Annotated in this window: 50 protein-coding genes and 1 pseudogene; 31 read left to right on the plus strand and 20 right to left on the minus strand. The window is 71.5% G+C overall.

Annotated features, from left to right (window positions below; genetic code table 11):
• The first annotated feature begins 29 nt into the window (after positions 1 to 29).
• The gene (locus AB0C62_RS02125; RefSeq protein ID WP_362969169.1) at positions 30 to 506 is read left to right on the plus strand and encodes an Lrp/AsnC family transcriptional regulator; all 477 of its coding nucleotides are present in this window, start codon (positions 30 to 32) and stop codon (positions 504 to 506) included.
• A 50-nt stretch (positions 507 to 556) separates the two neighbouring features.
• The gene (locus AB0C62_RS02130; protein ID WP_362969170.1) at positions 557 to 1,252 is read left to right on the plus strand and encodes an HAD-IA family hydrolase; all 696 of its coding nucleotides are present in this window, start codon (positions 557 to 559) and stop codon (positions 1,250 to 1,252) included.
• A 159-nt stretch (positions 1,253 to 1,411) separates the two neighbouring features.
• Here the strand turns inward: AB0C62_RS02130 and AB0C62_RS02135 are convergent, their stop codons facing one another.
• Together AB0C62_RS02135 and AB0C62_RS02140 are read right to left on the minus strand one after the other, a co-directional pair.
• Positions 1,412 to 2,041 carry a dihydrofolate reductase family protein gene (locus AB0C62_RS02135; RefSeq protein WP_362969171.1) on the minus strand — a complete coding sequence of 210 codons (630 nt, stop codon included), beginning with the start codon at positions 2,039 to 2,041 and terminating at the stop codon, positions 1,412 to 1,414.
• A 160-nt stretch (positions 2,042 to 2,201) separates the two neighbouring features.
• Complete coding sequence (locus AB0C62_RS02140; RefSeq protein WP_362969172.1) at positions 2,202 to 3,266, minus strand: NAD(+)/NADH kinase; 1,065 nt, start codon at positions 3,264 to 3,266, stop codon at positions 2,202 to 2,204.
• 323 nt (positions 3,267 to 3,589) lie between these two features.
• On the opposite strand from AB0C62_RS02140, the gene AB0C62_RS02145 reads away from it, so the two are divergent.
• From AB0C62_RS02145 to AB0C62_RS02160, 4 genes are all read left to right on the plus strand, one after another.
• Positions 3,590 to 4,270, plus strand: coding sequence for a class I SAM-dependent methyltransferase (locus AB0C62_RS02145; protein ID WP_362969173.1), 681 nt, complete (start codon positions 3,590 to 3,592; stop codon positions 4,268 to 4,270).
• A gap of 181 nt (positions 4,271 to 4,451) precedes the next feature.
• Positions 4,452 to 6,191, plus strand: coding sequence for a SpoIIE family protein phosphatase (locus AB0C62_RS02150; RefSeq protein WP_362969459.1), 1,740 nt, complete (start codon positions 4,452 to 4,454; stop codon positions 6,189 to 6,191).
• A gap of 229 nt (positions 6,192 to 6,420) precedes the next feature.
• Positions 6,421 to 6,903, plus strand: a complete 483-nt coding sequence (locus AB0C62_RS02155) for a carboxymuconolactone decarboxylase family protein (RefSeq protein WP_362969174.1) — start codon at positions 6,421 to 6,423, stop codon at positions 6,901 to 6,903.
• A 183-nt stretch (positions 6,904 to 7,086) separates the two neighbouring features.
• A complete protein-coding gene (locus tag AB0C62_RS02160; protein ID WP_362969175.1) occupies positions 7,087 to 8,310 on the plus strand; it encodes an MFS transporter in 1,224 nt (407 codons plus the stop codon).
• Between the two features lie 107 nt (positions 8,311 to 8,417).
• Here the strand turns inward: AB0C62_RS02160 and AB0C62_RS02165 are convergent, their stop codons facing one another.
• A complete protein-coding gene (locus AB0C62_RS02165; RefSeq protein WP_362969176.1) occupies positions 8,418 to 8,840 on the minus strand; it encodes a secondary thiamine-phosphate synthase enzyme YjbQ in 423 nt (140 codons plus the stop codon).
• Positions 8,841 to 8,962: 122 nt separating this feature from the next.
• On the opposite strand from AB0C62_RS02165, the gene AB0C62_RS02170 reads away from it, so the two are divergent.
• The 6 genes from AB0C62_RS02170 to AB0C62_RS02195 all read left to right on the plus strand — a co-directional run bounded on the left by AB0C62_RS02170 (position 8,963) and on the right by AB0C62_RS02195 (position 14,252).
• A complete protein-coding gene (locus AB0C62_RS02170; protein ID WP_350495123.1) occupies positions 8,963 to 9,046 on the plus strand; it encodes a putative leader peptide in 84 nt (27 codons plus the stop codon).
• Positions 9,047 to 9,192: 146 nt separating this feature from the next.
• The gene (locus tag AB0C62_RS02175; protein ID WP_362969177.1) at positions 9,193 to 10,110 is read left to right on the plus strand and encodes an ABC transporter permease; all 918 of its coding nucleotides are present in this window, start codon (positions 9,193 to 9,195) and stop codon (positions 10,108 to 10,110) included.
• The gene (locus tag AB0C62_RS02180) at positions 10,083 to 10,829 is read left to right on the plus strand and encodes an ABC transporter ATP-binding protein (RefSeq protein WP_362969178.1); all 747 of its coding nucleotides are present in this window, start codon (positions 10,083 to 10,085) and stop codon (positions 10,827 to 10,829) included. Before AB0C62_RS02175 ends, AB0C62_RS02180 begins: the two co-directional genes overlap by 28 nt.
• A 73-nt stretch (positions 10,830 to 10,902) precedes the next feature.
• The gene (locus AB0C62_RS02185; RefSeq protein ID WP_362969179.1) at positions 10,903 to 11,934 is read left to right on the plus strand and encodes an ABC transporter substrate-binding protein; all 1,032 of its coding nucleotides are present in this window, start codon (positions 10,903 to 10,905) and stop codon (positions 11,932 to 11,934) included.
• Entirely contained in the window at positions 11,934 to 13,088 is a 1,155-nt protein-coding gene (locus AB0C62_RS02190; RefSeq protein WP_362969180.1) for an LLM class flavin-dependent oxidoreductase, read from the plus strand. The genes AB0C62_RS02185 and AB0C62_RS02190 overlap by 1 nt, the downstream gene beginning before the upstream one ends.
• 75 nt (positions 13,089 to 13,163) lie before the next feature.
• On the plus strand, positions 13,164 to 14,252 hold the full coding sequence (locus tag AB0C62_RS02195) for an NAD(P)-binding domain-containing protein (RefSeq protein ID WP_362969181.1): 1,089 nt from the start codon (positions 13,164 to 13,166) through the stop codon (positions 14,250 to 14,252).
• A gap of 66 nt (positions 14,253 to 14,318) precedes the next feature.
• On the opposite strand, the gene mltG is transcribed toward AB0C62_RS02195, so the two are convergent.
• The gene (gene mltG / locus AB0C62_RS02200; protein ID WP_362969182.1) at positions 14,319 to 15,188 is read right to left on the minus strand and encodes an endolytic transglycosylase MltG; all 870 of its coding nucleotides are present in this window, start codon (positions 15,186 to 15,188) and stop codon (positions 14,319 to 14,321) included.
• A 44-nt stretch (positions 15,189 to 15,232) separates the two neighbouring features.
• Positions 15,233 to 17,032, minus strand: coding sequence for an ABC transporter ATP-binding protein (locus AB0C62_RS02205; RefSeq protein WP_362969183.1), 1,800 nt, complete (start codon positions 17,030 to 17,032; stop codon positions 15,233 to 15,235).
• A gap of 156 nt (positions 17,033 to 17,188) precedes the next feature.
• On the opposite strand from AB0C62_RS02205, the gene AB0C62_RS02210 reads away from it, so the two are divergent.
• Together AB0C62_RS02210 and AB0C62_RS02215 are read left to right on the plus strand one after the other, a co-directional pair.
• Positions 17,189 to 17,644: a MarR family transcriptional regulator gene (locus tag AB0C62_RS02210; RefSeq protein WP_362969184.1), complete on the plus strand. Its 456-nt coding sequence runs from the start codon at positions 17,189 to 17,191 to the stop codon at positions 17,642 to 17,644.
• Positions 17,645 to 17,741: 97 nt separating this feature from the next.
• Positions 17,742 to 20,780: an FAD-binding and (Fe-S)-binding domain-containing protein gene (locus tag AB0C62_RS02215; protein ID WP_362969185.1), complete on the plus strand. Its 3,039-nt coding sequence runs from the start codon at positions 17,742 to 17,744 to the stop codon at positions 20,778 to 20,780.
• Here the strand turns inward: AB0C62_RS02215 and AB0C62_RS02220 are convergent.
• Positions 20,777 to 21,526 (minus strand): L,D-transpeptidase family protein, encoded by a 750-nt coding sequence (locus tag AB0C62_RS02220; protein ID WP_355866576.1) that lies wholly within the window; start codon positions 21,524 to 21,526, stop codon positions 20,777 to 20,779. The two genes, AB0C62_RS02215 and AB0C62_RS02220, sit on opposite strands and share 4 nt — an antisense overlap.
• 245 nt (positions 21,527 to 21,771) lie before the next feature.
• On the opposite strand from AB0C62_RS02220, the gene AB0C62_RS02225 reads away from it, so the two are divergent.
• From AB0C62_RS02225 to AB0C62_RS02240, 4 genes are all read left to right on the plus strand, one after another.
• A complete protein-coding gene (locus tag AB0C62_RS02225; RefSeq protein WP_362969186.1) occupies positions 21,772 to 23,640 on the plus strand; it encodes an ABC transporter ATP-binding protein in 1,869 nt (622 codons plus the stop codon).
• Entirely contained in the window at positions 23,637 to 25,484 is a 1,848-nt protein-coding gene (locus tag AB0C62_RS02230; protein WP_362969187.1) for an ABC transporter ATP-binding protein, read from the plus strand. The genes AB0C62_RS02225 and AB0C62_RS02230 overlap by 4 nt, the downstream gene beginning before the upstream one ends.
• A gap of 525 nt (positions 25,485 to 26,009) precedes the next feature.
• Positions 26,010 to 26,480, plus strand: a complete 471-nt coding sequence (locus AB0C62_RS02235) for a DUF5709 domain-containing protein (protein WP_362969188.1) — start codon at positions 26,010 to 26,012, stop codon at positions 26,478 to 26,480.
• A gap of 39 nt (positions 26,481 to 26,519) precedes the next feature.
• The gene (locus AB0C62_RS02240; RefSeq protein WP_362969189.1) at positions 26,520 to 26,795 is read left to right on the plus strand and encodes a type B 50S ribosomal protein L31; all 276 of its coding nucleotides are present in this window, start codon (positions 26,520 to 26,522) and stop codon (positions 26,793 to 26,795) included.
• Positions 26,796 to 26,824: 29 nt separating this feature from the next.
• On the opposite strand, the gene AB0C62_RS02245 is transcribed toward AB0C62_RS02240, so the two are convergent.
• Positions 26,825 to 27,619, minus strand: a complete 795-nt coding sequence (locus AB0C62_RS02245; RefSeq protein ID WP_362969190.1) for a metal-dependent hydrolase — start codon at positions 27,617 to 27,619, stop codon at positions 26,825 to 26,827.
• A gap of 145 nt (positions 27,620 to 27,764) precedes the next feature.
• On the opposite strand from AB0C62_RS02245, the gene AB0C62_RS02250 reads away from it, so the two are divergent.
• Both AB0C62_RS02250 and AB0C62_RS02255 read left to right on the plus strand, forming a co-directional pair.
• The gene (locus AB0C62_RS02250; protein ID WP_362969191.1) at positions 27,765 to 30,278 is read left to right on the plus strand and encodes a DUF3516 domain-containing protein; all 2,514 of its coding nucleotides are present in this window, start codon (positions 27,765 to 27,767) and stop codon (positions 30,276 to 30,278) included.
• A gap of 19 nt (positions 30,279 to 30,297) precedes the next feature.
• Positions 30,298 to 31,164 carry an acyl-CoA thioesterase II gene (locus tag AB0C62_RS02255; RefSeq protein WP_164374524.1) on the plus strand — a complete coding sequence of 289 codons (867 nt, stop codon included), beginning with the start codon at positions 30,298 to 30,300 and terminating at the stop codon, positions 31,162 to 31,164.
• On the opposite strand, the gene AB0C62_RS02260 is transcribed toward AB0C62_RS02255, so the two are convergent.
• Positions 31,151 to 32,092, minus strand: a complete 942-nt coding sequence (locus AB0C62_RS02260; RefSeq protein ID WP_362969192.1) for a DUF6397 family protein — start codon at positions 32,090 to 32,092, stop codon at positions 31,151 to 31,153. The genes AB0C62_RS02255 and AB0C62_RS02260 overlap by 14 nt on opposite strands.
• Before the next feature lie 126 nt (positions 32,093 to 32,218).
• Entirely contained in the window at positions 32,219 to 32,632 is a 414-nt protein-coding gene (locus tag AB0C62_RS02265; RefSeq protein ID WP_362969193.1) for a roadblock/LC7 domain-containing protein, read from the minus strand.
• A gap of 95 nt (positions 32,633 to 32,727) precedes the next feature.
• Between AB0C62_RS02265 and AB0C62_RS02270 the strand changes: the two genes are divergently transcribed.
• A complete protein-coding gene (locus AB0C62_RS02270) occupies positions 32,728 to 33,156 on the plus strand; it encodes a PPOX class F420-dependent oxidoreductase (protein WP_362969194.1) in 429 nt (142 codons plus the stop codon).
• A gap of 30 nt (positions 33,157 to 33,186) precedes the next feature.
• Here AB0C62_RS02270 and AB0C62_RS02275 read toward each other — a convergent pair whose 3' ends face one another.
• The 5 genes from AB0C62_RS02275 to AB0C62_RS02295 form a co-directional block, all read right to left on the minus strand.
• Positions 33,187 to 33,792, minus strand: coding sequence for an ATP/GTP-binding protein (locus tag AB0C62_RS02275; protein ID WP_081222999.1), 606 nt, complete (start codon positions 33,790 to 33,792; stop codon positions 33,187 to 33,189).
• Positions 33,793 to 33,847: 55 nt separating this feature from the next.
• Complete coding sequence (locus tag AB0C62_RS02280; protein ID WP_362969195.1) at positions 33,848 to 34,261, minus strand: DUF742 domain-containing protein; 414 nt, start codon at positions 34,259 to 34,261, stop codon at positions 33,848 to 33,850.
• A 19-nt stretch (positions 34,262 to 34,280) separates the two neighbouring features.
• Entirely contained in the window at positions 34,281 to 34,718 is a 438-nt protein-coding gene (locus tag AB0C62_RS02285) for a roadblock/LC7 domain-containing protein (protein ID WP_362969196.1), read from the minus strand.
• Positions 34,715 to 37,228 carry a nitrate- and nitrite sensing domain-containing protein gene (locus tag AB0C62_RS02290; protein WP_362969197.1) on the minus strand — a complete coding sequence of 838 codons (2,514 nt, stop codon included), beginning with the start codon at positions 37,226 to 37,228 and terminating at the stop codon, positions 34,715 to 34,717. The genes AB0C62_RS02285 and AB0C62_RS02290 overlap by 4 nt, the downstream gene beginning before the upstream one ends.
• A 62-nt stretch (positions 37,229 to 37,290) precedes the next feature.
• A complete protein-coding gene (locus tag AB0C62_RS02295) occupies positions 37,291 to 38,064 on the minus strand; it encodes an MHYT domain-containing protein (protein WP_362969198.1) in 774 nt (257 codons plus the stop codon).
• 143 nt (positions 38,065 to 38,207) lie between these two features.
• Here AB0C62_RS02295 and AB0C62_RS02300 point away from each other — a divergent pair, with 143 nt between their 5' ends.
• Entirely contained in the window at positions 38,208 to 38,816 is a 609-nt protein-coding gene (locus AB0C62_RS02300; protein WP_362969199.1) for a class I SAM-dependent methyltransferase, read from the plus strand.
• Between the two features lie 27 nt (positions 38,817 to 38,843).
• Here AB0C62_RS02300 and AB0C62_RS02305 read toward each other — a convergent pair whose 3' ends face one another.
• Positions 38,844 to 39,602 (minus strand): alpha/beta hydrolase, encoded by a 759-nt coding sequence (locus AB0C62_RS02305; protein WP_362969200.1) that lies wholly within the window; start codon positions 39,600 to 39,602, stop codon positions 38,844 to 38,846.
• Positions 39,603 to 39,705: 103 nt separating this feature from the next.
• Here AB0C62_RS02305 and AB0C62_RS02310 point away from each other — a divergent pair, with 103 nt between their 5' ends.
• Positions 39,706 to 40,239 (plus strand): PadR family transcriptional regulator, encoded by a 534-nt coding sequence (locus tag AB0C62_RS02310; RefSeq protein WP_362969460.1) that lies wholly within the window; start codon positions 39,706 to 39,708, stop codon positions 40,237 to 40,239.
• On the opposite strand, the pseudogene AB0C62_RS02315 reads toward AB0C62_RS02310, so the two are convergent.
• Positions 40,216 to 40,510, minus strand: a pseudogene (locus AB0C62_RS02315) (DUF2236 domain-containing protein); the annotation flags it as partial. The gene AB0C62_RS02310 and the pseudogene AB0C62_RS02315 overlap by 24 nt on opposite strands.
• 159 nt (positions 40,511 to 40,669) lie before the next feature.
• On the opposite strand from AB0C62_RS02315, the gene AB0C62_RS02320 reads away from it, so the two are divergent.
• Positions 40,670 to 40,957 (plus strand): hypothetical protein, encoded by a 288-nt coding sequence (locus tag AB0C62_RS02320; protein ID WP_362969461.1) that lies wholly within the window; start codon positions 40,670 to 40,672, stop codon positions 40,955 to 40,957.
• A 135-nt stretch (positions 40,958 to 41,092) separates the two neighbouring features.
• On the plus strand, positions 41,093 to 41,983 hold the full coding sequence (locus AB0C62_RS02325; protein WP_362969201.1) for a hypothetical protein: 891 nt from the start codon (positions 41,093 to 41,095) through the stop codon (positions 41,981 to 41,983).
• A 104-nt stretch (positions 41,984 to 42,087) separates the two neighbouring features.
• On the opposite strand, the gene AB0C62_RS02330 is transcribed toward AB0C62_RS02325, so the two are convergent.
• Together AB0C62_RS02330 and AB0C62_RS02335 are read right to left on the minus strand one after the other, a co-directional pair.
• Positions 42,088 to 42,270 (minus strand): hypothetical protein, encoded by a 183-nt coding sequence (locus AB0C62_RS02330; protein WP_081223009.1) that lies wholly within the window; start codon positions 42,268 to 42,270, stop codon positions 42,088 to 42,090.
• A 105-nt stretch (positions 42,271 to 42,375) separates the two neighbouring features.
• Positions 42,376 to 43,431, minus strand: a complete 1,056-nt coding sequence (locus tag AB0C62_RS02335; RefSeq protein WP_362969202.1) for an acyl-CoA desaturase — start codon at positions 43,429 to 43,431, stop codon at positions 42,376 to 42,378.
• A gap of 298 nt (positions 43,432 to 43,729) precedes the next feature.
• Here AB0C62_RS02335 and AB0C62_RS02340 point away from each other — a divergent pair, with 298 nt between their 5' ends.
• From AB0C62_RS02340 to AB0C62_RS02350, 3 genes are all read left to right on the plus strand, one after another.
• Complete coding sequence (locus tag AB0C62_RS02340; protein ID WP_362969203.1) at positions 43,730 to 46,684, plus strand: DEAD/DEAH box helicase; 2,955 nt, start codon at positions 43,730 to 43,732, stop codon at positions 46,682 to 46,684.
• The gene (locus tag AB0C62_RS02345) at positions 46,681 to 47,943 is read left to right on the plus strand and encodes an SWF or SNF family helicase (protein ID WP_362969204.1); all 1,263 of its coding nucleotides are present in this window, start codon (positions 46,681 to 46,683) and stop codon (positions 47,941 to 47,943) included. Before AB0C62_RS02340 ends, AB0C62_RS02345 begins: the two co-directional genes overlap by 4 nt.
• Positions 47,944 to 48,031: 88 nt before the next feature.
• Positions 48,032 to 49,375 carry an esterase-like activity of phytase family protein gene (locus tag AB0C62_RS02350; RefSeq protein WP_362969205.1) on the plus strand — a complete coding sequence of 448 codons (1,344 nt, stop codon included), beginning with the start codon at positions 48,032 to 48,034 and terminating at the stop codon, positions 49,373 to 49,375.
• A 93-nt stretch (positions 49,376 to 49,468) separates the two neighbouring features.
• Here the strand turns inward: AB0C62_RS02350 and AB0C62_RS02355 are convergent, their stop codons facing one another.
• Both AB0C62_RS02355 and xylA read right to left on the minus strand, forming a co-directional pair.
• Complete coding sequence (locus AB0C62_RS02355; RefSeq protein WP_362969206.1) at positions 49,469 to 50,092, minus strand: hypothetical protein; 624 nt, start codon at positions 50,090 to 50,092, stop codon at positions 49,469 to 49,471.
• A 496-nt stretch (positions 50,093 to 50,588) separates the two neighbouring features.
• Complete coding sequence (gene xylA, locus AB0C62_RS02360) at positions 50,589 to 51,755, minus strand: xylose isomerase (protein WP_362969207.1); 1,167 nt, start codon at positions 51,753 to 51,755, stop codon at positions 50,589 to 50,591.
• A 197-nt stretch (positions 51,756 to 51,952) separates the two neighbouring features.
• Here xylA and xylB point away from each other — a divergent pair, with 197 nt between their 5' ends.
• The 3 genes from xylB (at position 51,953) to AB0C62_RS02375 (ending at position 55,980) form a co-directional block, all read left to right on the plus strand.
• Positions 51,953 to 53,404, plus strand: coding sequence for a xylulokinase (gene xylB / locus AB0C62_RS02365; RefSeq protein WP_362969208.1), 1,452 nt, complete (start codon positions 51,953 to 51,955; stop codon positions 53,402 to 53,404).
• A gap of 203 nt (positions 53,405 to 53,607) precedes the next feature.
• Positions 53,608 to 54,816, plus strand: coding sequence for an ROK family transcriptional regulator (locus AB0C62_RS02370; RefSeq protein ID WP_362969209.1), 1,209 nt, complete (start codon positions 53,608 to 53,610; stop codon positions 54,814 to 54,816).
• 564 nt (positions 54,817 to 55,380) lie between these two features.
• A complete protein-coding gene (locus AB0C62_RS02375) occupies positions 55,381 to 55,980 on the plus strand; it encodes an N-acetylmuramoyl-L-alanine amidase (protein WP_362969210.1) in 600 nt (199 codons plus the stop codon).
• The last annotated feature ends 31 nt before the right edge of the window (positions 55,981 to 56,011 follow it).

The raw sequence follows: 56,011 nt of genomic DNA on the forward strand, positions 1-56,011 counted from the left end.
ATTGTCGGCCACAGGGAGGCCAACGGACCATGGCCGTGGACGAACTGGACACGCGCATCCTGCGCCTGCTGCTGGAACAGCCGCGCACCAGCGTGCGCGAGTACGCCCGCATCCTCGGCGTCGCCCGCGGAACCCTCCAGGCCCGCCTGGACCGGCTGGAGCGGGACGGGGTGATCACCGGGACCGCGCCGGCGCTCTCGCCCGCGGCGCTCGGTCACCCGGTGCTCGCGTTCGTGCACATCGAGGTCACGCAGGGGCATCTCGACGACGTGGGCGATGCCCTCGCCGCCGTGCCGGAGATCATCGAGGCGTTCTCGATCACCGGTGGCGGCGATCTGATCACGCGTGTCGCCGCCCGCGACAACGCCCACCTGGAGGACGTGATCCAGGCGTTGATCAGCCTGCCCGGCGTGGTCCGCACCCGTACCGAGGTGGCGCTGCGCGAGCGCGTCCCGCACCGGCTGCTGCCGTTGGTGGAGTCGATCGGGCGAGCGTCCAAGGGCTGAGGCGACAGGGCGGCCGGGACGTCCTGCGGGCGGTTGGCATTCTGGACCGTATGAGCACTCTCGGCAGGATCTCGGTCATCTTCGATCTCGACGGAACGCTCGTGGACAGCGAACCGAACTACTTCGAAGCCGGGCGCCAGACCCTCGCCGGGCAGGGCGTCACGGACTTCACCTGGGCCGACCACGAGCGGTACGTCGGTATCAGCACCCAGGAGACCCTGGCGCTCTGGAAGGACCGCTACGGACTCACGGCACCGCTCGACGGCCTGCTCGCCGAGAAGAACCGCCGCTATCTGGAGCTGGCGCGCGCCTCCACGCACGTCTACCCGGAGATGCGCAGGTTCGTGGAACTGCTCGGCGCCGAGGGCGTCCCGATGGCCGTGGCCTCGGGTTCCTCACCCGAGGCGATCGAGGCCATCCTCACCGGGACGGGACTGGCCTCCCGCATGACGACCGTCGTCTCGGCCGACGAGGTCGCACACGGCAAGCCCGCTCCCGACGTCTTCCTGGAGGCGGCACGCCGGCTCGGCGCCGATCCGTCCGGCTGCGTGGTCCTGGAGGACGCGGCACCCGGGGCCACCGCGGCACACGCGGCCGGTATGCGCTGCGTCGCCGTTCCCTACGTCGCCGCGCAGGCCGACGACCCCGCCTTCGCCGAGGCCGGCCTCCTCTTCCGCGGCGGTCAGAGCGAGTTCACGGCACGCGCGGTGTACGACTGGCTCGCGGGCGAGGCCGGGCGGTCCTGAACGGGTGGGCCGGCCGTCCGGGCCCCGGGAGGGGTTCTCCGCCGCCCGCACCCGTCGGCGTCCGCGCAGGGTCGGTGCCCGCGCGGTCGGTTCCGGCAGTGTCGGCGCCCGCACACCCGCGCCGCCGAGCCCCCACCGGAAGTCTCGTCCGTGGACAGGTCAGCGACGGACGAGCACGGCGTGCGTGGCGGTGGGCGAACTGACGAGTTCGGCGACCCGGTAGCCGTCGACGCCGTCGCCGAGGTCGTCGAGCAGGCGCTCGCCGCCGCCCAGCAGCCGTGGGACGACGGCGAGATGCATCTCGTCGATGAGACCGGCACGCAGGTACTGCTGGACGGTGGACGGACCGCCACCGATCCGGACGTCCTTGCCCGCCGCCGCCTCGACCGCGCGGGCGAGCACCGTCTCGACGGGCTCGTCGGTGAAGTGGAAGGTCGTCCCGCCCTCCATCGTGACGGAGGGCCGCAGGTGATGCGTGTGCACGAAGACGTCGTGGTGGTACGGCGGGTTGGGACCCCACCAGCCCGTCCAGGACTCGTCCTCCCAGGGCCCGCGCCGGGGCCCGAACATGTTGCGGCCCATGATGGTCGCCCCGATGTTCTCCTCTCCGCGTGCCACGTACTCGACGTCGACACCGCCCTTGCCGTCCGCCAGATCGCGCATCGCGGCGAACATCCATTCGTGCATCCCGTCGAAGCCCTCGCCGAGGGGGTGCTCCAGCCGCTGGTGGGGACCGGCGGCGTAACCGTCCAGCGAGACGGTGATGTCGTGTACGCGCAGCTTCGCCATGTCGTGCTCCCAAGGTTGGCCGTTCCCCGCTCTCACCCGGGCGTCGAACGGGACGCGTCCGGATCGACGGTCGGATGCGGAAAGTTCTCGATCGACCGTGCCCGGCCCGCCGTGCGCGCGGCGATCACCGGGTCCGGCCCGGCGGTGCGCGGCTTCCCTGTCAGCGCGCCGCCGAGGGAGGCGGCAGGCGGAGCCCGGCGAGGTCCGGCGGGATGGGGGTGTCGGGGCGGAAGAACGGAGCGGCTTCCGCGTCGGCCGCGGTGGCCGGCGCGTCGGTCAGCCGGAACCGCTCCCGCAGCCGGCCGTAGAAGTCGGTCGGCCGCAGCCGGATGAGGCGGACCCGCTGCGGAGCCCGGAAGACCCCGATCCAGTCGCCCGGGTCGACCACGCCCCGCAGCTGGCCGTCGATGCTGACGGCGGCCTGGCCCGAGTGGGGCAGTACGCGCAGGGCGACGGGCTCGTCCGGCGCGGCCACCACGCTGCGGTTGAAGGTCATGTGGGGAGCGATCGGCGTGAAGACCACCGCGTCCATGTGCGGGGAGAGCACCGGACCGCCGGCGGCGAAGCTGTACGCCGTCGAACCCGTGGGCGTGGCGACGGCGAAGGCGTCCGCGGAGTAGGAGGCCAGCCGCCTTCCCGCCACGTAGACACCGACGCTGACCTGACGGTCCCGGGCCAGCTTCTCCAGGACGACGTCGTTCAGGGCCATGACGTCCAGGGCGACGCCCCAGCCGTCCCCCTCGGTCGTCTCGGGCCGGATCCGGGGCGGCGGCAGCGCGGGACCACGCCCGTAGTGGAGCAGGGACTCCATGCCCTCGGGGATCTCCAGGGCCCTGGACGCGCGCATGGTCAGGGTCATGCGCTCCTCGACCACCGCGTGACCGTCGTGGACGGAGTCCAGCGCCTCGGTGACGTCGGCCGCGGGCACCTCGGTGAGGAATCCGACCTTGCCGAGGTCGACGCCCAGCACACTGGCGTCGCTCTTGAGGGCGATCCGTGCACCGCGGAGGAAGGTGCCGTCACCACCCAGCGTGACGACGAGGTCCGGGTTTCCGGCCGCCTCGGCCTCCGCACGGCCGCCTCGGCGCTGGTGGTCCTTGGCCCACACGTCGATCTCGGTGCACCGGATGCCGCGCGCCTCGCACCAGTCGTGCACGGCGCGCGCGGCGTCGTCGGCCGCCGCCCGTCCCTGGTGGACGACCAGTCCGACGCGGTGTACGGCCACAACAACCTCCGGGTCCGGGAGTGAACACGATCTTTCCACGAATTACGCATTCCGGTACGGGGAGGCGGCGCGCGGGGGATTCGGGAACCCGGCACGGAATGCGGCGCCCGAAGGCGGGCGCGCACCGGGGCTGACCGTGCGCGCCGATCTCAACTTCGTTGACCGGCGGTCAACTTCAGCCACTCTGGCATCCGACCGAACATTGAACGACTATCGTTCCGAATTGACGTCTCCTGAGCGACAGATTCGGCTCGGAGATCTCGTCACGGCCACTTTCGGTCGGATAGCGCAATCACTCGATCGACCCCTTGGAAGGTACTTTCGTGATCAACAGCAATCACGGGACTGATTACGAGAGCATGCGGCTCGATCGCACCGGTCAGGCGAATGCGTTCGACGCCATCGGCGACCGCTACGACGAGGCCTTCCCGCACAAGGAGGGCCAGGTCGCAGCCGGCACCTGGCTGGTCGAGTCGCTCGACGCGGGGTCGCGGGTGCTGGACCTGGGATGCGGCACGGGGCTGCCGACCGCGCGCCAGCTGTCGGACGCCGGCCTCGACGTCACGGGCATCGACCTGTCCCCCGGCATGGTGAAACTCGCGGGCGAGTCCGTCCCCGAGGGCACGTTCCATCAGGCCGACATCGCGGACCTGCGGCCGGGCGGCCCCCGCGACCTCGGCCGCTTCGACGGTGTCGCCGCCTTCTTCTCGCTGCTGATGCTGCCCCGCGCCGAGATCCCCCTCGCGCTGCGGACCATCCGCCATCTGCTCGTCCCCGGGGGGCTGTTCGTCCTCTCGATGGTCGAGGCCGACGTGGACAACTTCGCGATCCCTTTCCTGGGGAACACGATCCGGGTGTCCGGCTATCTGCGGGAGGACCTGCACAAGGTCGTCGAGGCGGCGGGTTTCGAGATCGTCGACGAGACCTCGTACACCTACGCCCCCTCGGTGGCCGACGTCCCGCCGGAGGAGCAGGTCTTCCTCTGCTGCCGGCGGACTGACTGAGGAGGCCGGTCCGAGCCGCGGACCGCGCCACCCACCGGACGGGACAGAACGCGTGACCGAGCACCACATCGCCCATGAGGGCACTCCCCTGCCGCACGGCCTTTCCTCCTCCGCCGCGGTGACCGTCGCTCCTGCCGTGGCGGCGGCCGACGCGCCTGTCGCCGTGACCGGTCCGCCCGGCCTGACGACCGGCCCGCTCGCCACGGTGACCGAGGACGGCCTGCCGCAGACCGACCGCCTGCGGTATCTCGACGTCGCGACACGGCGGATCGCCCGCGGAATGGACCTGGACGAGACGCTCCGGGAGTTGCGACGGGCCGCCGTCCCCGCGTTCGCCGACGCCATCCACATCCATCTCGACGACCCGCTGCCGGTAGGGGCGGAACGGCCGGCGGCACCCGTCGTGCTGCGTCTGCACGACGGCGAGGCCCCGGACGCGCCGGTCACCGGGAGCGTGCCGGTGCCTCCGGCCGCCGATGGATCCCCGGGACCCGTGCTCCCCGAGATCGCCGAGCGTGTGGAGCCGGCCGGCGGCGGGCGTCTCGCGGAACTCTTGCTGGACGGGCGTCCCGCCTTCGGCGACGCACCGGGGAACGCGTCCGCCGTCGCCGAGCTGCTCGCGTCCGACGGGGACGCGTCGAGCGCGCTGCCGCCGGGCCACCGCCTGATCATCGCCCCGCTGCACGGCAGCCATCACGTCATGGGCACCGTCGTGCTGCTCCGGTGCGCGGACCGCCCGGCGTTCACCGGCGACGACCTGCTCGTCGCCTCGCAGCTGGCCACCCACACCGCGCTCGGGGTGCAGAAGGCGGTCATGTACGGCCACGAGGCCGCCGTGGCGGACACGCTGCAGCACACCATGCTCCCGTCGTCGCTGCCCGAACCCACCGGCGTACGCCTGGCCAGCCGCTATCTGCCCGCCTCAAAGACCGCCCAGGTCGGCGGCGACTGGTACGACGCGATCCCGCTGCCCGGCAACCGGGTCGCACTCGTCGTCGGCGACGTCATGGGGCACTCCATGACGTCCGCCGCGATCATGGGACAGCTGCGCACCATCGTGCAGACCCTCGCCGGTCTCGACCTGCCGCCCCACGAGGTGCTGCACCATCTCGACGAACAGGCCCAGCGTCTCGGCAGCGACCACATGGCGACCTGCCTCTACGCCATCTACGACCCGATATCGCACCGCCTGCTGATGGCGAACGCCGGTCACCCGCCCGCCGTGCTGCTGCACGAGGACGGCCGCGCCCAGGTGCTGGACGTCCCGCCCGGCGCCCCGATCGGGGTCGGCGGTGTCGTCTTCGAGTCGGTGGAGATGGCCGCGCCCACCGGGGCGACCCTGGTGCTGTACACGGACGGGCTGGTCGAGTCGCGGACCACCGACGTGGGGAGCGGCGTGGAGGAGCTGCGGCTCCGCCTGCAGTCCACCGTCGCGGGGCCCGCCTCACTGGAGACACTCTGCGACCACGTCCTCGGCACGCTCGGTCCGGGCACCCGGGACGACGACATCGCCCTGCTCACCGCCCGGTTCGAGGGCTTCCCGCCGGACAGCGTCGCGTACTGGTACCTGGCCCCTCATCCGATGACCGCGGGCCAGGCACGCCGGCTGATCCGCAGGGCCCTGCGCCGCTGGGGTCTGGACGCCCTGCTGGACCAGACGGAGCTGATGGTCAGCGAGGTCGTGACGAACGCCGTGCGCTTCGCCTCGCGGCCGATCTCGCTGCGGCTGCTGCGCACCGAGGTGCTGCGCTGCGAGGTGACCGACGACTCGCCGCTGGTGCCCCGGATGCGGGAGGCGGCGCCGGGCGCCGAGTGCGGCCGCGGTCTGTTCCTGGTCGACCAGCTCGCCCTGCGGTGGGGCGCGACGCGGCTGAGCAGCGGCAAGGTCGTCTGGTTCGAGCAGAAGATCCCGGCGAAGTAGCCGCGCGGGCGGACGCGTTCACGGAGGTGAGCGGGTGACCTCCTGCTCCGGCCACGGCTCGCACCGCCGTCCGACGCGGGCGCCGCAGCGGCCGCGTGTCCTGCCCAGGTCCGGCCGCGGCAGGCTCGTCAGGGGCCGCCGGATCGTCGTGTGGGGATCGTAGGACAATGATCGCCAACGTGCCGGTGGAGCCCAGCGGGGCCGGGCACGGTCCACGAAGGAGTCGAGGGTGAGCGACAGGGCAGCCGAAGCGACGGACCGGCGGGTCTTCGTCGACAAGCAGAGTCCGAAGGCCTATCACGCGCTGGTCGAGACGTCCGAGGCCGTCCGGGGCGTCGCCGCCGAAGCGGGCCTGGACCGCGTCCTCGTGGAACTGGTCAACCTCCGGGTGTCCCAGATCAACCGCTGCGCCTTCTGCCTGGACGTGCACACCCGGGCGGCGCTGCGGGCCGGCGACACGACCCGGCGGCTCGGCGTTCTGGCCGCGTGGCGCGACACCGAGCTCTTCACGGAACGGGAGCGTGCGGCGCTCGCCCTGGCCGAGGCGACCACCGAACCCGCGAACGGCGCCGCGCAGGACACGGCCTACGCCGCCGCCCGACGCGTCCTGTCGGACGACGAGATCTCCGCGGTGATCTGGGTGGCGATCACCATCAACGCCTTCAACCGGGTGTCCGTCCTGAGCCGGCATCCGGTGCGCCCCGCCCCCTGACGGCGCGCGGCAGCGCTCATCTCCGATCGAGATGACTGACATCCCGAACCATCGCATCCGGTGAGGAAGATCGAGCGGCGGCCGGGCGCTGGTGTCCTGTGACGGCTTCGAAGGGGATGCCGTCACCGCACAGCGTTCCCACCCGAGCCGGGCTTCCCCGGCCCGCCTTTCGAGAAGGTGCACATGTCCGCATCGTCCGACGTCCGGACCACCCGCCGCTCCGGAACGGCACAGGCCGCCTCCGGTGTGCCCGGCTGGCTGATCGCGCTGCTGGCCGTCGCCTCCGGGATGACGGTCGCCAACCTCTACTACGCCCAGCCCCTGCTCTCCTCGCTGAGCGACGTCTTCCACATCGGCACCTCGACGGCGGGAGCGCTCATCACGCTCACGCAGGTCGGCTACGTCCTCGGCATGCTCTTCCTGGTCCCGCTCGGCGACCGGCTGGAGAAGCGGAACCTGATCACGGCGCTGCTCACGGTCACCACGCTGGCGCTGGTGGCGGCGGGGCTCGCGACCAGCTTCCCCATGCTGCTGATCGCCTCGCTGGTCAGCGGAGCCACCTCGGTCGTCGCCCAGATCCTGGTGCCCTTCGCCGCGAGCCTCGCGCCCGACCACGCCCGCGGCCGCGTCGTCGGCCGGGTGATGAGCGGTCTGCTCACCGGCATCCTGCTCTCCCGTACCTTGAGCAGCCTCGTCTCTGACGTGGCCGGGTGGCGGGTCGTCTTCCTCGGTTCAGCCGTCCTGATGGCCCTGTTGGCCGTGGCGCTGCGTGTCGCCCTGCCCGAGCACGCCCCGACCACGACGATCCCCTACCACCACGTCCTGCGCTCCACGCTCCGTCTGGTGCGCACCCACCCGGTGCTGCTGCGCCGGGGGCTGTACCAGGCGGCGATGTTCGGAGCGTTCAGCGCCTTCTGGACGACGGTCTCCTTCGTGCTGACCGGTCCCCGCTTCCACTACTCCCCCGTCGGCGTGGGGGTGTTCGCGCTGGTCGGTGCCGCGGGCGCGGCCGTCGCCCCGTTCGCGGGCCGGTGGGCCGACCGAGGGCTGGTCCGTCCGATGACGGGGGCCGCCTTCGTGGTCGCCGCGCTGGCCTTCGCGGTCGCGGGCTTCGGCGGCCACAGCGTCGTCCTGATCGCCGTGGCGGCGGTCCTGGTCGACATGGCCGTGCAGACCACGCTGATCCTCGGCCAGCACACCATCTACCAGCTCGACGCGGACGCGCGGGCCCGGCTCAACAGCGCCTTCATCGCGACGTTCTTCGTGGGAGGCGCACTCGGTTCGCAGCTCGGCTCGATGGTCTACCACGCCGGCGGCTGGACGGCCCTGACGCTCCTGGGTGCGGCGCTTCCGCTCCTCGCACTCCTCTACTGGACCACCGAGCGCGGCCACCGCACGGCGGGCTGAGCGAGCATGACGCGGCGTCATATACGCCCGCGACAGCATGTGTCGGAGCCGGCGGCCCCTGGGGCTGCCGGCTCCGACGCGTTCCGGGAAGTACGGCCCGGGGCGTCTCAGCCGAGGAAGCTCAGCCGGACCTGACGGTTCGGGTTGTCCTTGTTCGTGTCGACGAGACACACCGACTGCCACGTCCCCAGCTCCAGACTCCCGTCCACCACCGGCAGCGTGGCGTGCGGCGGGACGATCGCCGGGAGGACGTGGTCGCGGCCGTGGCCTGGACTGCCGTGGCGGTGCTGCCAGCGGTCGTCGGCGGGAAGCAGGGCGTGCAGCGCGGCGAGGAGGTCGTCGTCGCTGCCCGCGCCGGTCTCGATGATGGCGATCCCGGCGGTGGCGTGGGGCACGAAGACGTTCAGGAGACCGTCGCGGCCCGCCGCGACCTCACGGAGGAAGGCCTCGCAGTCACGGGTCAGGTCGACGACCGTCTCGGACGATCCGGAGGACACGTTCAGGACGTGCGTGGTGAAGGCATCGGACATGTTCCAATCCTCTCCCATACGTCGGACTCCGCACCCGGCCGACTGCCCGAACGGTGATACGGACGGTCCATTCCGCGAGACACCGTTGACCGAACACGCACAAGCTGGCTACTTTCTGCCGCATGTTGCGTTCAGTTCTGCTCACCACGCGCGGTCACATCGACCTGCTGCGGGTGGCCTCCGCCGCGTGTCGCCGCGGCTGCTGACGCCCTTCTCTCCCCGTTTCCCCGCGCACTCGCGCTCTGTCCGTCCCGCACGTCCGGCTGTCCCGTGTCCGCACGCCTGAGCCACTGACGCGTCGGGGCTCAGGCGTGCGCACTTCCGGTCGCTCTCCTCCGTCCCTGGAGCCCTCATGAGCATCAGCCATGCTCCGCCCGGCCCGTCAGAGCCGGACACCTCCCGCCTGTCCAAGAAGGGCGGATCCCCACAGGACCCGGACGCGCCGGGTCCCGCGGCCCACGCGGCACCCGAGCTCGAACCCATCGTTCCCGCCTCCACCCGGCGCGCCCGCGTTCCGCGCTGGCTGCGTCGCACCTCCGGACCTCTCCTGCTGCTCGCCCTGTGGCAACTCCTCAGCAGCACGGGAGTGTTGACCCCCGACGTCCTCGCGTCTCCGGGCACCATCGCCCGGGTCGGCCGGGACCTGATCACGGACGGTTCGCTGCCCGGGGCGATGGGCGTCTCCCTGCAACGCGTCGCCGTGGGCCTTCTCCTCGGCACCCTCGTCGGCACCGGACTCGCCCTGGTGTCGGGGCTGTTCCGCATCGGCGAGGACCTGGTGGACGCCTCCGTCCAGATGCTGCGGACGGTGCCCTTCGTCGGCCTCATCCCGCTGTTCATCATCTGGTTCGGCATCGGCGAGACCCCGAAGGTCGCGATCATCACCCTCGGGGTGTCGTTCCCGCTGTACCTGAACGTCTACGCCGGCATCCGCGGCGTCGACTCCCAGCTCATCGAGGCGGGTGAGTCCCTCGGCCTGTCCCGGTGGGGGCTCGTGCGGCACGTGATCCTGCCGGGCGCGCTGCCCGGCGCGATGACGGGGCTGCGTTACTCCCTCGGCATCGCCTGGCTCGCGCTCGTCTTCGCCGAGCAGATCAACGCGGACGCCGGCATCGGCTTCCTGATGGTCCAGGCGCGTGACTTCCTGCGGACCGACGTGATCGTGGTCTGCCTGATCGTCTACGCCTTCCTCGGTCTGTTCGCCGACTTCGTCGTCCGCACCCTCGAAAGGCTGTTGCTGCAATGGCGACCGACGTTCACGGGCCGTTGAGCCCCGAGGCGACCCCGGCCGTACGGGTCGAGGGCCTCACCCGCTCCTTCGACGGCCGGGCCGTCATCGATCACCTCCGACTCGACGTGCGGCCGGGTGAGTTCGTGGCCCTCCTCGGGCGCAGCGGCTGCGGCAAGTCGACACTGCTGCGCATCCTCGCCGGACTCGACCGCGACATCGAGGGCACCGTCCTGGTCCCACGCCGCAAGGCGGTGGCCTTCCAGTCGCCCCGGCTGATGCCGTGGAAGAAGGTGTGGCGCAACGTCCTGCTCGGGCTGCCCGGCAAACCCGGCCGCGCACTCGCCGAGCGGGCACTGACCGAGGTCGGCCTCACCCACCGCTCGGACGCCTGGCCCAAGACCCTGTCCGGCGGTGAGGCGCAGCGCGCGTCGCTGGCCCGGGCCCTGGTCCGCGAACCCGATCTGCTGCTGCTGGACGAGCCGTTCGGCGCGCTCGACGCGCTGACCCGCATCAAGGCGCAGCGGCTCGTCGGCGAGTTGTGGCAACGCCGCGGCTGCGCCGTTCTGTTGGTGACCCATGACGTCGAGGAGGCCGTGTTGCTGGCCGACCGAGTCCTGGTGATGGACGACGGTGTCATCGCCTACGAGACCCGCGTCGACCTGGAACGTCCCCGCGACATCACCGACCCCCGGTTCGCCGCGCTCCGCGCGGGCCTGCTGGAACGGCTCGGCGTCGACACCGCCGCCGAGGCGGCCTGAACCCGACCGTCCCGCACGCCAGTTCACCTCGCTTCACCTCACCCAGCTCACCCACCTCCACGAACGGAACCTCATGCGACGACGTCTCGTCCCCGCCGCCCTGCTCCTGCCTCTGACCCTGCTGCTCGCCGCCTGCGGCGGGAACTCGGCAGCCGAGACCAGCACGGGTTCCGGCACCGACGGCAAGGGCTCGCTCACGCTCGACGTCGGCGACCAGAAGGGCGGTTCCGAGGCGGTGCTCCGAGCCGCCGGGGAGCTCAAGGACCTCGACTACAAGATCAAATGGTCGACGTTCACCTCCGGCCCACCGCTCCTGGAGGCCGTCAACGCCAAGGCCGTCGACATCGGCGGCGTCGGCAACACGCCCCCTGTGTTCGCGGCCGGGGCGCACTCGAAGATCTCGGTGGTGGCCGCCTGGCACGGCAACTCCCAGGGCGAGGCCATCCTCGTACCGAAGAGCTCGACTCTGCGAAAGCCCGAGGAGCTGAAGGGCAAGTCCATTGCGGTGGCGCAGGGTTCGTCCGCGCACTACCAGCTGATCGCCTCGCTGAAGGAGGCCGGGCTCACGCCGTCCGACGTCAAGGTGAAGTACCTGCAGCCCGCCGACGCACTGGCCGCGTTCACCAGCGGCAAGGTCGACGCGTGGGCGGTGTGGGACCCGTACACCTCGCAGGTGCTGGAGGCGAAGCAGGGGCGGATCCTGGCCGACGGCGAGGGGGTCGTCAACGGGCTCAACTTCCAGGTGGCGTCGCCGAGCGCGCTCCAGGACAAGAAGAAGGCCGCGGCCCTGAAGGACTATCTGGAGCGACTGCGGCGCGCCACGGACTGGGTCTACGACCACCCGGAGGCGTGGGCGAAGGTGTGGGCGAAGGACACCGGTCTGCCGTACGAGGTGGCGCTGGCGTCGGTGAAGCGCACCAACGCGAGCCGGATCGCGGTCGCGGTCGACAAGCCGCTGATCGCCTCCGAGCAGGCGATCGCCGACACCTTCACCGGTCTGAAACTGCTGCCCGGCAAGGTCGACTTCAGTGGCTTCGTGGATCCCCGGTTCAACGGTGACCTGCCGGCGTCGACCACCGCACCCCGCGTCTTCAAGGAGTCCTGATGACCGTCCACCTGCACTGGTTCCTGCCCACGGGCGGCGATGGGCGGACCCTCGTGGACCGGCACGCCTACACCGGCAACACCCTCGACCGGTCACGTCGGCCGAGCGGTGTGCGCGCCCCCGACATCGAGTACCTGGCCCAGATCGCCAAGGCGGCCGAGCAGTTGGGCTTCGAGGCGGTGCTCACCCCGACCGGCACCTGGTGCGAGGACGCCTGGCTGACGACGGTGGCGCTCGCCCAGCACACCGAGCGGCTGAAGTTCCTGGTGGCGTTCCGGCCAGGTGTCGTCTCGCCGACGCTCGCGGCCCAGATGGCGGCCACGTATCAGCGGGTGACCCGCGGGCGGCTGCTCCTGAACGTCGTCACCGGCGGCGACTCGGCCGAACAGCGGCGCTTCGGGGACCACCTCGGGCACGACCAGCGGTACGCCCGCACGGACGAGTTCCTCTCGGTCGTCCGCGGGGTGTGGAGCGGGCAGCCGTACGACTTCGACGGCGTTCACTACCAGGTCGAGGGCGGCCTGACGGCGCTGCCGCCCGACCCGCTCCCGGAGATCTTCTTCGGCGGCTCCTCGGCCGCGGCGGGGCCGGTCGCGGCCCGGCACGCGGACGTCTACCTCACCTGGGGCGAGACCCCGGCCCAGGTGAAGGAGAAGACGGACTGGATCCGCGGTCTCGCCGAGCGCGAGGGGCGCACGGTCCGGTTCGGCATCCGGCTGCACACGATCTCGCGGGACTCGTCGGCCGAGGCGTGGGCGACCGCGAACCGGCTGCTCGACGATCTCGACGGGGACACCGTCGCGGCCGCGCAGGCGGCGCTCGGGCGGAGCGAGTCGGTGGGCCAGCAGCGGATGCTGGCGCTGCACGGCGGCTCCCGCGACGGCCTGGAGATCTCGCCGAACCTGTGGGCGGGCGTCGGCCTGGTGCGCGGTGGGGCGGGCACGGCCCTGGTGGGCAGCCACGCGGAGGTCGCCGACCGGATCGAGGAGTACCACGCGCTCGGCGTCGAGCACTTCGTGTTCTCGGGATATCCGCACCTGGAGGAGGCGTACTGGTTCGGGGAGGGCGTGATCCCGGACCTGGCGTCGCGGGGGCTGTTGAAGGCCACGACGGCGGGAGGCGGAGCGCCGCTGCTCGTGGCGAGCGGCCGCTGACACGGGTCCCGTCGGGTGGCTCACACCGTGTCGCCCGGCGGGAAGATCCCGGAGCCCGCCCCGGTTGGTAGAAGCGTGAACGACACAGGGGTACGCGCGCGTGAGGTCGATGTGGTCGTGGTCGGCGCGGGGCAGGCGGGCCTGTCCAGCGCCTCTCACCTGCGGCGTGCCGGTTTCGAGCCCGGGCGGGACTTCGTCGTCCTCGACCACGCGCCGCGGCCGGGTGGCGCCTGGCAGTTCCGGTGGCCGTCGTTGACGTTCGGCAAGGTGCACGGGATGCACGAGCTGCCCGGCATGGAGCTGACGGACGCCGACCCGGGCCGCCCCTCCTCCGAGGTCGTCGGGGAGTACTTCGACGCCTACGAGCGCGCCTTCGACCTGAGGGTGCGACGGCCCGTGGATGTCACGGCGGTCCGGGAGGGGCCCGACGGCCGGCTGCTCGTGGAGACGGACGACGGAGTGTGGTCCGCGCGGGCGCTGATCAACGCGACGGGCACCTGGGACCGGCCGTTCTGGCCGCGCTATCCGGGCCAGGAGACCTTCCGCGGACGGCAGTTGCACACGGCGCAGTACCCGGGCCCGGAGGAGTTCGCCGGGCAGCGCGTGGTCGTCGTGGGCGGCGGCGCCTCCGGCACCCAGCATCTGATGGAGATCGCGGACCACGCCGCAGCGACCACGTGGGTGACGCGGCGCCCGCCGGTCTTCCGCGAGGGTCCCTTCACCGAGGAGTTCGGGCGGGCCGCCGTCGCGCTGGTGGACGAACGCGTACGGCAGGGGCTGCCGCCCCGCAGCGTGGTCTCCGTGACCGGGCTGCCGCTGAACGACGCGATCCGGCAGGGGCTGGCCGACGGGGTGCTGGACCGGCGTCCCATGTTCGACCGGATCACCCCGGACGGCGTGGAGTGGGCGGACGGACAGCGGGTGGACGCCGACGTGATCCTCTGGGCGACCGGTTTCCGGGCCGCCGTCGACCACCTTGCTCCGCTGCGCCTGCGGGAGCCGGGCGGCGGCATCCGCGTCGAGGGGACACGGGTGGTCGCCGATCCACGCATCCATCTGGTCGGCTACGGGCCGTCCGCGAGCACGATCGGCGCCAACCGGGCCGGACGGGCCGCGGTGCGGGACATCAGGAGGCTGCTGGCGACCTCGCCGGCCACCGTGTGATGCCCCGTGCGTCGGTCCGCGTGGCCCGGTGCGGCACGCCGGTCCCCGCGCCGCTCGACGCGCGGCTCAGTGGGTGGGTGACGCGGTGGCGGAGACGGTCGGAGAGGCGCTCTTGCGACTCTGGTTCCGGTTGAACTCGGCGACGTTGCGCTGGTGCTCCTCGTAGCTGGCCGTGAAGCGGGTGTCGCCCGGCTTGACCGTGACGAAGTACAGCCAGTCGCCCGCGGGCGGGTTGATCGCGACGCGCATCGCCTCCTCGCCGGGGTTGGCGATCGGCGTGGGCGGCAGTCCCATGCGCTGGTAGGAGTTGTAGGGGCTGTTGAGCCGGGTGTCCTTCTGCGTGGTGTTCAGCGTGGAGCGGTTCATCGCGTAGTTGATGGTGGAGTCCATCTGCAGCGGCATGCCGCGCTCCAGGCGGTTGAAGATGACCCGGGCCACCTTGCCCATGTCCGCGCTGGTCGCCGCCTCGGACTGGACGATGCTCGCGATGGTGACGGCCTGGTAGACGTTCATCGCGTTGCGCTGGGCGCCCGCGGCGACCGGCGCGCCGTTGAACTTCTTGTTCGCCGTGTCGACCATGAAGGTGAGCAGCGACTCGGGCGTCGACTTCTTCCCGAGCGGATACGTCGCCGGGAAGAGATAGCCCTCGGGGTTGCCCTCGGCGTCGTTGGGAAGCTTCAGGTTCGCCTTGGCGAGGGACTTCTTCGTGGTGCCCGCGGGCATCCGCAGGGCCTTGTCGACGGCCGAGTAGACCTGGCCGGAGCGCCAGCCCTCCGGGATGACCAGTGCCTTCGGGGCCTCGTCCTGGTCTCGTCCCATGCTGAGCAGCGGCACCGCCACGGCGGTGGCCGCCACGACGGCTCCGGTCGCGATGAGGGCGACCCGGCCCCGGCGCGTCAGTCGAATCGTGCTCCGTGGCGGAGTGTTCATCTGCATAGCGGGCACGTTAACCCGCTAATGCACACAAACCCGGCATATCGTCATCTTGTCGGCTCCAGTTGGGCGTCCCGGTGCACGAGGGCGGCGTAGCGCCCGCCCTGATCCAGGAGTTCCTCGTGCGCTCCGCGCTCGACCGCACGGCCGGCGTCGAGGACCACGATCTGGTCGGCGCCGCGGATCGTGGACAGCCGGTGGGCGATGGTGATCGTGGTGCGGTTGGCCGACAGGGCGTCGATGGCCTCCTGCACGGCGTGCTCCGTGCGGGTGTCCAGCGCGCTGGTCGCCTCGTCGAGCACGAGCACGGGCGGGTCGCGCAGGATGGTGCGGGCGATGGCGAGGCGCTGCTTCTCGCCGCCGGAGAAGCGGTGGCCACGTTCGCCGACGACCGTGTCGTACCCGTCGGGCAGTGCGGCGATGTGGTCGTGGATCTGGGCCGCGCGCGCAGCCGTGTACAGCTCCTCGTCGGTGGCGTCGGGCTTGGCGAACCGCAGGTTCTCCGCGACCGAGGCGTGGAAGAGGTACGTCTCCTGCGAGACGACGCCGACCGCGCGGGCCAGGGTGTCGAAGTCGAGGTCGCGCACGTCCACCCCGTCCAGGGTCACGCGGCCGCCGGTGACGTCGTACAGCCGCGGCACCAGATAGCTGAGCGTGGACTTGCCGGATCCGGTCGGTCCGACGACGGCGAGGCTGCCGCCGGCCGGGACGGTGACGTCGATGGCGTCGAGGATCGGGGCGCCCTTGTCGTCGTAGCGGAACTCGACGTCCTCGAAGCGGATCTCGCCCTTGACCTGGTCGAGGTGGACCGGGCGCTCGGGCTCCGTGATGTCGATGGGCAGGTCGAGGTACTCGAAGATGCGCTGGAAGAGCGCCAGCGAGGTCTGGATCTGCACGCCGGTGGACAGCAGGCTGACCGTGGGCCGGAACAGGCCCTGCTGGAGCGAGACGAAGGCGACGAGGGTACCGATCGAGATGGTCGGTCCGCCGAGCTGGAGGGCGACGCCCGCGGTCCAGTAGATGAAGGCGGGCATGGCGGCCATGACGATGCCGATGACGGACATGCGCCAGCGTCCTGCCATGTTCGACCGCACTTCGAGGTCGACCAGGCCCTCGGACTCCTCCGCGAAGGACTTCGTCAGCGAGTCCGACCGGCCCATGGTGCGGCCGAGCAGGATGCCGCTGACGGAGAGCGACTCGGTGACGGTGGCGGCCATCGCCGCCATCTGCTTCTGCCGCTGGGTGGTGATCCGCTTGCGTTCGTTGCCGACGCGGCGGCTGATCCAGACGAACACCGGGAGCAGGAGCAGCGAGACGACGGTCAGCCGCCAGTCCAGGGCGATCATGGCGACGATCGTGGCGATCACGCTGGTGAGGTTCGAGACCAGGGAGGTCGCGGTGGAGGTGACGGTGGCCTGCATGCCGCCGATGTCGTTGGCGATGCGGGACTGGACCTCGCCCGTGCGCGTCCTGGTGAAGAAGGCCAGCGACATGCGCTGGAGCCGGCCGTAGACGGCGGTGCGCAGGTCGTGCATGACGCGCTGGCCGACGGTCGTGGAGATCAGGGTCTGCAGGACGCCGAAGACGCCGCTGAGGACGGCGCTGAGGATCATGCCGAGCGCGAGCAGGCTCAGCAGGCCCGTGCGGCCCTGCGGGATGGCCGTGTCCAGGATCGCCTTCAGCAGGAAGGGCGTGGCGACGGACACGAGGGACGCGGCGCCGACCAGCAGGCCGACGATCGCGAGGCGGCCCCGGTAGGGGCGGAAGAGGCTCAGGATGCGCCGCACCTGCCGGGGCTGTTCCTTGTCGGCAGGTGGCGGGCTCCATGTGATGTGTTCGGGAGGCAATGGACTCCTAGGGAAGCGGGAATACGGGAGGTGCGGGAGTACCGGGAGCGCGCGGCCTGCGCGCCCACGGGTACACCGTGAGGATCCGGCGATTGACGGAGCCTAGCTCATTGTTACCTATACTCACAATGAACCGCATCCTGATATTGTTCCCGCATGACCACCCCCGATGCCGACGGCCTGCTCGCCGAGCAGTTGCTGCGCCTCACGCGCCGCGTGCACCGCATCCAGAAGCGCCATCTGGAGCAGCGCGAGCTGGGCATCACACCGGCCCAGTCGCGCCTGCTGCGCACCCTCGCGCACTACAGCTCGCCGCCCCGGATGGCCGATCTCGCCGAGCGCCTCGAAGTGGTGCCGCGGGCCGTGACCACCCTGGTCGACGCCCTGGAGTCCGGCGGGAAGGTGCGCCGGGTCCCGGATCCCACCAACCGGCGCGTCATCCGCATCGAGGTCACGGACGAGGGCCGCTCCGCGCTGCGAGAGCTGCGCGCCGCGCGCCGCGGCGCCGCGGAGGAGATCCTGGCTCCACTGACGGACGAGCAGCGTGAGGTGCTCGGCGGACTGCTGGACACCCTGGTGGACGGGGTGCCGAGGGTCGAGCATCCCTGCTGAGGCGGCTCGGCGCCCGAGGCCGGGCGCCGGAACCGCCGGGCACGGGCGCCGACGCCGGCGCCCGGACGTCCGGTGAGCCTGTGAGGAGTGGTGCGCGATGCCCCTGCTGGAGCCCGACCCCGAGGCCCTGCGCCCCGACGCGCATCCCGAGGCGCCCGCGTCCGACCGGGTCCCCGAGGACCGCGCCGGAGGCACCCCCGAGCCGCTGCGCGGCGACCTGATCGCCCTGCTCGGTGCCGACAAGGTGCTCACCGGGATCTCCGACCTCGTCCGCTACGCCTCCGACGCCAGCCCCTACCGCTTCCTGCCACGGGTCGTCGTGGTTCCCGAGGACATCGACGACGTCTCGGCGGTCCTCTCGTACGCGCACGGCAAGGGCCGCGAGGTCGTGTTCCGTGCTGCGGGCACCTCGCTCAACGGCCAGGCCCAGGGCGAGGACATCCTCGTCGACGTGCGCCGCCACTGGACCGGCGTCGAGATCCTCGACGGCGGCGCGCGGGCGCGTATCGCACCGGGCACGACGATCGCCCGCGCCAACGCCTCGCTCGCCCGCCACGGGCGCGTGCTCGGCCCCGATCCGGCCAGCGCGATCGCCTGCACGGTCGGCGGAGTGGTGGCGAACAACGCCTCCGGCATGACGGCGGGGACCCACCGCAACTCCTACCGCACCCTCGCCTCGCTCACGTTCGTCCTGCCGTCGGGGACCGTCGTGGACACGGCCGAGCCCGATGCCGACGAGCAGCTCGCGCACGCCGAACCGGACCTGTGCGCCGGGCTCCTGCGCATCAAGGCGGAGATCGAGTCGGACGTGGCCCTGACGGCCCGTGTCCGCGCCAAGTACGCGATCAAGAACACCAACGGCTACCGCCTCGACGCCTTCCTCGACGGCTCCACACCCGTCGAGATCCTGCGCGGCCTGATGGTCGGCTCGGAGGGTACCTTCGGCTTCATCTCGGAAGTGGTCCTCGACACCCTGCCGCTGGAGCGGCGGGTCACGGCGGGGCTGTTCTTCTTCGGATCGCTGACCGCCGCGGCCGCCGCCGTTCCCCTGTTCACCGCCGCGGGCGCCTCGGCCGTCGAGCTGATGGACGGCAACACCCTGCGCGCCTCGGTGAGCGTCGAGGGCGTGCCCGGCGACTGGGCGGATCTCCCCGGGCCGACGACCGCGCTGCTCGTCGAGTTCCGCGCCGCGGACGAGGCCGCGCGGGAGACGTACGAGGAGAAGGCGCGGGCGGTGCTGGAAGGGCTGACGCTGGTCTCCCCGGTGGCGTCGGTGACGAACTCCCTCACCCGCGACCAAAGGACCGTCGGCGGGTACTGGAAGGCGCGCAAGGCGTTCGTCACGGCGGTCGGCGGGGCACGCCCGTCCGGTACGACACTGATCACGGAGGACTTCGCGGTGCCTCCGGAGCGGCTCGCGGAGGCCTGCGAGGCGCTCCTCGACCTCCAGACCCGGCACGGTTTCGACGCGGCGGTCGCGGGCCACGCCGCGCACGGCAACCTGCACTTCCTGCTGGCCTTCGACGCGTCCCGGGAGAACGACGTGGAGCGGTACGCCGCGTTCATGGACGCGTTCTGCCGGCTCACCGTCGAGCGCTTCGACGGCTCACTGAAGGCCGAACACGCCACCGGACGCAACATCGCGCCCTTCCTGGAGCTCGAATGGGGGCCGGTGGCGACGGAGTTGATGTGGCGGACGAAGCGACTGATCGATCCGGACGGGGTGCTCGCGCCCCGCGTCGTCCTCGACCGCGATCCGCGGGCACACCTGCGGGGCCTGAAGACGATCCCGCGCATCGAGGCGATCGCCGACCCGTGCATCGAGTGCGGCTTCTGCGAACCGACCTGCCCCAGCCGGGACCTGACGACCACACCCCGCCAACGGATCGTGCTGCGCCGGGAGATGATGCGCCAACCCGACGGCTCACCGGTCGGGGACAACCTCCTGGACGCCTACGGGTACGCCGCCGTGGACACGTGCGCCGGCGACGCGACCTGCAAACTCGCCTGCCCGGTCGGGATCGACACGGGCGCCCTGATGAAGGACTTCCGCCACGCCCGTCACTCGGCGCGCGAGGAGCGCGTGGCAGCGCTGGCCGCACGGAACTTCCGGGCGCTCGAAGCCTCCGCGCGGTTGGCCGTCGCCGCCGCGGACCGGGTCGGCGACCGGTGGGTGAGCGCCGTGACCCGGATGGCGCGCAGGGCCGTACGCCCGGACCTCGTCCCCGAGTGGCTGCCCCGGATGCCCGGGGCGGCGCCCGCGCCCCTGCCGGACACCGCGCGGGTGGGGGCCGTCGCCGTCTACTACCCGGCCTGCGTCAACCGCATCTTCGCCAGCCCCGGAGACGTGTCGCTCGCGCAGGCCGTCGTGGCGGTCTCGGAGCGCGCCGGCCGGCCGGTCTGGATCCCGGACGACGTGTCGGGCACGTGCTGCGCGACGATCTGGCACTCCAAGGGATACGACGCGGGCAACGCCGTCATGGCCAACCGGATCGTCGAGGCCGCCTGGGGCTGGACCGCGGGCGGCCGGCTGCCGCTCGTCGTGGACGCGTCGTCCTGCACGCTCGGCATCGCGCGCGAGGTCGTGCCGTATCTGACCCCCGACAACCGGGAGTTGCACGCCGGGCTGACGGTGGTCGACTCCCTGGTGTGGGCGGCGGAGGAGCTGCTCCCCCACCTGACCGTGCACCGCACCGTCGCCTCCGCGGTGCTCCATCCGACCTGCTCCATGCGGCACTTGGGCGACGAGGCCCAACTGCGCGCGGTGGCCGAGGCCTGTGCCGAGGAGGTGGTGGTGCCCGACGACGCCGGGTGCTGCGCCTTCGCGGGCGACCGCGGCATGCTCCACCGGGAACTGACCGAGTCGGCCACCCGCGAGGAGGCGGCGTTCGTCACCTCCCGCACCTTCGACGCGCATCTGTCGGCGAACCGCATGTGCGAGGTGGGGATGGACCACACGACGGGCCGCGGCTACTACTCCGCGCTCCTGGAGCTGGAACGCGCGACCCGTGACCCGGCCGCACACGAAGGCGGCGCGGGCAGCCGACGACGCGGAGCGTCGGCAACCGACGACAACGCAGCAGATAGGCGCATCCAGCCCCACGTCCCGCCACATGATCCAGACGACAGGTCCTAGGCCTTGAGGTCCGCCTTGTCGCCCATCACCACGACCGGGTGCTGATCGGGGTCGAGCGTGCGCAGCAGGTACTCCATACCGGACTTGGGCAGGCTCACACAGGCCGAGGTGCCGCTGCCGTGGTCCAGGTGCAGCCAGATGCCGCCGCCCTTCTCGTCACCCCACGGGCGGGTGCCGTCGTCCGGCGGATTGCCCTTGAGCCGGTTGTAGTCGATGGCGATGACGTAGTCGAAGTCGTGCCAGTGCGACTTCGCCCAGTAGTGCGGTGCCTGGAAGTCCTCCGACTGCGTGTACGGCAGCCGGGCGCCCGGGTCGTCGAGCACACCGCCCGCGTCGCTGAGCGTGTACACACCCACGGGACTGCGCTTGTCGTCCTCGTGGTGGTCGGTCGTCCAGCCCTTCTTGCCGTTGTGCGCGGCCCAGCTGATGGTCTTCTTCCAGTTCTTGCCGGACTTCGTGTACAGCACGGCGGTGGACGTCGCCGAGTCCTTGCCCTCGCCGTAGACCGCCAGGACCTGACGGGAGTCGGACGGGATCTTCTTCTGGAGCCGGTCACCCACGTCCGGGATGCGGGTCGGGTCCGCCGGGGGAGCGCTGGTGCGGGCCGCCTTTCCGGCCGATCCCGCGTTTCCCTTCACGTCCTTCGCCCCGCCGTCCGCCGAGCCACCACAGGCCGCGAGACCGACGGCAAGGGTCCCGCAGGTCACTGCGGCGAGCCCCGTACGCATCGCACCGTTCATTCGCATGCCGTCCATCCTCGCACCACGTAGCTGACGAATCGTCCTCTCCCGCTCCCCGGCCAGTCGCGGCCGATCAGGCCGGATCCATGCTCCCGGCCGGAAAATCGTTTGCCTTCCACCACGTTACGACGCGAACCTTTCACGGTTTGTTGCCGGTCTCCGCGACCGGTTGTCGCCGGTCCCCGCGACCGGCCGGTTGCCGGAGACCGGCGGCTCCTCCTCCGCCACCTGACACGAGCCCCTGGGACGTCATGCAGATTCAAGACCTTCCGTATCCCGACCCGGGTGTGCCGGACGCCCGCTCGGGTCCCCGATTCCTGTGGTGGCTCGGACGGAATCAGCTGGGCGGACAGTTCAAGGCGCTGGCCTGGGGTCTGCTGCACTTCGTGGCCGTCTCGGCCCTGCCGTTCTGTGTGGGTATGGCCGTCCAGGCCGTCATCGACCGCTCCGGCACCCGGCTCGCCCTGACCGGCGGACTCATGGCGCTGTGCGGCGCCTGTATCGCCCTCGGCGAGACCATGCTGCACCGCACCGCGGTCACCAACTGGATCACCGCGGCCGCGCGCGTCCAGCAGCTGCTGGCCCGCAGGACTGCCCTCCTGGGCTCGGCGCTGACACGGCGCGTCGCGGCGGGTGAGGTGGTCGCGGTGTCGACCGGCGACGTCGAGAAGATCGGCTGGTTCGTCGAGGCGGTGTCCCGGTTCACGGCGGCCGCCCTGACGGTGGTGCTGGTCTGCGTCGGGCTGGTCGTCTACCAGCCGGCGCTCGGCGTCATCGTCGCCGTCGGCGTGCCGGTCCTCGCCCTCGCCGTGCTGCCCCTCCTGCCCCGCGCCACCGGCCGGGCCGACGCCCAGCGGGAGAAGGCGGGCCGCGCCACCGAGCTGGCCTCCGACACCGTCGCGGGTCTGCGGGTCCTGCGCGGCATCGGCGGCGAGGAGCTCTTCCTCGACCGCTACCGCCGTGCCTCCCAGGAGGTGCGCCACGCCGCTGTGCGCAGCGCCCGCATGTGGTCCCTGATCGCCGCGATCCAGGTGCTCCTGCCGGGTCTGCTGATGATCGCCGTCGTCTGGCGCGGCGTGCTGCTGGCCCGCGACGGGCGGATCGACGTCGGCGAACTCGTCACCGTGTACAGCGCCGTCATGCTGCTCACCTATCCTCTGCGGCACTTCGAGGAGATCGCGATGGCCTGGTCGTTCTCGCGCCCGTCCGCCAAACGGGCCGCACGCGTCCTGGCCCTGGACCGCGCCATGGACAGCGACGGCTCACGTGCGGCGCAGGCACCGTCCGGCGATCTGTACGACCCGGCGACCCGGCTGCTCGCTCCGGCCGGCCGGCTGACCGCCGTGGTGTGCGGCGACCCGGACGCGGCCGGTCTGCTGGCCGAGCGCCTCGGCGGCCATCCGTCCGAGCGGACCGCCGAGGTCAGCGTCGAGGGCGTCGCGTCCAGCGGCTCGGTGCTCCTCGGCAACGTGCCGCTGGACGAACTGCCCCTGGACTCCGCGCGCACCGCCGTCCTCGTCCAGGACAAGGACCCGGTGCTGCTGTCCGGCTCCCTGCGGGAGCTGCTCGACGTGCCCGCCTCCGGACGGGTCAGTGCCGGTTCGGCGCTGGAGGCCGCGCAGTGCGGTGACGTGCTGGACGCCCTCACCCAGGGATCGCTGGATGTCGAGGACCCGATGGACGCCCGCATCACCGAACGCGGACGGTCCCTGTCCGGCGGCCAGCGCCAGCGACTCGCGCTGGCCCGGTCGCTGATCACGGACCCGGAGGTGCTCGTCCTGGACGAGCCGACGTCCGCGGTCGACTCCCACACCGAGGCCCGGATCGCCGAGGGGTTGCGGACCCTGCGGGCCGGGCGGACGACGGTCGTGTTCACCTCCTCGCCGCTGCTCCTCGACCACGCGGACCGGGTGGTCCTCGTCCACGAGGGCCGGGTCGCCGCGGTCGGAACGCACCGCGAACTGGTGCACGACGAGCCGCTGTACCGGGCCGTGGTGACCCGGGAGACCGAGGAGGAAGCGGCCACCGAGGCCGCCGCCCGGGCCTCTCTGGGCGATGTGACCCCCGATGACGAAGCCGTGCTGAACGGCGTACTGGAAGAAATCGAGGAGACCGCATGATCGGCGTGGCGCCCCCGGCGTACGACCCGGCCGCCCCGACGACGGCGACCACCCTGCCCGTCGGCGCACCCGCGACCGTACGCGCCTACGTGACCGAACTGTTCCGACGTCACCGCACGGCCTTCCTCCTGCTGGTCGGCGTCAACACGGTGGCCGTCGTGGCCTCGATGGCCGGGCCCTATCTGCTGGGCTCGGTCGTCGAACGGGTCACGGACCACACCCGTGACCTCCATCTGGGGCGCACCGCCGCCCTGTTCGTCGTCGCGCTCGTCGTCCAGGCCGTGTTCGTACGGCAGGTGCGGCTGCGCGGCGCCATGCTGGGCGAGCGCATGCTGGCCGACCTGCGCGAGGACTTCCTCGTACGGTCGGTCGGACTGCCGCCCGGCGTGCTGGAACGCGCCGGGACGGGCGACCTGCTGTCCCGCATCACCACCGACATCGACCGGCTCGCCAACGCCATGCGCGAGGCCGTTCCGCAACTGGCCATCGGTGTGGTGTGGGCGGCACTGCTGCTCGGCGGGCTCACCGTCACGGCACCGGTGCTCGCACCCGCGGTCCTGATCGCCGTCCCGCTGCTGGTCGTGGGCTGCCGCTGGTACTTCAAGCGGGCACCGGCCGCCTACCGGTCGGAGGCCGCAGGCTACGCGGCCGTCGCAGCCGTCCTCGCCGAGACCGTGGATGCCGGACGCACCGTCGAGTCGCACCGGCTGGGCAGGCGCCGCATCGACCTGTCGGACCGCCGCGTCAAGGAATGGACGGCGTGGGAGCGGTACACGCTCTGGCTGCGGTCCGTCCTCTTCCCGATCGTCAACATCACCCATGTGACGGTGCTCTGCTCGGTCCTGATGGTGGGCGGGGTCTTCACCCTCCACGGCTGGATCGGGGTGGGCCAGCTGACGACGGGTGCACTCATCGCGCAGATGCTCGTCGACCCGGTGGGCCTGATCCTGCGCTGGTACGACGAGCTTCAGGTCGCCCAGGTCTCCCTGGCCCGTCTCGTCGGCGTCCGGGACATCGAGCCCGCCGCGGGCGATCCCGCCGTGGCACCGGACGGACGTGACGTGCACGCGGACGGGGTCCACTTCGGCTACCGCGCCGGCGTGGACGTGCTCCGTGACGTCACGCTCGCGGTACCGCCCGGGACCCGGGTCGCACTGGTCGGCCCGTCCGGCGCGGGCAAGTCCACGCTGGGCCGGCTGCTCGCCGGGATCTACGCACCCCGGGACGGCCGGATCACCCTCGGCGGCGCCGAACTGTCCCGAATGCCCGCCGAGGAGGTCCGCTCGCACGTCGCCCTCGTCAACCAGGAACACCACGTCTTCGTGGGCTCCCTGCGCGACAACCTGCTGCTCGCCGTCCCCCGCGCCCGGCATCGCCCGGCCGCAGGGGCGCCCGTGGATGCCGCCGCCGATGCCGCCGGCCTCGACGCCTCCGTCGACGCACGGCTGTGGGCGGCTCTCGGCGCGGTGGACGCCGACGGGTGGGCCCAGGCACTGGACGACGGTCTGGACACCGAGGTGGGGTCGGGCGGATTCGCGCTCACACCCGCGCAGGCCCAGCAGATCGCACTCGCCCGGCTGGTCCTCGCGGACCCGCACACGCTGGTCCTGGACGAGGCCACCTCGCTGCTGGACCCCCGTGCGGCGCGTCATCTGGAACGCTCGCTGGCCCGGGTCCTGGACGGCCGCACCGTCATCGCGATCGCCCACCGGCTCCACACGGCCCATGACGCGGATGTCATCGCCGTCGTAGAGAAGGGTCGGATCAGCGAGCTGGGAAGCCACGACCAGCTGGTCGCGGCGGACGGCGCCTACGCGGCCCTGTGGCGGTCCTGGCACGGGTGAGCCCGGGACCGGGCGGCCTGGGGCGTGCGGGTGGACCGGGCGGCCTGGGGCGTGCGGGTGACCGACGCCGGTGGTGTACCGCCCCGGGGTGCCTGCGGGCGCCCCGCCGACGGTTGGCCACTGCCCGCCGGAGTAGGCCCCCCGAGCGGGGGCCTGCCACACCCGCGCGCAGCACGGACGGGGACGGTCAGGGCCGCTCGGGCGGCCCTGACCGAGGCAACCTTCCTGGCCCCGGCCGCCCGGGCAGGTGGCGTTCCCTTTCCCCACGGGAGCGGGACCCCGCCTGCGTTCGAGGCGCTTCGTCGACACGGGCCTGACCCCGTCGTCGGCCCGTGCGGCGCCGCAGGTCCGCCGCTGTGGCGTTGCGCGGTGCCGAAGGGGGGTGGAAGGCTGGATGTGGACACCCGCTCGGGGGACCCCCGGGAACCACCCGGTTCGCGTGGGGCGACAGCCGTGTCCCGTGGCCCGCGCGCCCGTCGTCGGTTTCGGCGGAGCCGGTCCCGTCCGCACCCCCTGGAGGTACTCGTGGACAGCGCCGACGGTTGGGGAGACGAGGTCTACCAGCCCGACGGATCCGAGGTACAGGACGACGCGGGGCTGCTCGACGCGGAGGACACCCTCACCACCGACGGCGTCGACGACCCCCTGGACCGCGGCTGGTCGCCGCCGGAGCGGCCCTGGGCGGTGGAGCATCAGGGCGTGACCGCGTCGGAGGCCGTCGCGGGCGAGACCCTGGAGGAACGCCTCGCGGAGGAGTTGCCCGACGTATCCGCGTCCGACGGCGACGGCATCGGCGATATCGAGGGCACCGACGGCGAGCCCCTCGACGACGAGGTCGGCGACCGTCGCTCCGGTCGTCTGGTGGCACCGGACGAGGGGGCGCACGAGGATGAGGAGAGCGGGCTCATCGCGACGGACATCGGCATCGACGGCGCCGCGGCCTCGGCCGAGGAGGCCGCCATGCACATCGTCGACGAGGACTCCGTGTCCGGCTGACCGACGCCCGGCCCAGGTCACTCCCCCGAAGGAGCATCCATGCAGCAGGACAAGCAGCCCGACTACCATGCCGTGGTCTTCCGTGACCGCAGCGCCGGCTACGCCTTCCTCACCCGCTCGACCGCCACGAGCGAACGCACCATCGAGTGGGACGACGGAGAGACCTACCCGGTCGTCGACGTGGAGATCTCCTCGGAGAGCCACCCGTTCTACACGGGCAAGGCTCGCACCGTGGACTCCGAGGGGCGCGTCGCCCAGTTCGAGCGTCGATACGGAGGCGGCGGACAGGGATCCGACGGAGCCGGGAGCGCCTGAGCCGTACCGGCTGCCTGAGACGGTCCGGCTCAGATGAAGTTCATCGCGGCCGCGCACCCCACGCCGCCCAGCAGCATGAAGGCGGGCATCAGCACCTTGAGCTCGACCCAGCTGCCGGCGCGGAACCGCATCACCTTGGGCGGCCCGATCGGGTACCAGCGCTTGCGGCCGACCGGGATGGGCCACAGGATCGGGCAGCCCGACACCGTGAGCGCGTCCCCGATGTCGTGAACCAGCGCGCCGAGGACGATCGGCAGGCCGAGCCACAGATACTCCTGGCCTGGCGAGGCGAACAGCCAGTGCGAGCCGTTGCCCGGCTTGTCCAGTATTCCGGCGAGGATCCACGCGCTCGTCGCGGCGAGGAGCCACACCAGCACGTCGCTGCTGGACCCGCGGGCGGCCCGCCACAGCAGGCCCTCGATGGCGAGGACCATGTGCACGAAGAGGAGGGCGAGGACCGCCCAGCGGCCGCCGGTGATCGCCAGCACGGAGGCGCCCGCGCCTATCAGCACCGCCCACAGCCAGGTGTGCGTCAGCGTGCGGTGGCCGCCGGAGCGCCGGGGGTCGCCCTGCTTCCTGGTCCCCTTGTAGACGGCGTACGACAGCTTGTCGACGATCTCGCACAGGCCCCGGGACACGGGTCCGAAGGCGCGCGAGATGGTGGCGGCCTTGTGGTCGAGGTCCGGGGCGAGGGCGGCACCCGCGCAGATCAGCGCGCCGACCAGGAGGACCGGCCAGGGCATCGTGTGACCGGCCGCGGCGGCGGCCGCTCCGACGCCGAGCCAGGCCGCGGCTCCCGACAGTGAGTGTGCTGGTCCCATCATGGCCGTTCCCCGCCCCGTTCCTCTTGTGCCGCTGCCCAGTTGCCCGTGCGTGCTGACGCGTCGTCGGCGACACAGCGTAGCGTTCGTGATCATCGGACCGGCATCCGATTCCCCCATAGCGTGCGTCGACAGGCAAGATGGGGGCGTGACCCTCATCGATCAGCTGCCGCAGACCACAGACCCCGACGCCCTTTACGAAGCCTTCGAGTCGTGGGCCGGGGAACGCGGTCTCACGCTCTACCCCCACCAGGAGGAGGCGCTGATCGAGGTGGTCTCGGGGGCGAACGTGATCGTCTCCACGCCCACCGGGTCGGGCAAGAGCATGATCGCCGCGGGCGCGCACTTCGCCGCACTGGCCCGGGACGAGGTCACCTTTTACACGGCGCCGATCAAGGCGCTGGTCTCGGAGAAGTTCTTCGAGCTGTGCAAGATGTTCGGCACCGAGAACGTCGGCATGCTCACCGGTGACGCCTCCGTGAACGCCGACGCCCCGGTCATCTGCTGTACGGCCGAGGTGCTCGCGTCCATCGCGCTGCGGGACGGCAAGCAGGCCGACGTGGGCCAGGTCGTCATGGACGAGTTCCACTTCTATGCCGAGGGCGATCGCGGCTGGGCATGGCAGATCCCGATCCTGGAACTCCCCCAGGCGCAGTTCATCCTGATGTCGGCGACGCTCGGTGACGTCTCGATGTTCGAGAAGGACCTCACGCGCCGCACCGGGCGTCCCACCGCGGTGGTCCGCTCCGCGACCCGGCCGGTCCCGCTCTCCTACGAGTACGTGCTCACCCCTCTGACGGAGACCCTCACCGAGCTCCTCGCCACGAAGCAGGCCCCGGTCTACATCGTGCACTTCACGCAGGCGCAGGCGGTGGAGCGGGCGCAGGCGCTGATGAGCATCAACATGTGCACGCGCGAGGAGAAGGACCAGATCGCCGCGCTGATCGGCAACTTCCGCTTCACCACCAAGTTCGGCCAGAACCTCTCCCGCTACGTGCGGCACGGCATCGGTGTGCACCACGCAGGCATGCTGCCCAAGTACCGGCGCCTGGTGGAGAAGCTGGCCCAGGCCGGTCTCCTGAAGGTCATCTGCGGCACGGACACCCTCGGCGTGGGCGTCAACGTCCCCATCCGCACGGTGCTGTTCACCGCGCTGACGAAGTACGACGGCACCCGGGTGCGCACACTGCGTGCCCGCGAGTTCCACCAGATCGCCGGACGTGCCGGCCGGGCGGGCTTCGACACGGCGGGCTTCGTCGTCGCACAGGCGCCGGAGCACGTCATCGAGAACGAGAAGTCGCTCGCGAAGGCGGGCGACGATCCGAAGAAGCGCCGCAAGGTGGTGCGGAAGAAGGCTCCCGAGGGCTTCGTCGGCTGGTCGGACACCACCTTCGAGAAGCTCATCGCCGCCGATCCCGAGCCGCTGACCTCGCGTTTCCGCGTGACCCACACGATGCTGCTGTCGGTGATCGCGCGGCCCGGCAACGCCTTCGAAGCCATGCGTCATCTGCTGGAGGACAACCACGAGCCGCGCAAGCAGCAGCTGCGGCACATCCGGCGGGCGATCGCGATCTACCGCTCGCTCCTCGACGGCGGCATCGTCGAGAAGCTCGACGAACCCGACCCGACCGGCCGCATCGTGCGCCTCACCGTCGATCTTCAGCAGGACTTCGCGCTCAACCAGCCGCTGTCGACGTTCGCGCTCGCCGCGTTCGACCTTCTGGAGCCCGAGTCGCCGTCCTACGCCCTCGACATGGTGTCGGTCGTGGAGTCCACGCTCGACGATCCGCGGCAGATCCTCGCGGCGCAGCAGAACAAGGCCCGTGGCGAGGCCGTGGCCGCGATGAAGGCCGACGGTGTGGAGTACGAGGAGCGCATGGAGCGCCTCCAGGACGTGACGTACCCCAAGCCCATGGAGGAGCTCCTCTTCCACGCGTACAACGTGTACCGCAAGAGCCACCCGTGGGTCGGTGACCATCCGCTGTCGCCGAAGTCCATCATCCGCGACATGTACGAACGGGCCATGACCTTCACGGAGTTCGTGTCCTTCTACGAACTCGCGCGCACCGAGGGCATCGTGCTGCGCTACCTGGCGAGTGCCTACAAGGCGCTCGAGCACACCGTCCCGGACGACCTGAAGTCCGAGGACCTGGAGGACCTGATCGCCTGGCTGGGCGAGATGGTGCGCCAGGTCGACTCCAGCCTTCTCGACGAGTGGGAGCAGCTCGCCAATCCCGAGGTGATGACGGCGGAGGAGGCCCAGGAGAAGGCCGACCAGGTCAAGCCGGTCACGGCGAACGCGCGCGCTTTCCGTGTCCTCGTCCGCAACGCGATGTTCCGCCGGGTAGAGCTCGCGGCTCTCGACAACGTCCACGAACTCGGCGAGTTGGACGCCGACGCCGGCTGGGACGCCGACGCGTGGGGCGACGCGATGGACAAGTACTGGGACGAGTACGAGGACCTCGGCACCGGTCCCGATGCTCGTGGCCCGAAGCTGCTGTCGATCGTCGAGGAGCCGCAGAACGGTCTGTGGCGTGTCCGGCAGACCTTCGCCGACCCGAACGGCGATCACGACTGGGGCATCAGCGCGGAGGTCGACCTGGTGGCCTCGGACGCCGAGGGCCGTGCCATCGTCAAGGTCACCGACGTCGGCCAGCTGTGAGCACAGGAGAGAACCACCGATGACGAATCCTGCCGAGAGACTCGTCGACCTGCTCGACCTGGAGCAGATCGAGGTCAACATCTTCCGGGGCCGCAGCCCGCAGGAGTCCCTCCAGCGGGTCTTCGGCGGACAGGTGGCGGGCCAGGCGCTGGTGGCCGCCGGCCGCACGACCGAGGGCGACCGGCCGGTGCACTCGCTGCACGCGTACTTCCTGCGCCCCGGCCGTCCGGGCGTCCCGATCGTGTACCAGGTCGAACGGGTGCGGGACGGGCGGTCGTTCACCACGCGCCGGGTCACCGCGGTGCAGCAGGGCCGCACGATCTTCAATCTCACCGCCTCCTTTCACAAGCCTGAGGAAGGGAGCTTCGAGCACCAGCTGCCGCCGGCCCGTGAGGTGCCGGACCCGGAGTCCCTGCCGACGGTTTCGCAGGAGATCAAGGAGCATCTGGGGGCTCTGCCCGAAGCGTTGGAGCGCATGGCCCGGCGTCAGCCGTTCGACATCCGCTATGTGGACCGGCTGCGCTGGACGCCCGAGGAGACGAAGGGCGCCGAGCCACGCAGCGCGGTGTGGATGCGTGCCGTCGGCCCGCTGGGCGACGACCCGCTCGTGCACACCTGTGCTCTCACCTACGCGAGCGACATGACTCTCCTCGACGCCGTCCGGATCCCGGTGGAACCGTTGTGGGGTCCGCGCGGCTTCGACATGGCGTCGCTGGATCACGCGATGTGGTTCCACCGGCCGTTCCGTGCGGACGAGTGGTTCCTCTACGACCAGGAGTCCCCCATCGCGACGGGCGGACGTGGGCTGGCCCGCGGCCGCATCTACGACCAGGAGGGGCACCTCCTCGTCTCGGTCGTGCAGGAAGGCCTGTTCAGGGCGCTGTAGGCAGGCCCGCGTCCGTATTCCTGCGGCGCAGCCACCCGAGCAGCCTTCGCGAGCGGGCGGCGTCCGGCGCGTCGATCGTGTCGATCGTGCGGGCGGGTGCCAGGGGCCGATCTCGGGGAGCGGCCGGCATCGGTGAGGCCGAAGGCACCGTGGGTCGGGGCGCGGGTCGGTCCTCCCGCGCTTCGGAGAGGGTCTGACCGAGGTCTGCGCGAAGCCAGCCGATCTCGTCGGGATGGTCCGCTGTCATGATGCGCTCGGCGATCAGCGCCGAGGGCGAGCCCGGTGCCGCGCCCGAGACCCGGTCGGGCCGGAGACGGTCGAGGTACGCGCGCTCGCAGGGGTCCCGCACGACCCGGGCGACCTGAACGGGGTCGAGCAGCGACGCCACGACAGCGGCGCGAGCCCAGGGATCCTCGGACTGCCGGAGCTGGAAACCCAGGTGTCGTCCGCGCCAGTTGCGGGGCCGGAGATCCACGCCTTCTTCGAGCTGACCGCGGAGGCCTTCGGGCGTCCGGCCCTTCATCAGCGGTGCGTGCTTCTCGTCCGCGGCGAACTGCCGCAACTCCTCGGCGAGATACAGCCAGACAACCGCCCTGTAGCGGTTCAGATAGAACTTCACGGGCACCACGAGGCCCAGGCGTGCGAGGCGCGTGAACCGGGTGGTCGTCATGCCCATGAGCGCGGCGCCCTCCGTGGTGCCGACCGCCTTCACTCGCTCGTGCAGCGTCTCGGGGAAGCCGGCCTCGGAACGCAGGCGCTCGATCTCGGCGCGAGCGACCCTGCGTCCACCACCCCCTTCGTCGGGGAGGGTGCGCACGCAACCGAGGTGCACGGCCAGGTCGAACTCGCCGCGCCTGAGGTCCAGTTCTCGTGCGGCGCGGCCGAGCGACGTGGTGGCGGACTGGGTGATGGTGCTGCCGGCGGTCATGACGGTTCTCCCCCGTGGAGTCGGATGCTCGCGCCGTGTGCGCTCGCTTCGGAAAAACCGTATCCGGCCCGGCGGATATCGCGGCAAGCCTGTGGAAAACTCTGACCGCGACGGCGTATCGGCAGGTCAGAGGTCTGTCGCGGGCCTGGCTCCCGGCAGTCGCGCATCCACGCCGAGGTGCTCGCCGACCCGGTTCACCAGCAATGTCATCTCGTACGCGACCTGGCCGATGTCCGCCTCCGCACCGCTGAGGACGCACAGACAGCTGCCCGCGCCGGCCGCGGTGACGAAGAGCACGGCGTCGTCGAACTCGACCATCGTCTGGCGCACTTGTCCGGCACCGAAGTGGCGGCCGGATCCCTTGGCCAGGCTGTGCAGCCCCGACGAGACGGCGGCGAGGTGCTCGGCGTCCTCGCGCCGCAGCCCCGTGCTCGCCCCGGTCACCAGCCCGTCGTTCGAGAGCACGAGGGCGTGCCGGACGTGCTCGACGCGCTGGGTGAGGTCGTCCAGCAGCCAGCCAAGTCCCGTGTTCTGTGCCATGATCCGGTCTCCCCGTGTGTCGTTTCCCCCCGACCGGAGGATTCGCCCAGCAAGCCTTCCCCACTGCCGCCCTTCGGGCAAGGAGGATGGGCGGCATGGCAGAGAAGATGACCGACGAGCAGTGGCGAGCGTTCGTCTCGCAGGGAACCTGCACGGGGAAGCTTTCCACCGTCCGGGCCGACGGCAGTCCGCACGTGGCGCCGATCTGGTTCGTGCTGGACGGTGACGACCTGGTGTTCAACACCGCGAAGGACAGCGTGAAGGGAAGGAACCTGGCGCGGGACGGCCGGGTCGCCCTGTGTGTGGACGACGACCGGCCGCCCTTCGCCTTCGTGGTGCTGGAGGGCCGGGCGGTGTTGTCGGAGGACGTCGACGATCTGCGGCACTGGGCCGCCCGGATCGGCGGCCGCTACATGGGCGAGGACCGCGCCGAGGAGTTCGGCAAGCGCAACGGCGTACCCGGTGAACTGCTCGTCCGCCTGCGGATCGAGAAGGTCCTGGCCTTCGCCGCCGTGGCCGACTGAGCGGTCACGAGCCGGCAGGCACGGCCGGCCTCAGCCGACGGAGTCGAGGAGCCGGGCGGTGTGGACCCGCCCGGCGTACTCGACGAGCCGGATCAGCACCTCCTTGCCCGAGTCGCGATCACGGGCGTCGCAGAGCACCACCGGGGTACCCCGGTCGAGGTCGAGAGCACGGGACACGTCCTGAGCGCCGTACGCGCGCGCATCGGCGAAGCAGTTGACGGCCACCACGAACGGGATGTGCCGGTGCTCGAAGTAGTCCACCGCCGGGAAGCAGTCCTCCAGCCGTCGGGTGTCCGCGAGGACGACGGCGCCGAGGGCACCCGTCGACAACTCGTCCCACAGGAACCAGAAGCGGTCCTGGCCCGGTGTTCCGAACAGGTAGAGCGAGAGACCCGACCTGATGGTGATGCGTCCGAAGTCCATGGCGACGGTCGTGGTGACCTTCTGATCCACTCCGCCGGTGTCGTCCACCGACTGACCGGCCTCGCTGAGCAGTTCCTCGGTGCGCAGCGGCCGGATCTCGCTGACCGCGCCCACCAGGGTGGTCTTTCCCACGCCGAATCCGCCGGCGACCAGTATCTTCAGCGCCAGGGCGGACGTGTCGCCACCCGAGGCGTCGGAGTTCTCGGAGACCATCGATCACTTCTCTCGGGAGTGCCGACCACCGTCGACGTCGGTACATCTGGGTCATCTAGAGCGCCCTCAGTCCCTCGATCACCTCGCGGAGGATGCGCTCGTCGGGCAGTTGTGCGGGCGGTACGGGGCGCCTGACGGTGACGCAGCTGCGTTCCAGCAGGTCTCCCAGGAGCACCCTGACCACGCCCAGGGGAAGATCGGCGTCGGCGGCCAGTTCGGCGACGGACTGAGTTTCGGTACGGCACAGTTCGATCAGGGTTCGGTGTTCCGGTCCCAGCGACGTGTCCTCGTCGATGCCGGGGGCGCCCTCGTCGAGTGAGACCAGGGCGATCAGGTCGAAGTGCACCCCGGTCGGGCCCGACTGGGTGCGGCCGCCCGTCATCGCGTAGGGACGGACGAGGGGCCCCGCCTCCTGGTCGTACCACTGGCTCCCGGGCTGCGGCGGAGTGCCCGGCGTGTCCTCGGTCATCTGCGTCGGCCGTCCTCGGTCAGCCCGCGACGGGCGGCTGTGCGGCGGCGCGAGTCGGCGTGTGGAGGTGTTCTCCGACCCGTTTGACCAGGAGTGCCATCTCGTAGGCCACGAGGCCGATGTCCGCGGTGACCGCGGTCAGGACGGCGAGGCACGATCCGTCTCCCGCCGCGGCCACGAAGAGGAATCCCTCGTCCATCTCCACCATCGTCTGGCGTACCCCGCCGACCCCGAAGTGGCGTCCTGCTCCCTTGGCCAGGCTGTGGAACCCGGAGGCGACGGCGGCCAGGTGTTCGGCGTCCTCGCGCCGCAGGCCGGTTGACGCGCCCACCGCCAGGCCGTCGTTCGACAGCACCACGGCGTGTCGCACGTCGGCCACGCGCAGCACCATGTCGTCCAGCAGCCAGTCGAGTTCACCGGATGGCTGGGCGGATCTCGTGCTCGGGTCCTGGATCATGCGGAGTCTCCTTCGCTGCTGTCGCGGCCCTCTTCGACGTCGGGGGTCGCGGGGACGCCGGGTGACCTGCCGCCGCCGCGTACCCAGCCGTCCCGGTAGGCGGTCATCCGCGCGCGTACGCGTTCGGGTGTGCATTCGTCGTCCGTAGCGGACGGGGGCGGCTCCGCGGCGCGCTGCCCGCGCAGTTGAGGTGCCAGATGTGCCTGGCGCACCCGTCGTGGGAGTTCCTCGGAGGTCTCGGTGTCGTCGGCCGAGCGGTGCAACCGGAGTGTCGCGATCCGGGCCGGAGGAGTCTCCCGTGAACCGTTCACGGGGCCTTCGGGCGCCACTGCCACCGGCGGTACCAGTGCGGGTCGTTCGTCGGCCGCCCGGACGGCGTCCTGCTCCGGGACGGACGCCACGCGCGCGTACTCCCGTTCCACCGGCCTGTCGGCTTCGGCCTGTGCGGTGGAACGTTCCCTCGGGCCGGCGTCCAGGAGGGCGGTGGGCAGCAGGACCACCGCCGTGGTGCCTCCGTAGGGCGAGGTCCGCAGTTGGACCTTGATGTCGTGCCGGGCCGAGAGTCTGCTGACCACGAAGAGGCCGAGCCGGTCGCTGTCGAACAGGTCGAGTGCCTCGGACTGTTCGATGCGGTGGTTGGCCTGGGCCAGTGTCTCCTTGCCCATGCCGAGGCCCCGGTCCTCGACCTCGATCACGTAGCCGTTGCCGACGGGTTCGCCGGTGATCCGGACGCGGGTGTGGGGCGGCGAGAACTGGGCGGCGTTCTCCACGACCTCCGCGAGGAGGTGGGTGAGGTCGGCGACCGCGGTGCCGATCACGGCCGCGTCGGGGAGCTGGCGCACCTCCACGCGTGCGTAGTCCTCGACTTCGGAGACGGCCGCCCGGACGACGTCGGTCAGCGAGACCGGCATCCGCCAGGCGCGGCCGGGTGCGGCTCCGGAGAGGATGATCAGGCTCTCCGCGTGGCGTCTCATCCTGGTGGTGAGGTGGTCGAGACGGAACAGGTCGCTCAACTCGTCGGGGTCTTCCGACCTGCGCTCCATGGTGTCCAGGAGATTCAACTGGCGGTGTACGAGCACCTGGCTGCGCCGGGCGAGGTTGACGAAGACCCCGGAGATCCCGCCGGCCAGTTCCGCGCGTTCGACGGCGGCGCGCAGAGCGGCTCGGTGCACGGTGTTGAGGGCTTCGGCGACCTGGCCGGTCTCGTCGTCCGAGGGCTTTCCGAGGGGCGCTTCGGCTCGCACGTCGACCGCTTCGCCCGCCCGTAGTCGGCGCATGGCCTCGGGGAGCTTCCTGCGCGCGATGTCCAGGGCGCTGTCGCGCAGGCTGACCAGTTCGACGACGAGGTCGCGGCCGATGCGTACGGAGATGATCAGGGAGGCGATGCCCGCTGCGAGTCCGAAGAGGACCGCTGCGCCTGCGGGCGTGAGCAGCGCACGCCCGAACGGGTCCGCCCCGTCCGCGACGGCTGCTTCCGTCGCGATCGTCCGCATACCGTCCTGCACACGCGCGTGAGCGATGTCCCAGGCTGATTCCGGTGCGGCCTCGACGGCCTTGGTGCCCGGGCGGGCGGCCAGCACCTTGTCCTCGACCGTGCGGACGTCCAGGTAGGCGGCCCCCTGGGCCAGGTCCGTCCAGGCCGCGCGTTCGGGTCCTCGCAGGTCGACCATGGCGGCATCAGTCAGCGCGCGGCGGGTGTCGACCGCGCCGGTGAACAGTCGGAGCCGCTCGCCGTCGAGGCTTTTGGCGAGCCGGGCCCCGCCGAGGACGGCGTTCTCCTGGGCGAGGGCTTCACCGGCCCGGGAGAATTCGAGGAGCACGCGCGCGTCGGAGCTCATTCCGGGGTCGTCGACACCGGACAGCGCGCCGTCGACACCGAAGGCGGTCGCGATGGCCTTCGTGTAGCGGCCGTACGCCTCGTCCCAGCCGGTGCGCCGATCCAGTACGGACGTGCGGAGCGTCCTCAGGTTGCCCGCGTCGGTGACGAAGGCGTCGAGCCGTTCCGCGGCTCCCGCGGGGAGGTCGGCACCGTCGGCGACGGTGTGGTCGTCGCCGAGGCGGAGCTTCGCGACGGCGCGGTCGGTCTGCCGGGAGAGGTTCCTGAACTCGCTCGACTGCGCTGCGGCGGGATCGGTCGCGTAGCTGACGGCGGCCGCGCGTTCCGCCTGGAGCGCGGCGACCGCGGCGTCGACAGGTGCCCGGACGGTGGCGTCCACGCGTTGCAGCTGCCGCAGTCGTGCGACGTCCTGGGCGGTGCTCACGGTGGCGAACGCCCACAGCGCGAGCAGCGAGACGACCGGCACCATCAGCAGGCTGACGACCTTGGCCCGGACGGTGCGGGGCCGGAGGTGCCAGCCCTCGGCGGGCGGGCGTGCCGGTGGCACAGCCTCGGCGGCGGACCCGTCGAACTCGGGGTGTTCGTCCGCCGGCGGCCCCGCGTGGGCGCGGCGGCCGCGGGCCCGGGGTGGTGGCTGGGCACCGGCTGTGGTGGTTCTGCGGGGTGTACGCATGGCCTCCTCGATCGGAGAGGTTCGTGGTGGCCCTTCGCGGCCGGTTGCTGCCGGGCCCGCCGTCAGCGGGCGATGCTCTCGACCGCCCGCCGGGCCGGCGCGGACACCTCTCGGCCTTCGGACATCGGGGAGAGTGCGACGAATGCCGCGGTCAGGAAGAGGTAGGACCCGAGGCCGACGGCGAGGGGGAAAATGAACTGCATCGCCGTGGCCCCGGGCAGGACGCCCCCGGAGGGGCGGACGCGGACGCTCACCGCCATCATTCCGGTGTAGTGCATGCTGCTCACCGCGCCGCCCATGACGAGGGAGGCGGCGGTGACCGCGACGGGGGACCTGGTGGAGAGCGCCGCCCACAGGGCGGCGGTCGCCGCCAACACCGCCAGGCCGACGGAGAGTCCGACGAGTGCGGGGTCGTAGTGCACCTGGCCGTGCAGGCGCAGGGCCGCCATGCCGAGGTAGTGCATGCTCGCGACGCCGAGCCCGGTGGTGAGCCCGCCGATGACGAACGCGCGGCGCCGGTCGCGTCCGTATCCGACGGCGAAGAGTCCGGCGCCCACGAACGCCATGGCGACAAGCAGGCTCAGCACGGTCAGCGGCACGTTGTAGCGGATCTCCGTGCCGGTGACGCCGAAGCCCAGCATCGCCACGAAGTGCATCGTCCAAATCCCGGTGCCGATCGCGGAGGCGGCGGCGAGGAGCCAGTTGCGGCGCGACGAGCCGGTGGATCCGAGCGCGCGGACCGCGCAGCGCAGGCCGAGGGCGGCGCCGATGGAGGCCATCACGTACGACAGCACGGGGGTCAGCCAGCCGAAGGCGGCGTGGTCCAGGTGTCCCATGGCCCAGGGACGCTAGTCGGCGCCCGGTGGCACAAAGGGGGCGCATTTCGAAAGCTGTTGCAATATGGCGAAGGTGTGTACCTCAGCGATCGCGTCGGGTTCGAACGTGTGCACCGCGTCGTCCTTCGTGTCGGTGAGAGATCATGCGGCACATGAGCGACGACCACACACACGTCCAGGAGTTCTTCGGCACACGCGCCGCCGACTGGGACACGCGGTTCCCCGACGACGGCCCCGCGTACGAGGCCGCGGTGAAGGACATGGGGCTGCGCCCGGGTGACCGGGTGCTCGACGCGGGCTGCGGAACCGGACGCGCGCTGCCGCCGCTGAGGGCTGCGGTAGGCGGCACGGGGGTGGTCCTCGGGGCCGATCTGACCCCGGCCATGCTGGAGGCCGCCGTGCGGGCCGGGCGCGACCGCGACGGGCGTCTGCTGCTGGCCGATGTCGCAGCGCTGCCGCTGCGTTCGGAGTCGTTGGACGCGGTGTTCGCGGCCGGTCTCGTCGCCCATCTGCCGAACCCCGCCGAGAATCTGCGGGAGTTGACGCGCGTGGTGCGCCCCGGAGGCACGCTGGCACTGTTCCATCCGATCGGGCGGGCCGCCCTCGCGGCGCGCCAGGGTCGGGAGCTCACCCCGGAGGACCTGCGCGCGGAGCCCAACCTGGGGCCCCTGCTCGCCGGTTCGGGCTGGGACATGCTCTCGTACGTGGACGAGGACGCCCGCTTCCTCACGCTCGCCGTGCGAAGGGACTGAGCGGCGCCCCGGATCCGCAGCCGACGGTCAGTGCGTACCGGTGAGGACCGCGGCGAGGGCGTCAGCGTTGTCGAACATGATGTTGTGGCCCGCGCCCGGCACTGTCACAACCCGCACGCCCGCCACCTCCAGCGCCTGCGCGCCGGGGAGTTCGCCGCTGAGTTCACCCTGGAGGTAGACGCGGTCGATGGCCAGGCCGATGAGCATCTGACGCATCGTCGGGACGGTGCCGTGCTGGAGGGCCAGCGCCGTGCGGTACAGCGCACGCGGGTCGGCGAGGCGCATGGTCGCGGCCCAGGAGTCCCCGACCTTCTCGAGCACGCGCGCGTGGCCACCGTTCTCCACGAAGTCGTCCTCGTCGTACGCGGCGATACCGCTGTCGCCCGTCGTCCCCGGCGGATACGGGTCGAGGTTGGCCTCGACGAGGACGAGACGTGAGACGAGGTCGGGCCGCAGATGGGCGAGCACGACGGCGACGGCGCCCCCCATGCTGTGGGCGACGAGTTCCGCACCGGTGACGCCGGCGCCGTCCAGAGCCGCGGCGAGAGCCCCTGCGTGGTCCTCGAGGGTGTAGCCGAAGTCCGCAGGCCGGTCGCTGATGCCGTGTCCCGGCAGGTCGACGAACAAGGTCCTGCGGCCCGCCAGTTCGGGCCGGGCGGCGATGTGGGCGTGGTAGACCGCCGACGCCGCCCCGAGGCCGTGCACGTACACGCGCGCGGGCCCGGCCCCCGGCGCCTCGGTCCACCGGATCAGGCTTCCTCTGCTGTCGAACTCGGCTTGCCTCATCGGGCCCTCCCCGTCACGACGTCTCACTCTTCCGCACGGAGCATACATCGGACCCGATGTATTAATGAACCGATGTACAGCGTGCATGAGGGATGATGAGGTCATGCTGGAGCTGGCCATCCTCGGATTTCTCTGCGACACCCCACTGCACGGCTACGAGCTGCGCAAGCGCATCACCGCCCTGACGGGGCACGTGAAGCCGGTGGCGGAGAGCACGCTGTACCCCGCCATCAAGCGACTGGAGAACGCGGGCCTGCTGGAACGCGCCACACAGCCCGGCTCCGTGGCCGCCCCCCGTCACGTCCTGACACTCACCGAGGAGGGCGGGCGCGAACTGCGGCGCAGGCTCGCGGAGCCGGCCGGGCGGGACATCAGCGACGAGAACAGGTGGTTCGCGGTGCTCGCCTTCCTGAGGCATCTGGAGGACCCGTCGGCACAGGCGGCGGTACTGCGCCGCAGACTCGCCTTCCTGGAGGAGCCGGCGAGCTTCTTCTACGACGGTGACCGGCCGGTGCGGGCCGAGGAGTTGGACGACCCCTTCCGACGAGGCATCCTCACCATCGCACGGGCCACGAGCGAGGCGGAACTGGCGTGGCTGCGGGCCACCCTCCACTCACTCGACGCCGCGGGCGACTGAGCCCGGACAGCCGCGCATACCCGGAACTGTCGGAACTGGGCAGACCCCGAGGTCGGCGACGCGGTGGCCGTCCGGGTAGCTCTTGACCTCCCGGTCCTGTCGGGCGAAGTGCGGGGCGCGCCGCGGTGGCAGAAGGCGGACCAGTCGGCCACGCGCGCACAGCACGGCGGGCCGACACGCGCGTGGCGGCGGCCGGTGGTGCGTAGCGGAAGGCCCGCAACAGGGGTTCGTCGAGCAGGGCGAGCATCGAGGCGCGCAGCAGGGGTGCGAGGAGCACCGCGCAAGTCGCTCGTAGCGCTTCACCGGGTCGTGCCCCTTCTGCCGCCACGCCTCCAACTCTACGTTGAGTAGCAGCAGATGAACGCTTGGCGACGACGATCGAGCAGAGGAAGGTGGCCCGATGTCCGGCATGTTCGACAGGCTCCGCACGATGGCAGGCAGGAAGACGGCGGAACAGTCCGGAGAGGCCGGTCCCGTGGTTGCCCGCGAGGGCGGGAAGCGCGGCCACAACCTCTTCGAGGCGGCCTCGGCGTACGTCTCCGCGTGTGCCGAGGACGATCAGGAGCGGATCGACGAGGCAGCCTCCTGGGTGTCGCCCGAGGCGCTCTCCTTCGGGGTGACCGAACTGGCCTGCCGGGCGGTCATCGCCCTCGCTCGGGAACGCGACGAGTCGCCCGGGACGGTCACGCGCTCCCTGCTCGGACTCCCCGCCGCCTGACGCGGTCGGCCACAGGGGGGCGTTTCGCCCCTGTCCAGCCGGATAACTGCAGCTCCGCATGTGTGTGGGGCCCGTGACAAGCGCCTTCCGGTCGCATTAGGGTGCGCCGACAGATGGACCGATCGGGAGGCTGGGATGGCCGGGACGGACGAAGAAGCCGTCACCACCGTGGACGAGGAAGCCGTCGCCACCGTGGACGACGACGCGCTGTACGTGCTGACGGCGGTACTGCTGACACCGGCGAAGTTCCCCAGCGTGCTCGGGGACGACTATCCCGAGGCCTGTGCGACGCTCGCCCTCGCGCCGCTCGCCGACGGGTACGGGCTGGTGCTCGGCCAGGACGGGGAGGGCGCGCGGTGGACCGTCGTCATCGACGACGTGTCGCTGGTCGCGGTGGCCATCGCCTCCTGGGACTGCGGAATGGAGCACGAGCTGTCGCCGGACGAGCGGACGGTTGTCGCCGCGCTGCCCGGCTGGCCCCTGGAAGTGGCTGTCGCGGCGCCGGGGGTCCCGGCCCCGCACGATCCGTCGACCGAGCCCACGGAACGCCCTCCGCTGGCTCCGCCGGACACGACCACCTGGGGGCCCGCCCAGCGGCGTCTGGGTGCCGACGAGATCGCTCTCCAGTGGGCGACGTGGCGGGATCAGATCGACGACAGCGAATTCGCGCCCTCGAACGGTGCGGAGCAGTCCGGGGACGACGACGCCCAGGCCGAAGACCCTCAGGCCGAGCGCGAGAAGCTCGGCGACGGTCAGGAACGCACGGGGGTCCGCCGCGTCCTGGCCGAGGCGCGCTCCTACGTGGACACCCCTCCGCCGCTGGGCCGCGTGCGCTCGTCCTTCGCCACGGGAGACGCCCGGACCCTGCGCGCCGACGGTCCGGGATGGTCTCTCGTCGCGAGGACCGACGACATCGCGTTCGTCCTTCTCGACGACGAGCCCGGCGAGGTCCTGCCCGTCGGTCGAGGACCGGAACTGCCCGGCCTCCTGGAGGCTCTCGACAAGATGGCCGTCCGCCCGAGCTGAGCGACGGCGTCACCGGGAGACCCGGTGACGCCGCCCTCGTCAGTCCTCCGCCACCCCGGTCCGCCGGCCTTCACCGGTGTCGGCGGACGGTGGCCCCGCGCCCCTCAGCGGCCGATCTCCTTGCGGGTGACGCGGCGCAGCCTGCGCCGCTGCGAGGGGTCCAGGGCCAGGTACGCGGCCGCCGGTACACCCAGCACGATCAGGAAGGCGGCCCACCAGGGCAGCCAGATCAACAGGATCAGGCCGACCGCCACACCCCCTGCGGCGATCTTCGCGTTCTTCGACATGTGTGTCGCCTCCTCCGCGGCTGATGCCGCTCTCTGTCGTGAGAACGGGTCCCTGCGTCCCACGGTTCCGGACCGCGACCCTGATACGTCCCTGAGGTGTGCCCCTTACTCGACCCTGAGAGGCTCCCCGACCTCGTACATGTGGCGCAGGGCCTGTCGGTAGGAGTCGACGAGCCCGGTCTCAGCGTAGGGAATACCCATCTCTCGGCAGTAGGCGCGCACCAGAGGCTGGACGCGGCGCAGATGCGGGCGGGGCGTGCTGGGGAACAGGTGGTGTTCGATCTGGTAGTTGAGGCCGCCCAGGAACCAGTCCGTGAGGACGCCGCCCCGGACGCTGCGCGAGGTGAGGACCTGTCGGCGCAGATGTCCCCAGCGCTCGCCGTCCGGGTCGGGCATCTCCATGCCCTTGTGGTTGGGCGCGAAGGACATCCCGAGGTGCAGGCCGAACAGTGCCTGGTGAAGGGCCGCGAAGGCCAGTGCCCTGCCCGGGGAGAGAACGGTGAGCAGCAGAGTCGCGTAGGCGACGACGTGGGTGACCAGCAGCAGCGCCTCCACGGCACGCTCGCGTGGCGGCTGCCGGCGAAGGTCCCGGAATCCGTGGATCTTCAGGGCGATGCCTTCGAGAAGGGTCAGCGGGAAGAACAGCCATGCCTGGTTGCGGGTGAGCCAGCGCCGGAATCCGGTGCGCTCGCCGGCCTGACCGCTGGTGAAGACCAGGACGTCGGCGAGGACGTCGGGGTCCTTGTCGATGTGGTTGGGGTTGGCGTGGTGCCGGTTGTGTTTGTCGTTCCACCAGGCGTAGCTCATGCCGAGGAGCAGGTTGCCGTGGACCAGGCCGATGACCCGGCCGGCCGTCTTGTTGCCGGTGATCTGGGAGTGGCCCGCGTCGTGGCCTATGAACGCTGTGCGGGCGCCGAGTACGGCGAGCACCGGTGCGAGGAGCAGGGTCCACCAGGAGTCGCCGATCAGGACGACCCCGGTGAGCACGGCGGCCAGGCTCAGCAGGTTCGCGGCGATCTCGCGTGCGTACCAGCCGTGGCGCCGGTCCAGGAGTCCGCGTTCCTTGACCCTGCGCAGGAGGGGTGCGAAATCGCTGCCGGGTGCCGCCCTCGATCCCTCCTTGGGGGTGGGTTCTGCGAGGACGGTGGCGGTCTGGGCCATGGCGGGTCTCCGGTCTCTCGGGGAGCGGGCCGACCTGATCTCTCAGGAAGTGGGCTGACCTGATGAAACGTACGAATCAGTGACCTCTGACGGCCATGGCGCCACCACCCCGTTCCGTGCGGGGTTTCCCCCGACTCCCCAGGGGGGTGGCACCCCTCCGGGAGCGCAGGTGCCACCGTTCTTCCCGGGGCCGCAGCCTCACACGGGCAGGCCGCGCCCGTCCGCCCCCGGCGTGCTGTACCCTCGGCGACTCGACCCAGTAGTCAAATTTGATGAATCCGAGGGATGCGTCATCGCTGTGCAGAGGATTCCCGCGGTCGGCGCCGCAGAGATCTCCGAACTGGCCCGCTGTTGCACCGTGTTCGTGCCCGCCGATCCGCCGCGCGCGGGCAGCGTCGCGTTCTGGCGCCCGGACGGCGAGTCGCCGCCGGGGGTGACCTCCGGCTCGGCCGAGGAGCTGACGGTGGCACTGCACGTGGGAGACGGCGTCGAGACCGTCTCGGTGCCCGCGGTGCTGCTGCCGGTGCGGACCGCCCTGCCGGTCCTCACACGCGCGCGTGCCGCGACGCAGGCGCACCGGGCGACCTCTTTCTGGGGTGCTGCCGGAGTGCTCGCCCTCCAGTTCGTCGCCCGCGGGCTGCTGCTGCCGGGAGTGACGGCCGACGACCACGACTCCTGGCGCGCCGGCCCGCTGGGCGCACGGGATCTGGAGCGCGTCCGTGAACTTGCCGCCTCGATGCCCCCCGAGGCACACGCCGTGCCGTTGCGGGCACTTGGCAGGGTGGTGGACGAGCACCCGGAGTCAGTGGACACGCCCGGCGAGCTGTTGGACGGCGCCATCGCACCCTTGCGACTGCCCGATCCCGAACGGCTCGTACGGGCGTTCCTGGACGCGGTCGCCGATTCCCTGCCGCGCTCCCCCGCGGCGGCGCTCGCGGCCGGCGGCCCGGCCTTCGCGGCGCCGGAGCCCCAGCTTGTGCCGCAGCATCGCGCTTGGGCCACGGAGGTCGCCGAGACGCACGAGGCCGACGTACGCGTCTCGCTGCGCGTCGAGGTGCCGACGTACGTGTCGTCCGGGCCGGAGGACCTGTCCCTGCCGTTCCGAGTGGTGGTTCAGTTGCACAGCGCGCATGACCCCGCTCTCGTCGCGGACGCCCGGACCGTGTGGGCGGGTTCCTCGCCGTTCGGCCCGCGCGCGCGGATGGCCGCCCTGCTCGCTCTCCGCCGCGCCGCGAAGAGTTGGCCGCCTCTGGCACCGCTGCTCTCGGCCGCTGTTCCGGACGCGGTCGAACTCGCCGACGAGGAGGTCGGCGAACTTCTCGGAGCGGGCGGCCGGCTGCTGGCGCTCACCGGTGTCGACGTGCACTGGCCCAAGGAACTGGCCCGCAAGTTGACCGCCCGCGCGGTCGTCGGCCCTCACGCCACCGCGGACGGCGGGCACGAGGGGCCGACCGGCGACGAAGGATCCCAGGACAGGCTGGTCTCGGACGTGCCGTCCTTCCTGTCGGCGGACGCTCTGCTCTCGTTCGACTGGCGGTTCGCGCTCGGCGACCAGAAGCTCACGCGGCAGGAACTGGACCGGCTGGCCGAGGCGAAGCGGCCCATGGTGCGGCTGCGCGACCAGTGGGTTCTCGTCGACCCCGAGGAGGTCCGCCGGGCGCAGGCGCACCGGGACCGCAAGGTCACGCCCGTCGAGGCCCTGAGCGCCGCCCTGACGGGCTCCGCCGAGGTGGACGGCCACCGGGTCGACGTCGAGCCCACGGGCTGGCTGGCGACCCTGCGGGAGCGGCTGTCCGACCCCGAGGAGCAACAGCCGGTCGGACAGCCCGCGGAGTTGCGTGCCACGCTGCGCGACTACCAGTCGCGCGGCCTCAACTGGCTGGCCCGTATGACCTCTCTGGGGCTGGGCGGCTGCCTGGCCGACGACATGGGGCTCGGCAAGACGATCACTCTGATCGCCCTGCACCTCCACCGGCAGCGGGACGCGTCGGCAGCCGCGGGCCCCACGCTCGTCGTCTGTCCGGCTTCCCTGCTGGGCAACTGGCAGCGCGAGATCGAACGCTTCGCCCCCGGCACCCCGGTACGCCGCTTCCACGGTGCCCGGCGGAGCCTGGAAGGCCTGTCCGACGGCGAGTTCGTCCTCACGACGTACGGCACGATGCGGCTCGACGCGCCACGGCTCGGTGAGGTGCCCTGGGGTCTGGTGGTGGCGGACGAGGCCCAGCACGTCAAGAACCCCTACTCGGCGACCGCGCGGGCACTGCGCACCATCGGCGGGCGCGCCCGCGTGGCGCTCACCGGCACTCCCGTGGAGAACAACCTCTCTGAACTGTGGGCGATCCTGGACTGGACGACACCGGGTCTGCTCGGCCGGCTCGGAACCTTCCGCAGCCGTTACGCGCAGGCTGTCGAGGGCGGCCAGGACCCCGCGGCGGCCGACCGGCTCGCCCGACTGCTCCGGCCGTTCCTGTTGCGCCGTCGCAAGTCGGACCCGGGCATCGCACCCGAGCTGCCGCCGAAGACCGAGACCGACCGTGCCGTGTCGCTCACCCCGGAACAGGCCGGCCTGTACGAGGCCGTGGTCCGCGAGACCCTCGCGGAGATCGCCGGTGCGGACAGCATGGCCCGACGCGGTCTGATCGTGAAGCTGCTCACGGGGCTCAAGCAGATCTGCAACCACCCCGCCCAGTTCCTCAAGGAGGAACAGCCCAGGATTCCTGGCCGGTCGGGCAAGTTGGAACTGCTGGACGAACTCCTCGACACCATCCTCTCCGAGGGGGCGAGCGTGCTGGTCTTCACCCAGTACGTGCGGATGGCGCGCCTCATCGAGCGCCATCTGGCGGAGCGCGGGGTGACGACGCAGTTCCTTCACGGTGGAACGCCCGTCCCAGAACGCGAGGCGATGGTGGAGCGCTTCCAGGAGGGCGGGATCCCGGTCTTCCTGCTGTCGTTGAAGGCCGCCGGCACGGGGCTCAACCTGACCCGCGCGGAGCACGTCGTGCACTACGACCGCTGGTGGAACCCGGCCGTCGAGGCGCAGGCCACGGACCGTGCGTACCGCATCGGCCAGAACCGGCCCGTGCAGGTGCACCGGATCATCGCCGAGGGGACCATCGAGGACCGCATCGCCGACATGCTGCGCCGCAAGCAGCGGCTGGCCGACGCGGTCCTGAGCGCGGGTGAGGGCGCGCTCACCGAGCTGACCGACGCGGAACTGGCCGACCTGGTGGAGCTGCGAGGGGGCGCACGATGACGGACCGGGACGAGGAGCGCACCTTCGGAGTGTTGCCGCCCGCGCACGGGCGGGGCTTCGCGCAGACGTGGTGGGGTCGGGCCTGGCTCCAGGCGCTGGAGGACGCGGCGTTGGACTCGGGGCAGGTGAAGACGGGACGCAGGCTGGCGCGCGCGGGAGCGGTGGGCGCGGTCTCCGTACGCCCCGGCCGCGTCACGGCGGTCGTCGAGGACCGCGACGGAACCGTCCACCGGGCGGACGTCCTGCTGCACGAGTTGACGGAGGAGCAGTGGGACCGCTTCGTCGACATGGCCGCCGAACGGTCCGCACACGTCGCCGCACTGCTCGACCACGACATGCCACCGCACCTCGTCGAGGACGCGGCGGCCGCGGGTGTCGAACTCCTGCCGGGACTCGGCGATCTGGAAGCGGAGTGCGAGTGCGGCGCCTGGGACCACTGCGGCCACACCGCAGCGCTCTGTTACCAGGTGGCGCTGCTCCTCGACGAGGACCCGTTCGTGCTGCTGCTGATGCGGGGGCGGGGTGAGCGCGCGCTCCTGGAAGCCCTCCAGGGACGCGGTGACCGGCCCGCGGACGATCCGGACGACGCGGAGGAAGGAGTGGACGCTCTGGAGGCCTATGCGGCGGGTGACATCCTTCCGCCGCTCCCGACCGACCCGGCGCTGCCCGAACGGCCCGGGACTCCGCCTTCCCTGGAGACCGAGGGCACACCGGCTCCTGGAGTCGACCCCGTGGCCCTGGAGTTCATCGCTCGCGCGGCGGCCGAGGAGGCGCACCTGATACTCGCCGAGGCACTCGGCCGCGCATCCGGAGGGCGCGCGGCCGAGACGGAACCAATGCCCCTCGTCCAGGATGCCGTTCGTCTCGCTGCGTGCGACCCCCCGGAGAGCGTCGCCGAACGACTGGCGGCCGGTTCGGAGCGGGAACGCGAGGAACTGAGGCTCGCCGTACGGGCCTGGCAGTACGGCGGCGGCGCCGCGCTCTCGCTCCTGGAGGACGAGTGGGCCGTCGAGGGGGAATCGCTGGCACGCGCGCGTGCAGCTCTCCAAACCGCCTGGGAGGACGACGAGAGGCCACGGCTGCGGGCGGACCGCAATCGCTGGACCGCGACCGGCACGGGCACGCAACTCCGCCTCGGCCGGGACGGCAGATGGTGGCCCTACCGCGAGGAACAGGGCCGTTGGACCCCGGTGGGGCCGGCCACGACCGATCCGGCCACCGCTCTCGCGACCGCCGGGGAAGACCCGATGACTGCTTGACGGCCGCCGTTCACCTCACTGTCGGCCTTCGTTAGGCGTCGGGGCCAACTCTTGCCGCTGTCAACGAACTTGTTCCTCAGGAGGCTCGATGTCCCCGCACGCTGTCGGCAGACGCCACGTCCACCGGTCCGTCGCCGCCGGCGTGCCGCTCGCCCTGCTGGCCACGTTCGCGGTGGCCGGCACCGCGAACGCGACGGCCGGGCCGGCGCAGCCGAGAGTGACGCGCACCGCGACGCTCGGCGACCTTCCCCTGGGGTCGTTCAGCAACGGGCTGCTGCCCGGGACGGTGGACAACGACCGGGGAGTCGATCTCGGAGGCATCGGCAGCGACATCTACCCGGCCGGCCGCAAGGGCGAGTTCTGGACGGTCACCGACCGCGGGCCCAACGGCCAGATCAAGGTGGACGGCACCAAGCGCCGGACGTTCCCGGTACCGGGCTTCGATCCGGCGATCGTGAAGATCCGGGTGAGCGGCGGCGCGGTGAAGGTGATCGACGCGATCCCGATCACCACCTCGTCGGGCAAGCCCGTCACCGGGCTCTCCAACCAGACGGGACGCGACGAGGCGCCGTACTCCTTCGACGCGCGGACGCCGCTGCCTTACAACCCGAACGGCGTGGACACCGAGGGCATCGTGCGGGCGGCGGACGGGTCGTTCTGGCTCGTCGACGAGTACGGTCCGTCGCTGCTCCACGTCTCGGCGCGCGGGAAGGTGCTCACGCGCTATGTCCCCAAGGGGCTGCACCTGACCGGCACGGACTACCCCGTGGCGGAGGCGCTGCCCGCGATCCTGCTGCACCGGAAGATCAACCGCGGTCTCGAAGGGCTCACCCAACTCCCGGGCGGCGATCTGGTGATGGCGCTGCAGAGCCCGCTCTCCCTGCCGGACGGCGACGCGGGCGACGCGTCCACCACGACCCGGCTGCTGCGCTTCTCGCCCGGGAAGCGGGCCGTGAGGGCCGAGTACGTGTACCGCTTCGATCCCGTCGACGTGGTCGACCCGAGCGAGGACGACACGTCCGAACTGAAGATCTCGTCCGTGGTGGCGGTCGGCCCAGACCGGCTGCTCGTCGAGGAGCGCACCGACAAGGCCGCTCGCCTGCAGGAAGTAAGGCTCACGCGTCGTGCGGACATCCTGGGCGGCCCGTACGACCGTGACACCACGTCGCCGTCCCTGGAGCAGCTCGACGACCCCGCGACGGCCGGTGTTCCGGTGCTGGGCAAGCGTCTGGTCGTCGACCTGGGCACGGTCGCGGGCGTTCCCGGCAAGATCGAGGGCGTCGCGCGCGTGGACCACGACACGCTCGCCCTCATCAATGACAACGACTTCGGCATGACGGACGGGTCGGGCGCCTTCGACGCACAGGGTCGGCTCGTGGACAGCGGTATCGAGACGACGGTCGCCTACGTGCGGCTACCGCGCCGCATCTGATCCCGGGGCAATCGGTCTCGAGTTACGCGCGCGTGGAGGATGGACAGCGACCACGCGCGCGTACCGTTCGCCTGAACGACTCGGCGAGGCAATTCACTTGAGCGGTTGGGTGAGTCTGCCGGGCCCCTTGCCGACGTTCGCGGCCAGACTGCAGGCGACGTTGTCGATGCCGATCTTGTAGCTGCCGGTGTCGGGGTACTGCACGAGTGTGTTGCGCACCGTGCCCGCCGCCTGCGCCGCCGCCTTGCGCTCCAGAGGCGCCTTGCACAGGGCCGACGCGGCCTTCTTGAGAGTGGCGTCGGTCGTATAGGCGCCATTGAGTTCGGCGATCCTCACGACCTCGGCGTCGTGCGGCTCGGTGCACGAGCGTTTGGCCGCCTGGCCGGGAAGGGCGGTGTCCGTGTCGAAACAGTCGCCCTTCCGCAGCATGTAGTAGGGCACTTCGTCGGCCGCGAGCGTCGGAACGAGCGACTCCAGGCCACTGGGGACGAGGTCCGTGGGCAGGTCGGTCGGAAGCGACGGCACGACACTGGGCAGGTCCGTGGGCAGATTCGTGGGGAGCGAGGGCAGCCCGGACGGAAGGCTCAGGGAAGGACTCGGTGAACTCGTCGTGCTTTCGGTGGGCGCCTTCTTGTCGTCCCCACCCCCACCGGTGGCGGACACCGCGACGGCCACGCCGACCCCGACGACGACGATCACGGCGATGACGATGAGCACCGTGTTGCGCCGCCGCCCTCCCCGATGACCTCCGGGGCCGCCGGGCGGCCCGGGAGGCGGTGGGGGCCATCCCCCGCCGCCCTGCCCGGGCGGCCAGTCACCCTGGGACGGTGGTCCGAAGCCTCCCGAAGGAGGCCCGCCACCGCCAGGGGGAGAACCGTGGCCGCCGGGAGGCGGCCCGTACCCGCCCGAGGACGGTGGTCCGTACCCTCCGGAGGTCGGGGGCCCGTAGCCCCCGGACGGCGGGCCCGGGACAGCACCCCCGTGAGGCGACTCTCCCGGCGACCGTGGGGGCTGAGGGGGTAAGGGCGGCATGGCCATACCGTCAAGAGTCGCCGCGAACCGGTCATCGCGCGACCCCTGCGCGGAAGTTGATACGGACTCATGCCCTGGACCGCATCATTCCGGCGCATTCGAAGGAGGCAGCCGGATCTCCCCCGCCACCCCGGCACGGGTCCGGCGGACGTGGACCCGTGCCCTTCGAGTCATCGACCGATCAGGCCCGCGCACCGAGGAGATGGTCCATCGCGAGCTGGTCCAGCTGCTCGAAGGCCATCCCGCGCAGGGCCGCCGCCTCGACGTCGAAGTCCTCGAAGGCCCCGCGGTCGGCGAGCAGCCCCTGCAGGCCGTCCGCCGCAGTGGGCTGCGCCAGCTCGTCCAGGCGCGAGGCACGCAGCGCCTCCTGGACCTCGGGGTCGGCACGGAAGGCGGCCGAACGCTCCCGCAGGATCAGGTAGTTGCGCATGCAGCCGGCCGCCGACGCCCAGACCCCTTCGAGGTCCTCGGTCCGCGGAGGCTTGAAGTCGAAGTGCTTCGGACCGGCGTAGCCGGCGCTCTCCAGAAGGTCGACCAGCCAGAACGCGGATCGCAGGTCACCCGCGCCGAACCGCAGGTCCTGGTCGTACTTGATGCCGGTCTGACCGTTCAGGTCGATATGGAAGAGCTTGCCCGCCCACAGTGCCTGCGCGATGCCGTGCGGGAAGTTGAGCCCGGCCATCTGCTCGTGACCGACCTCCGGGTTGACGCCGTACAGCTCCGGGCGCTCCAGGCGCTCGATGAAGGCCAGGGCGTGTCCGACGGTGGGCAACAGGATGTCGCCACGCGGCTCGTTCGGCTTGGGCTCGATCGCGAACTTGATGTCGTAGCCCTGGGAGATCACGTACTCCCCGAGGAGGTCGAAGGCCTCCTTCATGCGGTCGAGCGCCACGCGCACGTCCTTGGCGGCACCGGACTCGGCACCCTCCCGGCCGCCCCAGGCGACGTACGTCTCGGCGCCGAGCTCGACCGCGAGTTCGACGTTGCGGATGGTCTTGCGCAGGGCGTAGCGGCGCACGTCGCGGTCGTTCGCGGTGAACGCGCCGTCCTTGAAGACGGGGTGCGTGAACAGGTTGGTCGTGGCCATCGGGACCTTGAGGCCGGTGGCGTCCAGCGTCTGCCTGAACCGCTTGATGTGCGACTCGCGCTCGCTGTCCGAGGATCCGAAGGGGATCAGGTCGTCGTCGTGGAAGGTCACTCCATAGGCACCGAGCTCGGCCAGGCGCTGCACGGACTCGACCGGGTCGAGGGCGCGCCGGGTGGCGTCGCCGAACGGGTCCCTTCCCTGCCAGCCGACGGTCCACAGGCCGAAGGTGAACCTGTCCTCGGGGGTGGGCTGGTAGTTCATGTCGCGGCTCCTTGCTAGCTCCGACTATTTCGTCATGGCAGTTTACAAATTAGTATGCGAACGCGTCTCTGGGAAGAGACGACGTACGAAACCCTGGTCGTGGCGGGCCGGGACGCCGTACGAAACCGGGCCGTGCCGGTCCGGACAGCCACGCAACCAGGACAGATCCCGCAGAGCAGCGGAAGAGGGAGAGCCCGATGTCAGCAGCCGAGGGTCCGCTCGTCGTCGGGGTGGACACGTCCACCCAGTCCACCAAGGCCCTGGTCGTCGACGCGTCGACCGGCCAGGTGGTGGCGAGCGGACAGGCGCCGCACACCGTCTCCACCGGTGCGGGACGCGAGAGTGATCCTCGTCAGTGGTGGGACGCTCTGCGTGCAGCACTGCACCAGTGCGGTACCACGGCGCACGAGGCCGCCGCGGTGTCGATCGGCGGCCAGCAGCACGGCCTCGTGACTCTCGACGCCCATGGCGAACCGGTACGCCCCGCACTGCTGTGGAACGACGTGCGCTCGGCGCCGCAGGCGCGCCGGCTCGTCGAGGAACTCGGCGGCCCGAAATCCTGGGCCGAGCGCACGGGCAGTGTGCCCACCGCGTCCTTCACCGCCACCAAGTGGGCCTGGCTCGCCGAGCACGAACCGGAGGCCGTCCGGGCGACGACGGCGGTCCGACTGCCGCACGACTACCTCACCGAGCGCCTCACGGGAGAGGGCACCACCGATCGCGGCGACGCCTCGGGCACGGGCTGGTGGTCGTCGGGCAGCGAGGCGTACGACGAGGAGGTCCTCGCCCACATCGGCCTCGACCCCGCTCTGCTCCCCCGCGTCGTCCGGCCGGGCGAGGTCGCCGGAACGGTGCACGCCGGAGGCGATCTCCCGTTCTCCAAGGGGACTCTCGTGGCCGCCGGAACGGGGGACAACGCGGCCGCGGCGCTCGGCCTGGGACTGCGGCCCGGGTCGCCGGTGGTGAGCCTCGGCACCTCGGGCACGGTGTACGCCGTCTCGACACGCCGTCCCGCCGACCCGACGGGCACGGTGGCGGGGTTCGCGGACGCCCGCGGAGACTGGCTTCCACTGGCCTGCACGCTCAACTGCACCCTGGCCGTCGACCGGGTCGCCGCTCTGCTCGGGCTGGACCGCGAGGCCGTCGAGACGGGCGGCGCGGTCACGCTGCTGCCCTACCTGGACGGCGAGCGCACGCCCAACCTGCCGAACGCCTCGGGCCTGCTGCACGGCCTCCGGCACGACACGACGGGCGGCCAACTGCTCCAGGCCGCCTACGACGGCGCCGTGCACTCCCTGCTGGACGCCCTCGACCTGGTCCTGGACGCCGACGCCGACCGTTCGGCGCCCTTGCTGCTGATCGGCGGTGGCGCGCGGGGAACGGCCTGGCAGCAGACCGTACGACGACTGTCCGGACGGCCCGTGCAGGTCCCCGAGGCAAGGGAACTGGTCGCGCTCGGCGCCGCCGCACAGGCGGCCGGCCTGCTGACGGGCGAGGACCCGGCGGCGGTCGCACGGCGCTGGGCCACCGACCGCGGTCCCGTCCTCGACGCCATGGAGCAGGACGAGGAGACACTCGCGAGGATCACCGGGGTACTCTCCGACGCGGCCCCGCTGCTCGAACGGGGGCCGAACGGAAACGGAAACTGACCGGAACCGACGCGAGGCACCTCCGCGAGAAACCTGCTCTCACGTGCGGGTCTCTTAGAGAGAGCACGCGCAGCCGGGCTCCGGCGGGGACCAAGGGACCGCTACGTCGCCCTGAGCCCGGTACGCCGAGAGGCCGCCCCCTGGGGGGCGGCCACCGACAGAGGCCGACGGGACGGACCGGCCGGACGAGGATTGACGGAGGCATGACCGCACCGCTGCACGAGGCCCATCCGAACGGTTCCGGCCGACGCCTGCCCGACACCCAGCAGGGCATGCGCCGTCGCAACCTCTCCCGGGTCATGTACACCGTCAGCGCCGAGGGGCCGCTGTCGCGCGCCGCAGTCGCCTCGCACATCGGTCTGACCCGGGCGGCCGTGTCGACTCTGGTCGACGAGCTGATCCGGGCAGGGCTCATCGAGGAACTGGGCCCCGAGCGGCCCGGCAGGGTGGGACGGCCCGGATCCGCACTGGCCGTCAGCGGGCACGGCCCGGCCGGAATCGGGGCCGAGGTGGGTGTCGACCATCTCGCCGTGTGCGCGGTCGACCTGCGCGGCGCCGTCCGGGCGCGTGCGGTGCGCCACGGAACGAACCGCGGACGGGCCGCCGAGCAGGTGACCCGGGAGCTGACGAAGCTGGTCCGCCAGGTCGTCACCGAGGCCGAACAGGACGGGCTGTGGGCGGCCGGACTCGCCGTCGCCGTCCCCGGGCTCGTGGCGCGGGACGGGAGGACCGTGGTCCGCGCCCCCAACCTGGACTGGCACGACACGGACCTCGGCGTTCTGCTCCCCGCCGACCTGCCCCTGACGGTGGACAACGAGGCGAACTTCGGCGGTCTCGCGGAACTCTGGCTCGGTGACGCGACTCCGCGCGACTTCCTGCACGTGTCGGCGGAGATCGGCATCGGTGCGGCGGTGCTCGTGGACGGGCGGCTGCTGCGCGGGACCCGCGGGTTCGCGGGCGAGTTGGGGCATGTGCCGGTGCGCCCGGAGGGGCCGGAGTGTCCGTGCGGCGGGCGCGGGTGTCTCGAACAGTACGCGGGCGAGGAGGCCGTCCTGCGCGCCGCCGGTCTTGAGCCGGGCGAGGACCAGGTAGGGCTGCTGTCCGAGCGTGCCGCCGAGGGCGATACGGCCGTACGCCGGGCTCTGAGCGACGCCGGGACCGCTCTCGGGATCGCCCTGACCGGGGCGGTGAACCTGCTGGACCCGGAGACGGTCGTGCTGGGCGGCGCGCTCGCCGGCCTCGCGCCCTGGCTGCTCCCCTCGCTGGAGGGCGAGTTGGCCCGGCGCACCGCGGGCCCCGCCTGCCCCGTGTCCGTGTCCCGGCTGGGATCCGACGGTCCTCTGCTGGGCGCCGCGCATTCGGTGGTGCGGGGCGTGCTCGACGATCCGGCGGGAGCGGTCGGGCGGTCGTAGAGAGCCCGACCGCTCCGGCAGTCGATCCGCCGTGCGGCGGACGAGAGCGCAGCCTCCGTTCCCCGTCGGCGGTGCAGCGGACCACCGCACGGATCCCGTTCCGCATCCGCTGCGCCGGGGAGCGACAGTCGGATTCCGTTCCCCCTTGCGAGTGATCGTCGTATCCACAGTTCTCGGGTTTTCCACCGAGTCACGCCTCGCTCGTCCTGCCCAACCGGCAGGCGTCGTACGGTGATTCACGCGAGGCGCAGCCGTCCGGCCGACGCCTCGGGTCCGGAGCGAATCGGGGGATTCACATGACGCCGGCGACGAATGCAAGGCCGCGGAGCGAAGCGATCGGTCCGTTCGGACCACCGCCTACGACACAGAGGCGACGTGTACGGACCCGCTGGGTCGCGCATGCCCGGCGGGCCGTGCGTGTCGTGATACTGATCTTCCTGCCGCGCCGTCACGCCAGGCGAACGGCCGAGGCCTCCCGCGTCCACCTCGACCGGACGGCCCCGGCCTCGGACCACCGGCACCCCGGACACCCCGGACACCCCAGCGACGAAAGGCCAGTACTCCATGGAGAGAGCACGGTCGTTCCCGAGCCGGCGGCGGCTGCTCAAGGGCGCAGCCCTCGCCGCCCTCCCCTACGCGTTACTCCCCGAGGCGAGGGCGACGGCCCAGGTCTCGGCCGTCGACTACCCGGGCGCGGAGTGGACTCCGGCGACCTCCTCCAACTACACGGAGTCCGACCGCCCGGAGAGCTACGACCTCGACTACGTGATCATCCACGTGACGCAGGCGACGTACGCCGACACCCTGTCGATCTTCCGGAATCCCGCGAAGAAGGTGTCCGCGCACTACGTCGTGCGCTCCGCCGACGGCCATGTCGCCCAGTGCGTCCGGGAACACAACGTCGCCTGGCACGCGGGGAACTGGGACTACAACACCAGAAGCATCGGTATCGAGCACGAGGGCTGGGTGGACAAGCCCGCCTACTTCACGAACGCGCTCTACGAGGAATCGGCCAAACTGACCGCCGCGATCTGCGACCAGTACGGCATCCCGAAGGACCGAGCCCACATCCTCGGCCACTACCAAGTGCCGGGTTCCGACCACACCGATCCGGGGCCCAACTGGGACTGGACGCGATACATCAGGCTCGTCAACTTCGCCTGAGCGGAGCCCCGCAACGATCCTGCGCGGGAGC

Origin of the sequence: Streptomyces sp. NPDC048643 (genome assembly GCF_040650615.1) — a bacterium.
Classification (GTDB): domain Bacteria; phylum Actinomycetota; class Actinomycetes; order Streptomycetales; family Streptomycetaceae; genus Streptomyces.

Bases quoted from the DNA above. Each gene is read 5' to 3' on its own strand.
- AB0C62_RS02130 (WP_362969170.1), top strand. From the start codon at position 557: ATGAGCACTCTCGGCAGGATCTCGGTCATCTTCGATCTCGACGGAACG.
- AB0C62_RS02165 (WP_362969176.1), bottom strand. From the start codon at position 8,840: ATGTCCGATGCCTTCACCACGCACGTCCTGAACGTGTCCTCCGGATCG.
- AB0C62_RS02160 (WP_362969175.1), top strand. From the start codon at position 7,087: ATGTCCGCATCGTCCGACGTCCGGACCACCCGCCGCTCCGGAACGGCA.
- AB0C62_RS02305 (WP_362969200.1), bottom strand. From the start codon at position 39,602: ATGAGGCAAGCCGAGTTCGACAGCAGAGGAAGCCTGATCCGGTGGACC.
- AB0C62_RS02245 (WP_362969190.1), bottom strand. From the start codon at position 27,619: ATGATGGGACCAGCACACTCACTGTCGGGAGCCGCGGCCTGGCTCGGC.
- AB0C62_RS02320 (WP_362969461.1), top strand. From the start codon at position 40,670: ATGGCAGGCAGGAAGACGGCGGAACAGTCCGGAGAGGCCGGTCCCGTG.
- AB0C62_RS02300 (WP_362969199.1), top strand. From the start codon at position 38,208: ATGCGGCACATGAGCGACGACCACACACACGTCCAGGAGTTCTTCGGC.
- AB0C62_RS02325 (WP_362969201.1), top strand. From the start codon at position 41,093: ATGGCCGGGACGGACGAAGAAGCCGTCACCACCGTGGACGAGGAAGCC.
- AB0C62_RS02290 (WP_362969197.1), bottom strand. From the start codon at position 37,228: ATGCGTACACCCCGCAGAACCACCACAGCCGGTGCCCAGCCACCACCC.
- AB0C62_RS02275 (WP_081222999.1), bottom strand. From the start codon at position 33,792: ATGGTCTCCGAGAACTCCGACGCCTCGGGTGGCGACACGTCCGCCCTG.
- AB0C62_RS02280 (WP_362969195.1), bottom strand. From the start codon at position 34,261: ATGACCGAGGACACGCCGGGCACTCCGCCGCAGCCCGGGAGCCAGTGG.
- AB0C62_RS02220 (WP_355866576.1), bottom strand. From the start codon at position 21,526: ATGCGAATGAACGGTGCGATGCGTACGGGGCTCGCCGCAGTGACCTGC.
- mltG (WP_362969182.1), bottom strand. From the start codon at position 15,188: ATGCAGATGAACACTCCGCCACGGAGCACGATTCGACTGACGCGCCGG.
- AB0C62_RS02370 (WP_362969209.1), top strand. From the start codon at position 53,608: ATGACCGCACCGCTGCACGAGGCCCATCCGAACGGTTCCGGCCGACGC.
- xylA (WP_362969207.1), bottom strand. From the start codon at position 51,755: ATGAACTACCAGCCCACCCCCGAGGACAGGTTCACCTTCGGCCTGTGG.
- AB0C62_RS02265 (WP_362969193.1), bottom strand. From the start codon at position 32,632: ATGGCACAGAACACGGGACTTGGCTGGCTGCTGGACGACCTCACCCAG.
- AB0C62_RS02190 (WP_362969180.1), top strand. From the start codon at position 11,934: ATGACCGTCCACCTGCACTGGTTCCTGCCCACGGGCGGCGATGGGCGG.
- AB0C62_RS02350 (WP_362969205.1), top strand. From the start codon at position 48,032: ATGTCCCCGCACGCTGTCGGCAGACGCCACGTCCACCGGTCCGTCGCC.
- AB0C62_RS02330 (WP_081223009.1), bottom strand. From the start codon at position 42,270: ATGTCGAAGAACGCGAAGATCGCCGCAGGGGGTGTGGCGGTCGGCCTG.
- xylB (WP_362969208.1), top strand. From the start codon at position 51,953: ATGTCAGCAGCCGAGGGTCCGCTCGTCGTCGGGGTGGACACGTCCACC.
- AB0C62_RS02225 (WP_362969186.1), top strand. From the start codon at position 21,772: ATGCAGATTCAAGACCTTCCGTATCCCGACCCGGGTGTGCCGGACGCC.
- AB0C62_RS02255 (WP_164374524.1), top strand. From the start codon at position 30,298: ATGACGAATCCTGCCGAGAGACTCGTCGACCTGCTCGACCTGGAGCAG.
- AB0C62_RS02135 (WP_362969171.1), bottom strand. From the start codon at position 2,041: ATGGCGAAGCTGCGCGTACACGACATCACCGTCTCGCTGGACGGTTAC.
- AB0C62_RS02230 (WP_362969187.1), top strand. From the start codon at position 23,637: ATGATCGGCGTGGCGCCCCCGGCGTACGACCCGGCCGCCCCGACGACG.
- AB0C62_RS02345 (WP_362969204.1), top strand. From the start codon at position 46,681: ATGACGGACCGGGACGAGGAGCGCACCTTCGGAGTGTTGCCGCCCGCG.
- AB0C62_RS02210 (WP_362969184.1), top strand. From the start codon at position 17,189: ATGACCACCCCCGATGCCGACGGCCTGCTCGCCGAGCAGTTGCTGCGC.
- AB0C62_RS02240 (WP_362969189.1), top strand. From the start codon at position 26,520: ATGCAGCAGGACAAGCAGCCCGACTACCATGCCGTGGTCTTCCGTGAC.
- AB0C62_RS02270 (WP_362969194.1), top strand. From the start codon at position 32,728: ATGGCAGAGAAGATGACCGACGAGCAGTGGCGAGCGTTCGTCTCGCAG.
- AB0C62_RS02215 (WP_362969185.1), top strand. From the start codon at position 17,742: ATGCCCCTGCTGGAGCCCGACCCCGAGGCCCTGCGCCCCGACGCGCAT.
- AB0C62_RS02335 (WP_362969202.1), bottom strand. From the start codon at position 43,431: ATGGCCCAGACCGCCACCGTCCTCGCAGAACCCACCCCCAAGGAGGGA.
- AB0C62_RS02295 (WP_362969198.1), bottom strand. From the start codon at position 38,064: ATGGGACACCTGGACCACGCCGCCTTCGGCTGGCTGACCCCCGTGCTG.
- AB0C62_RS02260 (WP_362969192.1), bottom strand. From the start codon at position 32,092: ATGACCGCCGGCAGCACCATCACCCAGTCCGCCACCACGTCGCTCGGC.
- AB0C62_RS02175 (WP_362969177.1), top strand. From the start codon at position 9,193: ATGAGCATCAGCCATGCTCCGCCCGGCCCGTCAGAGCCGGACACCTCC.
- AB0C62_RS02285 (WP_362969196.1), bottom strand. From the start codon at position 34,718: ATGATCCAGGACCCGAGCACGAGATCCGCCCAGCCATCCGGTGAACTC.
- AB0C62_RS02310 (WP_362969460.1), top strand. From the start codon at position 39,706: ATGCTGGAGCTGGCCATCCTCGGATTTCTCTGCGACACCCCACTGCAC.
- AB0C62_RS02170 (WP_350495123.1), top strand. From the start codon at position 8,963: ATGTTGCGTTCAGTTCTGCTCACCACGCGCGGTCACATCGACCTGCTG.
- AB0C62_RS02185 (WP_362969179.1), top strand. From the start codon at position 10,903: ATGCGACGACGTCTCGTCCCCGCCGCCCTGCTCCTGCCTCTGACCCTG.
- AB0C62_RS02180 (WP_362969178.1), top strand. From the start codon at position 10,083: ATGGCGACCGACGTTCACGGGCCGTTGAGCCCCGAGGCGACCCCGGCC.
- AB0C62_RS02125 (WP_362969169.1), top strand. From the start codon at position 30: ATGGCCGTGGACGAACTGGACACGCGCATCCTGCGCCTGCTGCTGGAA.
- AB0C62_RS02375 (WP_362969210.1), top strand. From the start codon at position 55,381: ATGGAGAGAGCACGGTCGTTCCCGAGCCGGCGGCGGCTGCTCAAGGGC.